The following is a 53,722-nucleotide window of genomic DNA, read 5'->3' on the forward strand; positions in this document are numbered from 1 at the left end:
ATTGGCGCGGCTGCCGCCAGCGCGGCCGTGGCGCCGGGCACGCTGGAAGCGGCAAGGGTCATCTTCTCCAGCAGCGCGTCAGCGCCACAGGCGATCAACTTCAACCACACGTCCGGCAATTACGAATTCGCGCCGCAGATCACCGGCAACGGGCCGGGCGCGGTCAACATCATCGCCGGCACCACCATCTTCACCAATGACAACACCTACACCGCGCCGACCACGATCAGCGCCGGTGCCACGCTGCAATTCGGCAATGGCGGCACGACGGGCAGCATCAGCGGCAATGTCACCGACGATGGCACGCTGATCCTCAACCGCTCGAACGATTTTGGCCTCGGCTATGCCGGAATCATCTCCGGCAACGGCAAGCTGATCATGAACGGCGCCGGCACAATGACGTTGACCGGCGTCAACACCTACAGCGGCGGCACCACGATCAATTCGGGCAATCTGCGCATCGGCAATTTCCTGGCCGATGGCGCGCTGACCGGCGACTATGTCAACCATGCCCAGCTGTCGGTGTTCTTCAACGGCACGCCATCCTATTCCGGTGTCATTTCGGGCGAGGGCAGCTTCGAGAAGAGCGGCAACGGCACGCTGACGCTGAACAGTGTGCAGACCTACACCGGCGGTACCAAGCTGACTTTCGGCAGCCTGATCCTGGGCGGCAACGACCGGCTGGCGACGTCAGGCGCGATCCTCGGCAATGGCGGCATCCTCGACCTCAACGGGTTCAACCAGACGGTCGGCGATCTCTCCGGCTTCGGCCGGCTCGAGATCCGCGCGGGCACCCTGACCGCGGGCGCTACGGCCAATACGACCTATCAGGGTCGGATAGAGGGCACCGGCACCTTCACCAAGCAAGGTTCGGGCACCCTGACGGTTACCAGCGGCACCAGCGGCTTTTCGGGAACAACCAACGTCAATGCCGGGACGATGCTCGTCAACGGCTCGATGGTGTCGAGCAACTTTCAGGTGAAATCCGGCGCAGCCCTGGGCGGCACCGGCACGGTCGGCGCCACCACGATCGCCAATGGCGGCACGCTTCTCGGTGTCGCCGGGCAGACGCTGACCATGGCCTCGCTCAGCCTCAACGACACTTCCAACCTCAACGTTTCGCTGGGCGCTGCCAGTACCACGCCGCTGTTCAATGTCACCGGCGCGCTGACGCTGGACGGCAAGCTGTCGGTGAGCGATGCCGGCGGCTTCGGCAACGGCACCTACCGCATCGCCAATTATGGCGGCGCCTTCACCAACAACGGCCTGGTGATCGGCAACGTGCCGCCGGGCTTCAACCCCGGCGACTGGTCGATCCAGAGCGGCGGCGGCGCGGTCAACCTTCTGGTGGCGACCGGCGCCGGCGAACAATACTGGGACGGCGCCAACATGACGCCCGGCGTTGTCGCCAACGGGCGTGGCGGCAGCGGCACCTGGGATTCCTCCAGCACCAACTGGACGAATGCCGCCGGCGACATCAACGCCGCCTGGGCAAGCCAGAAAGCGGTGTTCGCCGGCACGCCGGGCACGGTTACGGTGGTCGGTGCGCAGACCTTCACCGGCCTGCGGTTCGTCTCGCATCCGACAGACTGGACCTACACGCTCGCAGCCGGTGCGGGCGGCGCGCTGGTCACCAATTCGGCGGCCACCGAAATCATCGTCGCCGCCGATCCGGGGGCCAGCGTCAACAACGCCATCGTCAATGTCGGCATCTCCGGCACGGGCAGTATAGTCAAGCTCGGCGACGGCTCACTTACGCTGGGCGTGGCCAACGCCTACCAGGGTGGCTCGACCATCAAGGAGGGCGAACTCGTTGCGGCGGCCAATGGCGCGCTCGGCACCGGCGGGGTTTCGGTGGCCGGCGCGCCGGCGGCAACGCTGAAGCCTGTTCTGCGCTTCGCCGGCCCGGTCAGCGCCGGCAGCCTGTCGATCTCGACGCAGAACGGTTCGGTCGTGTTCGACAACCAGTCGAGCGCCGGCACGTCCACGATCACCAACCAGGGTGACGGCAAGACGGTGTTCCTGGCCGGCAGCAGCGCCGGTTCGGCCGTCATCACCAACCAGGGCGGCGGCAGCACGGCGTTCCGTGGCGACAATGCGTCCAATGCGGCCAGGATCGTCAACCAGGCCGGCGGCAAGGTCGATCTCTCGACCTTCGACGCGGCGGGCCTGTGCAACTGCGTTTCGCTGGGCTCGGTGTCCGGTGGCGGCGACATCCTTCTCGGTGCGCATACGCTCAAAGTTGGCGCGCTCAATCTCGACGAAACGATTTCGGGCGTGATTTCCGATGGCGGCGCGCTGGCCAAGGGCAGCTTCACCAAGGACGGCACCGGCAAGCTCATCCTGTCCGGCGCCAATACCTATCTCGGCACGACGACGGTCAATGCCGGTATCCTGCAGGTCGACGGCTCGCTGGGCTCGGCCGATCTTGTGGTGGCGAGCGGAGCCACGCTTGGCGGCAACGGCTTGATCGGAGGCGTGGCCGGCGGCACGGTGACCATCCAGGCCGGCGGCCATCATGCGCCCGGCGCCTCGATCGGCACGCAGACCATCAACGGGAATTACAAGCTGGCCGGCACGCTCGACATCGAGGTCGACACGGCCAGTGCCGACAAGGTCGTGGTGACGGGCACTGTCGACCTGACCGGCGGCACGCTTGCGCTGCATGAGCTGACCGGCACCGGCTGGCAGCCGAGCCAGTCCTACACGATCATCGACAACCAGGGCGCCGGCGCGGTGACCGGACAGTTCGCCGCGATCAGCCATGTCTACGCCTTCCTGACGCCCGACGTGATCTACACCGGCGGCGACGGCAACAACGTCGTGCTGACGCTGACCCGCAACGCGGTCGACTTCTCGTCCGTGGCCGAAACGCCTAACCAGAGCGCGGCGGCCGGCGGCATCGAGGCGCTCGGCGCCGGCAATCCGGTCTACAATGCCGTCGCCCCGCTTTCGGCCGACGGCGCACGCTTTGCCTTCGACCAGCTGTCGGGCGAGGTGCATGCGGCCGTGTCCGGCCTGCTGCTCGACGAAAGCCGGCTGCTGCGCGACGCCGCACTTGCGCGGACGGGGGCCGCAATCGCCAATCCCGGGGCGCGGGGCTTCTGGATGCAGGGCGCCGGCCTTGCGCGCACGCTCGACAGCGACGGCAATGCCGCCGATGTCGACGCCAGCACCGGTGCCTTCTTTGCCGGTGTCGATGCGACGGTGGCCGACGGCTGGACGCTCGGTTTCCTCGGCGGCATCAGCGTCACCTCGCTCGACGTCGACGATCGCGCCTCCTCGGCTGAAATCACCAGCGTGCATCTGGCCGCCTATGGCGGCGGCATGGTCGACAGCGTGCAGTTGAAGTTCGGCGCCGGCTACAGCCATCACGACATCGACACCACGCGCGACCCGGCCTTCTCCGGCTTCAGCGACCAGCTGAAGGCCAGCTACGGCGCCAGCACCGTGCAGGTGTTCGGCGAGGCATCGCACGCCTTCGATGTCGGCGCGATGAAGGTCGAGCCTTTCGCGGGGCTCGCCTATGTCCACCTCTCGACCAACGGCTTTGGCGAAGAGGGCGGCGCGGCGGCCCTTGCTTCCGAGGGCATAGATAACGACGCCACCTTCACCACGCTCGGCGCGCGGCTGTCGCGGACGTTCACGGTCGGCGGCTCGGCGCTCGAAGCGCGTGCCTCGCTCGGCTGGCGGCATGCCTTCGCCGACCTGCCGGCGGCGCGGTTGTCCTTCGCCGGCGGGGACGCCTTCACGGTGACCGGCGTGCCGATCGCGAGGGACGCGCTGGCGCTGCAGGCCGGCATCGACGTCGCCATCGGCCAGGCGAGCCGGCTCGGCTTCACCTATGACGGCCAGTTCGCCTCCGGGGCCATGGAGAATGCCTTCAAGGCAAGCTTCTCGACGCGGTTCTGAAGAAAGATATTGCCCTGTTATGGCAAGGGGCGCCGTTTGCTTGGGGAAACCCGGAAATTCGTGCCTAGAGGCCGTCCAGAAAGATCCTGTCAGGTTCTATTCCAGTCGATTTCCCGCTCAACGAAGTCAAAGCGGCGATTTTACTGCCTCAACTTGCACGCCGCCCGTGGTTGTTGGATAGTGACGCCAACGAACTGGGGGTTCGAGTGAAAACCAGGCGGATCGCCAGGAGGCTTCTGGCCCTGGCTGCCTCATTCCCAGATCCGGCGCGCAGGCGCTGCATGTCCATTGCCCTTCGCAGGACAGGATAAGGGGCGAGCTTTGCGCATCCGTATTGCGCCGGCTGGGTATCAGCGGCGCGGCCGATTGACAGCCTGAAGCCGGCAAAGCCGGCGATCGAACAGGAGTGGCAAAGCAGTGTAGGGTCTTGGAGGGGCAGGAGATGGGCAGGAACATCGTCGTCTTCGCCGACGGCACCGGCAACAGCGCCGCCAAGGCGTTCAAGACCAATGTCTGGCGCCTCTACCAGGCGCTGGACCTCACCGGGGGCGACCAGATCGCCGTGTTCAGCGACGGCGTCGGCACCTCGCAGTTCAAGCCGTTCGAGATCATCGGCCTGGCGCTTGGCTTCGGCGTCAAGCGCCGCGTGCTGGCGCTCTACAAGTTCCTCTGTCTCAACTATGAGCCGGGCGACAGGATCTTCGCCTTCGGCTTCAGCCGCGGCGCCTTCACCATTCGCGTGCTGGTCGGGATGATTGCCCGCGAAGGGCTGGTCAACTTCAAGTCGGAAGAGGAACTCGACCGCAACGCGCTCGCCACCTATCGGGCATACCGCCCCCAGGCCTTCGGTTCTTCGCTGCCCTGGGTCGTGTTCGCCCGCTACATGCGCGACAGGGCGGTCGACCTTTGGAATGAGATCACGGGGAGCCGCCCCTACAGTGAGGTCAAACCCGGGGATGACGATGACCGGTCCGCCGCCAGGATCCGCGTCGCCTTCATTGGTGTATGGGACACTGTCTCCGCCTATGGCCTGCCGGTCGACGAGTTGACCAAGGCGGTGGACAAATGGGTCTGGCCAATGACATTCGCCAACAGGGACCTTCTCGGTGCCGTCGATTGTGCCCGGCAGGCCTTCAGCATCGACGACGAACGGCGCACATTCTTTCCGATTCCCTGGAATGAACGCGCCGCCGCAATGGCCGATCCACGCCTGCTGCAGGTCTGGTTCGCCGGCTGCCATGCCAATGTCGGCGGCGGCTACCCGGACGACAGGCTTGCCCACATACCCCTGTGCTGGATGATCGGCGAAGCCGCGGAGCAGGGCCTGCAATTCAAGAAGGATCTGGTCGCCGACTATTGGGACTACGCGTCCGAGGCGGGGCGCATCTACGATTCGCGATCCGGCATCAGCGTCTTTTACCGCTACCACCCCCGCGACGCCCAGGATCTGATGGAGCGCGACGGCCGGCGCATCAATCATGGCGTAAAGCCGCTGGTCGATGCGAGCGTCATAATCCGGATGGCCAAGGGATGCGACGACTACGCGCCGATCGCGCTGCCCGAACATATCGACGTTCTGTCGCCGCTCGGCGCACGGATACCTTTTACCGGCCTGCCGGACAATCGCCTGGCGCCGATGAGCGAGGCCGCCCCGATCGACAAATTGCCGCTCCCGGCCGGACGCAAGCGCGATCTGGCCGACATGGAAAACAACTTCCGCGAAGCGCTGGGCAAGCTTCAGGAGAACGACATCGGCGAGGCATCGGCGTCTGGCGAAAAGACCGCCGGCGGCCGCGGTCATTCGCAGGGCCGCCTGGAACGCGCGCAGCTGATGCGCGACACCGTGTGGTGGCGCCGTGGGCTGTACTATGCGCTGTTGTCGATCGGGGTCCTGTTCCTGGCGTTTCCGCTGTTTGCCGGCTACGTCACGCTCGATGTCGGCGGTGAGCTCGGGAAGTCCGCCTCCGGCCTCATCGGGCCGATCTTTGGCCTGGTCAGCGGCTTGCTGCCTGGCTTTGCCGCGCCATGGATCGATGCGGTGGTCAATCATCCGCCGGCGGCCGCGATCCTGGCCGCGCTGCTTGGCATTCTCCTGTGGGTCAACGGCGTGTTGCGCACGCGTATCAACGACCGTGCGCGGGCCGCCTGGAATGTCAACGCCGGGCGCAGCGCGACAATGTTGCAATCAAGCAGGAATGACGCGCATCGCCGCACGTCGCTGTTGGGAGCGGTCAGCTTCGGCATCGGTGCCTTGGCCGTGTGGCTTGGCGGAAATTACTACACCGGCTGGGTCTTCGCCGCAGGGGCGCTCGGCTCGTTCGCAGCCTATCTCCTGCTGACCCGCAGGGGGCCACGCCGCGGGGTCGCGCCGACCCCTGTCTCGCTCCGCTTCGCCCGCGCCGTGCGGACGAACCCGCTCGCCCAATGGGTCTACGACAAGCTGAGGGAACTTGTGCTGCCGGCGGTATTTCTTATCCTGTCGATCGGTCTCATCCTGTTTGCCGTTAACAAGGCCACATTCGAGGTCGCCGATTCGATGGGCGCCTTCTGCGCCAAACCCGCGCTTGGCGACCCGCCGGAAGGCGAAAGGCTGACGGGGACACCCTATCTCCTCCACACCGCCGACATGTGCGGCGACACCGGCAACTGGCTACAGGAAGGGGTTCGCTACGAGGTGGAGATTTCCATCATTGCCGGGGACCCATGGATCGACGGAGACGGGAACAAGGACAAAGCCTGTGCCGATACACGTGGCGTCGCCAGCGGCAGCGTCGCGCATTACCTGGGAACGCTGATGAAACGCTGGTGGGCGGAGCCCTATTTCAAGCCCATCGCCCGCGTCAGCCGCTTCGGCAATGACGAATATGTCCTCAATGCCGTCGAGCCGGTGATCCCGGGCCAATGCGCGAACATGAAGCTGACCGCCGAGATCAAGCCCAAGGCATCGGGTGAGCTCTATGTCTATGTCAACGATGCCGTGTTCGGCCTGCCTTGGGTCTCCGACTTCTTCTACCGTCACAACCACGGATCGGCCGAGGTGAAGGTCCGCAAGGTGAACGTGTTTCCCTGAGCCGGCTGGCCGTCATTCCGGCCCGCCGATCCAGTCGACCAGCAGGGCGGCAAGGCCGAACATCGCGCCGATGGCACAGACACAGGGCCATCCGCCCCAGCTCCATGCCATGCCGGCCAGCAAGGAGCCGACGGCGCCGCCAAGGAAGAAGATGCCGACGAACAGGCCGTTCAGGCGGCCGCGTGCCTTGGGCTGCAAGAGGTTGATGGCGCGGCGGCCGAGCGTCTGGTCGCCGGTGACGCCGATATCGAGCAGCACGGCGCTGGCGCCCAGCAACGCCAAGGCTTGCCATGAAGCTCCGGACTGGGAGGAGCCGGCCCAGGCGGCGAGCGCCATCGCGCCGATCAGCACGAGATGGCAGACGATGGTGGCGGATCGGGTCCAGCCATGGTCGCCGGCGCGGCCGAACAGCGGCGTGACAACGGCACCGCCGGCGCCGACCAATGCGAAGAGCGCGATGCCGCGCTGGCCAAGGCCGAAGGGCGGCTCTGCCAGGCGCAAGGCAACCGCCGTCCAGAACAGGCTGAACGCCGCCATCACCAGCGCCGCCGTCAACGCGCGGCGCCGCAGCATCGGTTCGTCGCGCAGCAGGTCGAACAGTGAGGCGATCAGCGCGCCGTAGGAGGACTTCGCCTCCGGGCGCCGGCGCGGCAAGGTGAAGGCGAGCACGCAGGCGAGCAGGACCAGCGCGGCGGCGCTGAGGCCGTAGAAGGCTCGCCAGCCCCAGGCGCCGGCGACGAGACTGGCCAGCGGCCGCGCCAAGAGGATGCCGATCATCAACCCGCTCATCACATCGCCGATGACCCGGCCGGCAGCGCCGGGCGGCGCCATCGAGGCGGCGATCGGCACCAGGATCTGGATCGCCGAGCAGGCGGCGCCGAGGACGAACAGGACGATCAGCAGCGAGGCGATGGTGGGCGCGAAGGCTGCGACGCCAGCCGCAAGGGCGGCCGCCACGAGCATGCGCAGGATCAGGGCGCGGTTCTCGGCGAGATCGGCCAGCGGCACCAGGAAGAACAGGCCGGCGGCATAGCCGAGCAAGGTGGCCATGGCGACGAGACCGACGCTCGCGGCACTGGCGCCGAGCGACGGGCCGATCAGCCCGACCAGCGTCTGCGGCGCGAACAGATTGGTGACGATGATGCCGGTAGAGGCGGCAAAAAGCAGCGTCTGCGGACCGGTGATGGTGCTGGCGGGCAGCCGCTCGCACAATTGGCCGTCATTGGTGTCGAGCATAAGGCCCTCAATAAGGTTGCATATTGTGCAGGGACTTTATGCCGAAGGATTATCATGCTACAATTCAATCAATTCGATAATGATTATGCGAGATACGCATGAATATCCATGATCTCGAAGCCTTCATCGCCGTCGTGGAAACCGGCTCGATCGTCGGCGCCTCGGCCAGGCTCAACCTCACCCAGCCGGGCGTCACGCGCCGCATCCAGAACCTCGAGGACGGGCTGGCGACGGCGCTGCTCGACCGCCAGTCGAAGCCGCTGAAGCCGACCGCCTCGGGGCGCCAGGCCTATGAGCATGGAAGGCGCGTGCTGCGTTCGCTTGAAGATCTCAAGGCCGGCGTGTCACCGCAGGGCGAATTGAACGGCGAGTTCCGGCTGGGGATCATGCCCTACCTGTCGGATGCGGCGCTTGCGCTGCCGCTCGACCGGCTGCGCGCGGCGTTTCCGGACCTCACCTTGCGCATCACGTCCGGCTGGTCGCCACGGCTGGTGGAGCAGGCGGTGCGCAGCGAACTCGACGCGGTCGCGGTCTGTCTTCCCGACGGCGTCAAGCCGCCGGACGAGCTGGTCTGTGACGATCTCGGCCTGCAGTCGGTGCTGCTGGTCGCCGCACCTGGTCTCGGCGTGCCGAAGCCCGTCGATCTCGCCACGCTCTCGCGCTTTCCCTGGGTGATGAACGAGAATGGCTGCGGCTTCCGCGCCTTCATCCGCCACACGCTGGAGGCGGCACGGCTGCCTTTCCAGGTCGGGGTCGAGGCGATGAGCGCGGATTTGCGCATGTCGCTGGTCGCGCGCGGCCATGGCATCGGCCTCGTCACCCCGGCGGCCTTCGCCGACAGCCCGTGGCGCGACAAGGTCGAGATCATCGACTGCAACGATTTCAAACCGCGGGTGCGGGCGTGGATGCTGCATCGCCCGCCGGCCGGCCGGCTCGGCCGCCCGATCGCGCTGTTCCGCGACGCATTGCTGGAGGGGTTGGAGGCGCCGGTGAAGTTGCTGTCGTAGTGTTGGCCGATCAACCGAGACGTTAGCGGGACAGAGGGGGCGCGAAGGATGAGGCGCCTCTTCTTCCTGCTCATTACGTTGACAAGCGGTTCGCGGTCCCGACACCATCAGCGGATGCAATTGACTTGGCCAGAAATTGTCGAATCCCTTCGCGGCAGGCGTTCGACCGATGCAAAGACCCTTTTTGCTTCCGCGTTCGGCGGCGTTGAGGAACTCGCATCATTCATCGCAGCGGGGCCTCTAAATTCCGTCTTGTTCGGATGGACCTCGATGTTTGACCTCTGCATCCAGCAGGTCGATGTCGAGCCATACTCCGGACCATATTTGAGGGTGAGCCCGCTGCATTCCGGGCGGATCGAATTTCGGTATGTCGACACGGCAATCGCGCAAAGACAATGGCACAGAGAGACGACGCCCGATGCCGTCGTGCCGAGGCTCATTCACTTTATGGATCAGCTCCGATGGGGTACGGAGCCGGTGCGGCGGTAGCAAAGGTCCTCTTGGATTTCACGGAAAATCTTCCCGAATCCAGTCAGTCGGTTGCTCAGTGTCGTTCACGCCTTGATTCAAGCGTGCAGATCCGCCGCTACAACGGCATCCGGGCCGGCGCCGCAGACGATGGCGCAGACGCGTTCGCCCTGCTTCAGCAGCGCCTGGCCCTCGGCCAGTGCTGCTACGGCGGCGGCGGCGCTAAGGTCGCTCGAGGCTCGGCGGCGAGGGCTCAATTCGATGAAAACGCCTTGTGCGCTCGCATGGGATCGCGGAGATTTGCCGCGTGGCTTGGGGGCAGCATATGCGGACGGCGGCAGGGCAGGACTTTCTCGAATTTTGCGCAGTGGAAGGCGACGTCGGCAAAGTCATCGAGCGCTTCATCGAGGCGATCGGCGTTTTCGGCTTCACCGCCTCGGCGGGAGGCGCCTGGGCGGGTGCCGGAGGTTCGCGATCCTATCGCTTCTATTTCAACAATTGGCCAAAGGACTGGTTCGATTCCTACATGGCGAACCGGTTCATGGAGGTCGACCCCATGATCCTCGAGGCGCGCCGCCGCATGACACCATTCCTGTGGACCGAAATGGTGGATGCACGAAGTTTTACCGTCGAGGGTGCCGCGGTCACCGCCGGGGCGAAAGCCTATGGTTGGGCCGAGGTCATGGGCATACCGATCCACGGGCCTTCCAGCTACCAGGGACTGGTCTCGGTCGCCTCCCTGAAGCCGGTGACGATGAATGCGGCGGAGAGAGCCATCATACGCTCAATGGCGCTCGCGGTGCATGACAAGGCCTATGAAGCCGTGGGGTTTGGTCTCACCAATCGCTCACCGATCCTGCTGACGCCCAGGGAGGCGGATTGCATGCGCTGGGTCGCGGCGGGCAAGACGGACGCGGAAATCGCCATCATCCTGGGCATCGCGCCCGCCACGGTTCACTACCATATCGAGAACGTGAAGAAGAAGGCCGGCACGCGCAGCCGCAGCGAAGCCGTGGCGCTGCTGGTGTTGGCCGGATCCGTTTAACGATGCGATTCAAGCCGTTGGTTTAGTTCATTTCTATCCCAGTGCGCGACCTGCCGTGGGTGGCGGTGGCTGCGTTTGCGCGTGCCATGCTTTCCACCTCCGCTTTTCAGCTAGGATGCGCCCGCGTCCGAACTGCCTTAGTCATTCCCGCATCAGGACATTAACCGCAGGGATCCCTGCGTTGGCGGGAAGTGGGGCGGTCGTCGATGGACGGAAGCAGGACTGTTTTTGTCTGTCGCACCGCGGCGGCGGGCGGCTGGAGCATGGGCGCCAATCCCCATCGCCGCGGCAGCAGCGAGCACGCCAGTATCGCAAACCGCCAGCATGACCATCCGTAACGATGCCGGCATGCGGGCCATGAAAGCGCGCCGCTCCAGGAACCATCCATAACCAACCCTGCACTGGGGGATCCAGTGTTCTTGTCGGGAGCCTTGTAATGAAAATCTTCTATGCCGTGATGATAGCCGCGGTCGCTCTTGTGAGTTCAAACGAAGCGTTCGCCCGCTACACCACCACGCAGGGCCCTTGCGCGGCGGATGCCAATCGCTTCTGCGGTGGCGGCGTGATCACGACGGGCGCCGCGCCCAAGTGCCTGACCGACCACAAGGACGCGCTGTCGGCGTCCTGCAAGGCGCGCCTGTTCAAGCACAAGAAAAAGTAACAGGCGAGGCTGACGGCGGGTAGCGGAATGTGCGCCTCAGGTGAGGGCCGGGCGACTGCTTCATGGACGGTTCGCTTGGCCTCGATACCACCGATAGGCGCATATGGCACCGACCCCGGGCGGGGGTCGGTGCTCTCTTGCCGGCGCAGCGCCTTGACAGATGCAACGCTATTGTGAGCCGGAGGTTACCTTGACTTCGCTTTTGACAAGGTCGTGCAGTTCCGTCGCCGCTCTTGCCGGCATGGCCGCGATCGCGATGTCCGTCCCTTGCGCCCTTGCCCAATCCGCGCCGGCACCGGTCGGCATATGGGACAGCGATGCAGGCGAGACGATGGTTGTCGGGCAAACGTGCAAGATAGAGGCCAATGGCATGGTTGGCGCGATCGGATCATGCAGTTGGAACCCATCGTCGGATGGCGGCATCCTGACCATAATGAACGTCAACGCCTACCAGCCGGCGCCGGTCTATTTCAGCATCGTGTGGATCGACGAGTCGGCCTTCTCGATCTCAGGAGATGTCTTTCACCGCAGGCAATGAGTCGCTACCCGATGCCATTGCACCGAGGCTCCTTCACTTCATCGATCAGTTCGGATGGGCTGCCGCGGTAGCAAGAGGTCTTTCGAAGGCAGGATCCGAATCCAATCAATCGGTTGGCCGCTATCGTTGAGACCATGATTCAAGCGCAACTCCGCCGCCATCATCCCAGAATGGCATCCGGGCCGGCGCCGCAGACGATGGCGCAAACGCGCTCGCCCTGCTTGAGCCGCACCCGGCTCTCGGCCAGTGCCGCGATGGCGGCGGCGCCGCTGAGGTCTGCGGCGAGGCCCATCTCGAACCACAGGCTTCTGGCGGCGCGCAGCATCTCTTCGTCGTCGACCAGCACGATCTCGTCGACCTTGTCGCGGACAATGTCGAAGATGCGGTCGTCGGTCTTGGCGCAGGCCATGGTCGCCACCGAGGTCGTCACCTTGTCCAGCGCCACGTTGCTTCCGGCTTCGAGCGCGCGCAGCAGCACCGGCGAGCCCGTCGCCTCGATGCCGACGACGCGCACATGCGGCGCCAGCGCCTTGATCGCGGTCGCGACGCCGCTGACCAGCCCACCGCCGCCCATGGCGACCAACACTGTCGTCACATCCGGCATCTGGTCGAGGATTTCGAGGCCGACCGTGCCTTGCCCGGCGACCACGGCCGGGTCGGCGAAGGGGTGGAAATAGACAGCGCCGGTTTCGCGGACGAAGGCTTGCGCGGCCTCGTTGGATTCGTGCCAGGCCGAGCCGACGATGTGGGTGGCCGCGCCCCAGGCGCGCAGCTTCTCGATCTTGGCCGGCGAGGCGTTGGTCGGCAGGAAGATTGTTGTCGGCACGCCGGCCATGAAGCCCGCGCGGGCGGTGGCTATGCCATGGTTGCCACCCGACGCGGTGACGATGCCGTGCTCCAGCGCGGCGGGGTCGAGCGAGAGCAGCCTGTTGGTGGCGCCGCGCGCCTTGAACGATCCGGTGACCTGCAGCAGTTCCAGCTTCAGCGTCAGGTCAACGCCGCCGGCCAGCGGCGTCTTGAGGTTGCCGGCGGCGATCATCGGCGTGCGCCTGACATTGCCTTCAATGCGCGCGGCAGCGGTGCGGATGTCTTCCAGCGCGATCACGCCAGCTCTCCTTCATAGCGCGTGGCGACGGTGACGCAGCAATTGCCGACAACGACACGGCCGGGCTGGCGGCGGCCATAGACGATGCCGTCCGAGAGGTAGCGCACGGTCTCGGGCGCGCGGCCGGGGTCGGCCAGATTGTGGATGCGGCCGGCGTCCTCGCCGGCATGCACCTCGGCGCCCAGCGCGTGGAACGGTTCGAACACGCCATTGGTGGTGGCCAGCACATAGCCGTCATGGCCGGGAATGCGCAGGATGTTTTCTGGCCTCGCGGCAGGCGGCCCGCCTGTCGGCGGCAGCACGCCGAGGTGGCTCAGCACATTGCGCACGCCCTTGCGGCAGATGCCGAGCGCGTCGAGCGAGACCGTGCCGGCGCCGGCCATCTCCGTGCCGACCGTGGTCAGCCCGGCCCGCACCGACGTGGCCGTGGAGGTGCGGGGCTCGCCGAGATTGTCGATGACGACGGTGAGCGGAGCGTCGAAGGCGAGCACCGCCTCCATGTTGCGTTTGCGGTGGGCGGCGTCGGGCGCCGGCTCGATGATGGCGCTGGGCAGGATGTTGAGCGAGGAGCCGCCGGAGTGAAGATCGACATAGGCATGCCCAAGCGGCATGACGACGTCGCTGACATAGGCCGAGATCTGCTGGGTGATGGTGCCGGTCGGGTCGCCCGGGAATGTGCGGTTGAGGTTCAGCCCGTCGACAGGCGAGGTGCGGCGGCCGGCCAGCACGGCCGGCAGGTTGATCGCCGGCAGGAAGATGATGCGGCCGCTGACCATGCCCGGGTCGAGATCGCGGATGAGTTCGCCGAGCGTGATCGGCCCCTCATACTCGTCGCCATGGTTGCCGGCCTGCAGGATGACGGTCGGCCCGTTGCCGTTCCGGATCACCGCGAGCGGAATGCGGGTCGCGCCCCAGGCGTCGTCATGCGGCGAATGCGGGATGTCGACGAAGCCGATCTGCTTGCCGGAACGGTCGAAATCGATGGTGGTGCGGGCGGTGGACATGCGGGCCATGTTTCTCTTTGAAACTCTGTGGAGATGAGGTGGCGAGGAGAGGCGGCGAGGGCGGAAAGGCCCCCGCCGCCAAAAAGGTCAGATCGGCGGCAGGGTCGGCAGCGTGGTGCCGATCCACTTCTGCGACAGCGCCGAAAGCGAGCCGTCGAGCATGCCGAGATGGATGTAGGTGTCGAGCCAGCGCAGCAGTTCCGGGCTGCCCTGCTGGATGCCGATGTAGCAGGGCGAGAATTGCAGGATGAATTTGGGCTTCAGCTGCACCTTGGCGTCCTTGTCCATCAAATCCTTGGCCACGACATCGGCGGTGGCCAGCAGTTGCGCCTGGCCGGAGGTGAAAGCGGCCGCGGCGGTGGCGTCGTCGTCGAAGCGCACGATCTTGGCGTTGGGCGCGGCCTTGGTCAGTTCGAGGTCCTGCGTCGTGCCGCGCGCCACGGCGATGGTCTCGTCCTTGAGTTCGGCCGGGCTCTTCACCGTGATGCTGTCGGGGCCGAAGACGCCGATCGAAAGCGCCGCATAGGGCGAGGTGAAGGCGATCTGCAGCGCGCGTTCCGGCGTCGCGCCCATGGCGGCGATGACGATGTCGAGGCGGTCGGTGACCAGATAGGGCACGCGGTTGGCGCCGGTGATCTGCTGCAGTTCGAGCTTAACGCCCAGCCCCTCGGCGATCTTCTTGGCCATGTCGACATCGAGGCCGACCGGCTCGTTCTTGGCGTCGACCGAACCGAAGGGCGGCACGTCGATCGGCACGCCGATGCGCACCGTGCCGGCGGACAGGATTTTCTGCAGGTCGGCCGCTCGCGCCGGCATTGCCGAGACGGCGCCGGCCAGGAGCACGGCTGTGACGATCCTGGTGAGATGCTTGAACATGGAACTTCCCCTTTTTCTGGTTGGACTTTCTTTTCTTAGTGAAGGACGGCGCTCAGGAAGCTCCTGAGTTCGGCCGTACGAGGCTCGAGCAAGGTCTCACGCGCTGGCCCATCCTCGTGGATGCGGCCCTCGTGCATGAAGATCACGCGGTCGGCGACGTTCTTGGCAAAGTTCATCTCATGGGTGACGAGCATCATGGTCATGCCTTCGCTGGCGACGCTTTCGAGGACGCGCAGCACTTCGCCGACCAGTTCGGGGTCGAGCGCGGAGGTGATCTCGTCGAACAGCATCAGGGTCGGCTGCATGGCCAGCGAGCGCGCGATGGCGACGCGCTGCTGCTGGCCGCCGGACAACTCGTCGGGATAGGCAAGCAGCTTGTCGGCGAGGCCGACCTTGGCGACCACGGCGCGGGCGACTTCGCGGGCGGCCGGCGTGTCGAGCTTGCGCACCAGCTTCAGCGCCAGCGTGACATTGCCCTCGACATTGAGATGCGGGAACAGATTGTAGCTCTGGAACACCATGCCGGCGCGCTGGCGCAGAAGGTTGAGGTCGGCCCTGGGCGCGGTGACGTCGATGCCGTCGACGACGATGCGGCCGGCCTGCACCTTCTCCAGCCCGTTGATGCAGCGAAGCATGGTCGACTTGCCCGAGCCCGAGCGGCCGATGACGGCGACGATCTCGCCTTTTTCCACGTTGAGCGAGATGCCCTTCAGCACCTCGACCGCGCCGAAGCGCTTGCGGATATCGGCGATTTCAACGAGCGACATGAAGTCTCCTTTCCAGCATGCGGGCGAGCTGGGAGAGGGAAAAGCAGATAACGAAATAGATGGCGGCGGCGGTGAGGTAGACCGGCAGCGGGGCGAAGGTCGCGCCGCTGATGATCTGGCTGGCGCGGGTCAGTTCGACGAAGCCGATCAGCGCGGTGAGCGAGGTGTTCTTCACCAGCTGGACGAGGAAGCCGACGGTCGGCGCGACGGAGATGCGGATCGCCTGCGGCAGCACGACATGGCCGAGGCGCTGCACGTAGGTGAGGCCGAGCGCGGCACCCGCCTCCCATTGCCGCTGCGACACCGATTGCAGGCTGCCGCGCCAGATCTCGCCGAAGAAGGCCGAAGCGTAGATCGACAGGGAAAGTGCCGCCGCCGTCCAGGCGTCGACCGAGAGGCCGATCAGCGGCAGGCCGAAGAAGAAGACGAAGAGCTGGCCGAGCAGCGGCGTGCCCTGGATCAGGTTGATCCAGGCGATCGCCAGCCAGTTAAGCGGCCTGAACGGGATGACCCGCAGGACGGCGACGACGATGCCGAGCAGCCCGCCGCCCACCGTGGCGGTGAGCGCCAGCAGCAGCGTCCAGCGTGCGGCCTCGATCAGGTAGACGATATCGGTGCCGCCAAATTCGCGGATCATCGGCGCGGCCTCCTGACGAAGACCATCCAGTAGATGCCGGCGAAGAAGGCCCGGAAGCCCAGCGTCAGCACGAGATAGGAAACGGTGATCAGCGTGTAGGTCTCGAAGGAGCGGTAGGTGCGCGAGTCGATGAAAGCGGCCTGGTGGAACAGCTCGGTGGCGCCGATGGAGGAAACGACGCTGGTGGTCAGCATGATCAGCACGAACTGGCTGGCCAGCGCCGGGTATATGGTCTTGACCGCCTGGAACAGCACGACATGGCGGAAGGTCTGGCCGGCGGTGAGGCCGAGCGAGCGGCCGGCCTCGACCTGGCTCTGGCGCACCGACTGGAAGCCGGCGCGCAGGATTTCCGCGCCATAGGCGCCCATGTTGATCGACAACGCGATCAGCGCGGCGGTGTTGGCGCCAAGCTTGATGCCGATCGAAGGCAGGCCGAAGAAGACGATGAACAGCTGCACCAGCAGCGGCGTGTTGCGCAGCGCCTCGACATAGACGCGGGCGCAGGCGCGCAGCGGCATCAGCGGGCTGATCGAGGCCATGGCGACGATCAAGCCGATGGCAAGGCCGCAGAGCATGGTGACGACCGAGAACTGCAAGGTCAGCAGCACGCCTTGCACGATCTCGGGGATATAGCGCAGCAGGACATCAAATTTGAAATTATAGCTCATGGATGCAGAGCGTCCCCCTATGCAACTCCAGGCAGATCGCTATTTTCCGCTCGGATTTGCTGGACACCACGCTATCGTCGCTTCATATGTGACGTCAAGCGTCATCTATGAAGCGGATGCAAATGACTGACGACAAGCTCAATTACAGCGCGCCGGCTCTCGAAAAGGGGCTGGATATCCTCGAATTGCTGGCCAATGCCGGCCAGCCCATGGGCACGCGCCAGATCGCCGAGGAACTGGGGCGATCGAAGAACGAGATCTTCCGCATGGTCCATGTGCTGCTTGCGCGCGGCTACATCCAGCGCGACGAGGGCGGCGAGGGGCTGATGCTGTCGAACAAGCTGTTCGGGCTCGGCATGCAGACGGCGCGCGCCCGCGACCTGGTCAGCACGGCGGCCCCGATCGTCGAGCGCTTCGCCGAGGAGGTGCACCAGGCGGCGCACCTGGTTGTCGCGCATCGCGGGGAAACCGTCATCATCGCGGCCGCGTCGGGCGGCGCGGACATGAACTTCTCGCTCAAGCTCGGCTATCGCCGGCCGCTGGCGGATGCCCATTCTGGGCTGGTGCTGATGGCGTTCCAGCCCAAGCCGGTGCGTGACCGGATGATCGCCGAATGCCTGATGCTGATGCGCGAGCCGCCGGACCCGACGACGCTCGCCGCCGAACTCGACGCGGTGCGCGAGCGCGGCGCCATCATCCATGAGAGCCGCGACATCATCGGCGTGACCGACGTCGTCTGTCCGATCATCGCCGGCGACGGGCGCGCCGTGGCCTGCGTGACGGTGGCGGCGGTCAGCCGGCGCAGTGCCGCCCCCAATTTCGAGGCCATGCTGGCGCGGCTGAAGCTCGCCTGCGCCGAGATCGCGCATGAGCTTGGAGGGTAGCGGGGCTCAGCCCGCGAGGATGATGTCGCGCGGCGTGCGGGACAGCACCTGCGCACCGGTCGTGGTGACAAGTACATTGTCGATGATGCGGGCGCCAAGGCCTTCGGCGCCGATATAGACCGGCGGCTCGATGGTGACCACCATGCCGGCCTTCAGCATGTGCGGGCTGTCGCCGATCATGTGCAGCGGCTCGGCCCAGCTCGGCGGAAAGCCCGGCCCCAACGCATAGCCGGATGTATGGACACGGCAGGCTTCGAGCCCAGCCTCGCCGATGACGGCGCGGGCCGCCTGGTGCGGCACGGTTGCCGGCACGCCGTCGCGGATGACAGCAATCATGGCGTCGCTGGCGCGCAGCACGATGTCGTGCAGTTCGGCCATGCGCGGCGTCGGCGTGCCCAGCGCGAAATTGCGGCCGATGGTGGCGGTGTAGCGGTTGAAGGTGGCGCCGAATTCGATGTTGCCGAAATCGCCATGTTCGAGCCGGCGCGCGGTCGGCGCGCCGTGGCTGTAGGCGGAGCGCGGACCGGAGACGAGGTTGATCGGACTGGCGGCGATGCCGCTGCCGTTGCGCAGCAAGGTCTCGTGGATGCCGCCGGCCAGCGCCAGTTCCGACAGGCCCGCCGCGAGCTCGCCGGCAAAACGCTCCATGCCAAGGTCGGCAAGGGCCGCCGCGCGCCTGATATAGTCGATCTCGGCCGGCGATTTCACCAGCTTCAGCCCGGCGATCAGCTCGGTCGCCTCGGTGACCAGGGCATCGCCGATGACGGCGCGAAGGCCGAGATAGTGATGCGGGTGGAGGTAGTAGGCCGGCACTTCGAGGCCGACACGCCTGCCGAGCACGCCGTGGCGCCGCGCCATACCGGCGAAGGCCGCGACCGGGTCCTCGTTCTCGCCGCCGCCATAGCCTTGGACCTCGCCGACAAGGGCGTCCGTCTCGAATTCATGCACCTCGCCCTGGCGTGTCAGCACGACGAGCGGCTCGTCACGCGTGCCGACCAGCAGGCATTGGAATTCCTGGTAGCTCTTGGCGTCGCTGCCGGTCAGCCAATGGATGGCCGCCGGGTGGATGGCAACCAGCCAATCGAGATCGCGTACGGCCATGGCGGCGCGGACACGCGCCAGCCGATCGGCGAACTCGGCGGGGGTGAAGTCGTGTTTCGACATCAGTCTCGCGTCACCGCCATCGCCTCGATCTCGATCAGCAGGTTCTCGAAGGCGAAGCCGGCGACGCGGATCGCGGTCACCGCCGGACCGGGCTCGGGGTAGAATTCGCGCTGCACGCGGGCAATCACCGCGCGCGTCGCCTCGATCCCGGTCCAGCCGCCTTCGGCATGATAGTAGATATAGAGCTTGGCGACATCGCTTTCGTCGAGCCCGCCTTCGGCCAGCGTGCGGCGGATGAACTCGAAGACGTTGCGGGTCTGCGTCTCCATGTCGTCGCCGACGGCCTGCGCCTTGTTGTCGGCCGAGATCTGGCCGCCGATGAAGGCGAGCCCGCCGATCTTCCAGCCCTGCGTGAACTGGGTGTTGGGAATGCTCCAGTCCCAATGGTTGGCCGGCTGCAGGCGCTGCTTGTCGTCGCCGAGCATGCCGATGCCCTCGACCTGGATCAGTTCGTCGGCATTGCCCATGCCCTGGATGCGCAATCCGGCACCGGCCGCCGAAGGCACCGACATGTAGCGGCGGCGCACATTGGTCATCTTCTCCCAGTAGTCGGTGACCTCGCGGCCCTCGCCGAAAAAGCGGAAATAGGTGTTCTGGCGCATCAGGCTGTGGCGGTCGCCGCCGCCCGACCGCAGCATGGTATCGAGGTTGCGGAAGGCCTCCTCGGTCTGCACCTCGATATCGCCGAGCCCGAGCACATTGCCTTCGGCATCGAGCGAGCGCTGGCCGCCGACAAACAGCATGTCGCCGACCTTCCAGCCATGGACGAAGGGCAGCTGCTTGCGCCAGCGCCAGTGGCCCGGTGGGTCGAGCAGTTCGCGCTTGCCGCCGATCACCACCCAGGCGTCGACCATCAGCAGCGCGCCCTCGCGGTCGAGGCCGCAGCGGATTTCCGTGGTGGTCGGGCCGGGGGCCGCGAAACCGCCGGCGCGAACGGCATCGAGTTCGTCGAGGAAGGCGCCGACGGCATCGGCTTCGCAACTGAAATAGATGTTGTGCTTGACCACATCGGCCATGCCGGCGCCGGCCTGGGCGAGAAGGGCCGCCAGCCGGTCGAAGATGGCGCGCGCCTGACCGGTTATGCCGGTTGCGACGATATTGCCGCCGGCGTCCGTCGCCATCAGCCCGCCGATGAAGACCAGGTCGCCGGCGCGGACGGCCTGCGGCGCCGATCCTTCGATATCGCTGAAAGTCTGCATCCGCATCACGTATCCTCCCCGCTGATTTTAGACTTACTTACCTGCAAGTCAGTGTTCCGTCAAATGCTGGGGACGCCGCAAAGCTTCGGCGTCCAAGGCCAACGCATTTGGCTATGATGGAAGCATGGACGAGACCGACACCAGGCAGGCGATCAAGGATACGGCGCTGGAGCTTCTGGTGCGCCATGGCTATCGCGGCACCAGCTTCGGCGATATTTCGGCGGCGCTCGGCACGACGCGCGCCAACATCCACTATCATTTCGGCAACAAACAGGCGCTGGTCGACGAGGTGCTTGGCGACTACATGCAGGCGACGCTGAGCGGCTTGCGCGCGGTGTGGTCGGCGCAGGGAGCCACCCTCTCGGATCAGGTCGAGGCGATGATCGCCTACAGCCGCGCGCGATTCAGCCATTTCAATCCGACCGGTACCGAGGGGCACGGCTGGAGCCTGATCTCGCGGCTGCGCCAGGATGCCGATCTGCTGGGCGATCGCGGCCGGCAGATGCTCGGCCATTTCGGCGTCGAGCTCTCGGCTCTGTTCGCGGAGGCGCTGTCGTCGGCGGGCCGGCGTGGCGAGCTTGCGCCCAATGTGGTGCCCGCCGACGCCGCGCTGCTGTTCGCGGTGATAGCCGACAATGCCGCGCCGATCACGCTTGCCGAGGGCGGTTTCGAGCGGCTGGAGCGGACCTATCGCAGCCTGCGGCAGATGATCGAGAACCGGCCCTGAACGAATCAAGGTCCGGCTCTGTCCGCTTGTTTATCCCTGGCTAATCTCGTCCGCCTCGAGACGGGAGCGAAATTCCTCCAGCTCGGCGTCGGTGATGCCGGCGATCTCGGTCTCGGCCGGGTAGCTGCCGCCGGCGACCTCCCTGCGAAAGCCTGACAGCGCCTCGATGCGGGCATCGCGGACGGCCTTGTGGAGGGCGGCCAGATTGCCCCAGGCGCGGGCGTGGCGGGGCAGGCGGGCGCTTTCGCCTGATATGTCCGAGGTGAACAGGAACATCACATCGGCTGATGGACCGGACCCCAGCGAGACCGTGACCAGCCCGGTGCGGCGGTTGATCTCGGCCATGACCTCGGCCGGAATGATCTCGCATTCGACGGCGAAGGCGCCGGCATCTTCCAGCCGGCGGAAGCGGTCCCACAATTCGAGCGCCTCGGTGGCGGTCCTGCCGACGGCACGGATGCCGCCGACCCAGGTCGATTTGCGCGGCACGAAGCCGAGATGGCCCATGACCGGGATCTGCTCGTTGGCGAGCATGCGCACGGTGTCGTGGCCGCGTCCGGTGATGACGGCGTCGGCGCCGGTCGTGATCGCGCTGAAAGCGGTGCGCAGGATCTCGTCCGATGTCACCGCGTCAGCGAAGCCGAGGGCGGCGGTGACGAAGACACGGCGCGAGCCTTCGCGCACGCGCGCCACATTGGCGGCGCGGCAGACGACCATCTCGATGCCGGCGGCCTCCGCCGCCGCGGCCTCGTCCGCCGTCTCGGCCGTCACCTGCGCGACGTGCCGGCCGCTGCCCTTCAGCGCCCGCAGGCCGGCGACGGTCGCGCTGCGCTCGACCTCGCGGCCGCCGAAGTCGAAGATGCGGGGCATGTCAGCCCTTCAGCTTCTTGGCGTAGTAGTCGGGTGCGACAACGCCGGGCTTGGAGAACCAGGCCGGCACGTCGACGCCGGAATAGATGAGGATGTTGCCCCAGGGGTCGAAGGCGCCGGTGCGCACGATGACCTTGGCCTTTTTGGCCATCTCGCCGAGGATGGTCTCGTGCGTGGTCGTCTCGAAATCGGCGTCGGGGAACAGGCGCTTGAGTTTCGCCAGCAACGGCGCGTTGTGCACCGGCAGCGTGTCGGCATAGCCGACGCGCTCGGCGATCAGGTTCGCCGCGATCGGGCCGAGCACCGTTTCCAGGTCCGGCACGTCGGGCGAGATGGCGAGGTCGATGCGCCAGGCGCTCGACGGGATCGGAAAGCCGGCGTCGCAGACGATCATCAGATCGCCATGGCCCATCGAGGCGATGGCGTGCGACAGTTCGGCGTTGAGCAGGCGGTTCCGGTTCATCTCTTTTCCTTCCGTGTTATTTCTGGGGCCATGTTGTCTTGAGGGCTTCGGCGAACAGCGCGTCGGCCTGTGCCCGTTCGGGCAGGCCCGGAATGACGCCGAGCCTTGTGCAGGCTATGCCGCCGCAGACGACGCCGAAGCGCACGGCGTCGACAATGTCGCGGCCCTCGGCCAGTGCCACGGCAAAGCCCGAGTTGAAGGCGTCGCCGGCGCCGGTCGTGTCGACCACCTCGACCGGCACGGCCGGCACCATGATGTCGAGCTCGTCGGTGAGGATGAGCGCGCCGCTGCGGCCGAGCGTGACCACGACGTTGCGCACGCCACGGCGACGCAGTTCGCCGGCCAGTTCGCGTGACGAGCGCGGATCGTCGGCGGGCAGGCCAAGCAGGATGCGCAATTCGCTTTCGTTCGGGGTGAGATAATCGACATTGGCGAAGATCGCGTCGGGAAGCTGGCGCGCGGGTGCGGGGTTGAGGATGGTGCGGGCGCCGTGCCTGCGGCCAAGCTCCATGGCACGGGCGGCGGCCGGTATCGGCACTTCGAGCACGGTCATCACCACATCGCTGTGCGCAATGCGCTGTTCGGCGGTGTCGACGACTGCCGCATCCATCAGCTCATTGGCGCCCATGTCGAGGATGATGAAATTCTCGCCCTTGTCGTTGAGAATGATGAAGCCGACGCCGGTGGCGCGTTCCGTCCGTGTCGTCACAAAGCTCGCATCGACGCCCTCGGCGGCATAGAGGTCGGTGGCGATGCCGGCGAGCTTGTCGGTGCCGATGATGGCGACCAGCGAGGAGGCGGCGCCGAGCCTGGAGGTCGCCACCGCCTGGTTCGAGCCCTTGCCGCCGGCGCCCATGTCGAAATCGGTGCCGAGCATGGTTTCGCCGAAGATCGGCAGTTTCGGCGCCCGCATGGTCAGGCCGACAGCGAAGCTGCCGACGATAGTGATCCTTGGTGCGGTCTGGGGTTTGCTCATCAATCGCCTCGTTCAGGACGCCATGGCGCGCGCCAGGATCGCTTCCTCGTTGATGCCGGCTCCGGTCAGTTCACCCGAAACGCGGCCATTGCGCAGCACCAGAACGCGTTCGGCGTTCATGATCAATTCGGGAATCTCCGACGAGATCATCACCACCGCCACGCCTTCGCCGGCGATGCCGCGCAAAATGGCGTAGATCTCGGCCTTGGCGCCGACATCGACGCCACGCGTCGGCTCGTGCAGCACCAGCACGCGCGGATTGGTGACGAGGCTGCGGCCAAGGATGATCTTCTGCTGGTTGCCGCCGGACAGCGTGGCGAGCTTCTGGCCGAGATGTGAAATGCGCGCATCGAGCCGGGCGACCTGCGCGCGGGCCTCGCGGCGCACGGCACCACGCCGCATGAAGCCGGCCAGCGAAAAGCGCGGCAGCGAGGCCGAGACGACATTGTTGGCGACGCTCATGCTCAGCAGAGCGCCGGCGCCGCGCCGGTCGGCCGGTACCAGCGCCATGCCGTTGCGGATCGAGGCCCGCGGGTCGGCGGCGCGCAATTCCGTGCCGTCGATGGTGACGCGACCGCGCCGGGCGCAGAGGCCGAACAGGGCTTCGCCGAGCATGTCCTTGCCGGAATCGGGCAGGCCGCCAATGCCGAGGATCTCGCCGGCGCGGGCATGGAAGCTCAGCTCGTCGAGGCTCGGCGCGGTCAGCTTTTCGACGGCGAGCACGATCGGCGCCTCATGCGAGCGCGCCTCGGCCTGCAGCGACCACTGCGCCGCCGTGTCGAGTTCGCGGCCGACCATGGCGCGGATCAGCCGGTCCTCCGACAGGCCGTCATTGTCAATGGTCTCGATGGTGCGGCCGTCGCGCATCACGGTGATGCGGTCGGCAAGGTCGAGCACTTCCTTCAAATGATGCGAAACGTAGATGATGGTGACGCCTTCGCCGCGCAACTGTTTGACGATCTCGAACAGGCGGTCGCTCTCGCGCTTGGAAAGCGCCGAATTGGGTTCGTCCAGCACCAGCACGCGGGCGCGCTGGCGGATGGCGCCAGCGATCTCGACCAGCTGCATCTCGGCCACCGACAGGCGCGAGACCCTGGTGTCGGGATCGAGCGTGCCCATGCCGAGCCGGGTGAGCGCGGCGCGCGCCTCGCGCCGCATCTCGTCGCGCGGCACCAGCGACACGACGGAGCGCGCCGCCATGTCCGACATCATGATGTTTTCGGCGATGGTCAGCGTCGGGCAGAGCGCCAGTTCCTGGTAGACCACGGTGATGCCGGCGGCGCGGCTGACGAGCGGCGAGGCGATGATTGCCGGCTTGCCGTCGATGCGGATCTCGCCGCCATCGGGCTGCAGGTCGCCGGCCAGCATGTTCATCAGCGTCGATTTGCCGGCGCCGTTCTCGCCGATCACGGCATGCACCTCGCCGGCGCGGAAGGCGACGGAAATGCGGTCAAGCGCCAGCACGCCGGGGAACCGCTTGGTCAGGCCGGAGATTTCGACGATCGGGGCAGGGGTCTGTTGTTCTGTCATCGGCTGGCTGGCCAGGCGGATCCGCCGGTCACGAGGACCGGCGGACCCGCGGGGCTGGCTTGTTACTTCTTTGCCACCTCGGCGATGTTTTCCTTGGTGTAGATGCCGACGCCGGTATCGACATTGTCGATCGGCTCGCCCTTGAGGAACTTGACCAGAAGGTCGACGGCGGCAAAGCCCTGCTTTTCCGGCGCCTGATCGATCGTGGCGTCGACATTGCCGTCCTGCACGAGCTGCACCGTCTGGTCGAGCAGGTCGAAGCCGACCACCTTGACCTTGTCGGCGGCCTTGTTGCGTTCCACCCAGGTGCCGGCGGCCGGCGTCGAGCAGCATTCCAGCGACAGCACGCCCGAGATCGACGGGTTGGCGAGCATGGCGTTCTCGATCGCCGAATAGATCTTCTGCGGGTCGGTGCCGGTGTTGAGCGTGTTGACAACTTCGATGCCGGGCTCGGCCTTGAGCGCTTCGCGAGCGCCTTTCTCGCGGTCGAGCGACCATTGCGCGGCGGCGTCGATGGTGGTGATCATCACCTTGCCCTTGCCGCCCAGCACCTTGGACATCAGCTTGCCCGCCTCGCGGCCGGACTGGACGAGGTCCTGGCCGGCGAAGGCGAGGCGCTTGCTCTGGGGATTGTCGGTGTTGAAGGTCACGACCGGGATACCGGCGGCAATGACGCGGTCGATCACCGGCGCCAGCGCGTCGGTCGACACGGAAGAGATCGCCAGGCCGTCCATCTTGCCCATCAGCGTCTCGATCTCCGAGATCTGGCCGTCGGCATCGGCGCCGACCGGGCCGATGAACTGAGCGCCGACCTTGTCCTCCTTGGCTGCGCGCTCGACGCCCGCCTTCATGAACGGCGCGAATTCGTTGGAGACGTCATGGTAGGAGACATAGAAGTCGAGCGGCTGGCCGGCATCGATCTTGGCCTTGATGCGAGGCGCAAGCTGGAAATCGGCGAGCTTGGATTCGGCATGGGCCGAGAGCGGAAGAAGGCCGATCGCTGCCGCGAGAATGACGTGTCTGATGTTCATGGATAGTCCTCCCTTTTTGGTTCTGGTTGCTTCTGTCTTCTGCGATTAACCGGCTCGGCGCGTGCTCCATTTGTCGATGCCGACCGCGATGATGATGACCAGGCCGATCATCAGTTCCTGCACGAAGGGCGACACGCCGAGCAGCACAAGGCCGTTGCGCATGACGCCGATGATGAGCACGCCCAGTATGGTGCCGAGGATCGTGCCTTCGCCGCCCGACAGCGAGGCGCCGCCGACAATGGTGGCGGCGATGACGTCGAGCTCGAGGCCAAGGCCGGTGCGTCCGGCCTGGCTGGAGGGCAGGAAGGCGAGGCCCAGAATGCCGGCGAAGGCGGCAAGCACGCCCATCAGGATGAAGGCTGATATCTTGACCTTGTTGACGGAGATGCCGGAAACGCGCGCCGCCTTGGCGCTGCCGCCGACGGCATAGACGCGGAAGCCGAAATTGGAGAAGGACAGGACAAGCCAGGCCAGCACCGCGACGATGACCAGGAACACCAGCTGCATGGGAATGATGGTGAAGAGATAGCCCTGGCCCATGAAGGAGAAGGCCTGCAGCACATCGGGCAGCGCGCCATTGCGGGCGTTGACCGTCACCGGCTGGCCGTTGGTCAGGATCAGCGCCGCACCGCGCACGATCGAGAGCATGCCGAGCGTCGCGATCAGGGAGGGCAGGCGGCCATAGGTGGACAGCACGCCGTTGATGAGGCCGATGACGACGCCGGTGGCGAGGCCGACGCAGATCGCCGGCAGCAGCGCCCAGCCGGCGATGATCAGCATGCCGGTGGCGAGGCCCGAAAACGCATAGGTCGAGCCGACCGACAGGTCGACCTCGCCCGCGATCAGCACGAACGTCATGCCGACCGCCATGATCCCGAGCAAGGAGATCTGGCGCCCGACATTGAGCAGGTTTAGCGATGTCAGGAATCCATCGGTGGCGAAGGACAGGAACAGGCACAGCACGAGCAGGGCGATGAACACACCTGCCTCGCGCGCCCGCAAAAGCCGCGCCAGCGTGAATCGGTCCGTGGCTGGCGCGCGCGCGCCGGTCCTGACCGCATGGGCCATACAGCATCCTCCCTCAGCGTGATCGGCCGGTCCTCACCAGCGTGACCACTCTTCCATTCCATCGACCCGGGCCGAGCTCGTGCGCGGGCCGATGCATTCGTGCCGATCCCAAACTGATTCAGGGTCGGGCTCTATCTCCCTGTTCGGCCATGATCTTTCGGCAAGCCGTGCGCGGCTCCGGGGATCATGGCCAAGGCGTGGGCGTCGCCGCCCATGCCGGTATTTTCGCGGCGTCAGGACGCCTGGCGGAACGAGCCGGCCGGCACCTTGCGCAGCTCGTCGAAATTCCCGTATTCGCGAACCTTCTTGAACGGGGCGTTCTCGACGGCGTTGTAGGAGCAGATGTAGCCCCAGCGATAGGTGTCGGAGCGGTTGGCATCGGAGCGATGCAGGAGATTGCCGTCGAAGATCAGCGCGTCGCCGGCTTCCATCTCGACATAGATGTGCTCGTAGCGCTTCAGTGCTGCGTCCAGATGTTCCTGCTCGACATTGGTCTGGTCGTTCTCGCGGATATGATTGAGGCGACCGAGCTTGTGCGTACCCTTCAGCACCTGCAGGCAGCCATTCTCGCGGGTCGCCTTGTCGAGCGCGACATAGATGCTCATCATCTCCGGCGCTAGGCAGCCGTAATTGTACCAGTAGCCGAAATCCTGGTGCCATTCCCAGGCGCCTCCCTCATTGGGCTGCTTCATCGTCATCTTGTGGCTGTAGAGGTAGATCGGCTTGCCGACGGCGTCCTCGGCCAGATCGACCATGCGCTCGTCGCGGGCGAGCAGCCCGTATTTGTCGTCCTCGGCCTTGGTCCACATCTTCAGAAGGGTGGTCTTGCCCTCCTTGTCGCCCTTGGCCATCACGGCGCCATTCTTGTTTTCCGCTTCCAGCTGCGCGCGGGCATGGTCGCGAAAATCCTCCACTTCCGCCACGCTGAGCAGCCCCCTGCGGATAATATAGCCATCACGGGCGTAGTCTTCCGCCTCTTTCCTCGTCATCGCCAGCATCGTCTTGCCTCCCTGGACTGTCGGGCCGTCAGCGACGCAAGGCGCCGGGAAAACCCGTGAAACTGGGGTTCTCGGTAAAAGCCCGCAGAAATCCCCGACCTCATGCGAGCAACCATAGCGACGCTGGGCGGCGAACAAAATGGACAGCAAGGCGCTTGTTTTGTATAAAACGCGCATATGAACAAGACGGATGTTTTCGAGAGTTTCCACTATGTGCCGGCCGCGGGCTGGACGCGCACGGCCTTCAGCGTGCTGCGCGCCGGCAAGGTGGCGGCGGCGCGCGATTACCGCATAGAACGGCCGGTCTATCCCGGTCAGGACATCCTCTACTGCCTGTCGGGGAGGGGCCATGTCGAGACGCTGGGCCAGCGGCTGGACGTGCGCGCTCACCAACTGGTGTGGATGGCCAATGAGGCGCCGCATGTGCATTGCGCCGATCCGGACGAGCCGTGGACGCTGCTGTGGTTCCGGCTCGACGGTCCGGACCCGGCGATCCTGCGGCGCAAGCTGTTCGGCGAGGGCGTGTTGCGCACCGCCTTCACGGAAGCGACCACCCCGGCGCCGTGGTTCGAGCGGCTGTTTTCGGCGCTGCGCCGGCGCGACGCTGGTCTCGACCTGCGGCTGAACCAGCTGGTCGCCGAGTTCCTGCTTCTGGTCGACCGCGCGGTGAACGGCGCCGGCAATGACGACCTGCCGAAGCCGCTGGCCTCGGCGCTCGACGCCATGCGCGCCGAACCCGGTTTTGCGTGGGCGGCCCCCGACCTTGCCGCCGTCACCGGGCTCGGCGCCTCGCAGGTGCGGCGGCTGTTCCAGAAACATCTGCGCACCAGCCCGCACCAATGGCTGATGCGCGAGCGGCTGATGCAGGCGCAATCGCTGCTGGTGCAGGGCGATCAGCCGCTGGCCGAAGTGGCGGAAGCCTGTGGCTTCTGCGACGTCTATCATTTCGGGCGCGAGTTCAAACGATCGGTGGGCATTTCGCCGGCCGCCTGGCGGCGCAGCGAACTGAGTGCCGCGCCGGGGCGGTAGGAGGGCATGGAGGGTGGCAGCTTACCTCGGCCGTTAGCGGAAACGCCCGACACTTCGTCATCCACGGGCGGAGCAGGAGCGAAGCTCCGTCGCGAAGACCCGAGGATCCATTCCGTGACCTTGACCGAGGGCGCAGCGGAGCAAAATTCTGCACCGTGGCAGCGCATCGGAGTCCCGGCATGGATCCTCGGGTCTGCGCCGCGTCGCTTCGCTCCTTGCTCCGCCCGTGGATGACGAACGCGAGGAGGCTTTCGGCCAATTCCAATACTGTGCGCTCAGTCTTTTCAAGCGCTTGGGCGCGCCCGCTCAGATTCTGAGTCGGCGCCCGAGAAGCCCTGGCCCTTGAGAATCCCTCTGCCTTCAGCAAGATAACGAACATGAGCAAGCCGATTTCCACCACCCCGCCGCGCAAGGCGCCGATGGCGCTGACCGAGGCGCTGGTGGCGCGCACCATGCGTGTGGTCGAGGATGCCGGGCCGACGCCGGGCATGGTCCATATGACTGACGCCGACTATGCGCGGTTTCGCGACGAGATCCTGGCCTCGGCGCCGCCTGGACCGCTGAAGCTGTTTGCCTATGGCTCGCTGCTGTGGAAGCCGGCTGGCGAGGTCGGGGGCGGCGAACGGGCGGTGGCGCGGGGCTGGCACCGGTCGTTCTGCTTCACGGTGCAGCGCTTTCGCGGCACGCTCGAGCAGCCCGGCCTGATGATGGCGCTCGACCGCGGCGGCCAGTGCCAGGGCATGGTGTTCGAGATCGCCGAGCCGGTCGCGGCCAATCTGGAAGCGCTGCTGCGCCGCGAGATGACCATCCTGCCCGCCGTCAACGTGCCGCGCTGGCTGCAGGTCGGTACGGAAGGCGGGGCGAGCCGCGCGCTGGGCTTCGTCGTCGATCCCGCCAATCCGCGCTATGCCGGCAAGCTCGACAAGAAGGCGGTCGCCGCGACTTTGGCGAGGGCCGTCGGCCATTGGGGCTCAGGCGCGCAATATCTGTTCGAGACGATCCGCCACCTCGACGCCTGCGGGATCCGCGACCGCAATCTGTGGCAGTTGCAGGAACTGGTGGCGCAGGAGATCGGGCGCGTGCATGCCGGGGTCTAGTGGCTTTGCACGAAACCAGACGCCCGCGTTGACGGATCGCCTGCCTTGGCGATTGGCGGAAACATCCACCGCGTCGTCATCCACGGGCGGAGCAAGGAGCGAAGCGACGCGGCGCAGACCCGAGGATCCATTCCGGGACTCTGGAGCGCCGCCACGGTGCAGAATTCTGCTCCGCTGCACTTTGCCGCAAAGGTCACGGAATGGATCCCAGGGTCTCCGCGACGGAGCTTCGCTCCTGCTTCGCCCTAGGATGACGAAGTTGGGAAGGCTTCGCCTCATCTCCACCCAATCGGTCAAAACAACTGTGTCGAGGATCTAGTTATCCTTCCGCACTCCAAACGCCGCCCGAACCAGGAAATCCCGAAAGCTTTCCGGCGGCTTACCCGTAAGCGCGGTGAAATCGCTGGAGGTCGAGGCATAGCGGCCCTCGGCGATCGAGGCGCATAGAGTGGCGAAGGCCTGTGGCCAGGGGGCGTCGAGGCGTGCCGACGCGGAGGCCAGGTAGTCGTCCAGGGAGCAGGGACGATAGCGCAAGGGCTGTCCTGTCGCCTCACCATAACCTGCGGCGATCTCGTCAAAGTTCAGCGTCTGGTTTCCGGTGATCGTGTAAAGGGCGCGGGCGGCGCCCGGTCTGGCCGCCACAGCGGCGACGGCCGCCGCAACATCATCGCGCGAGACAGGCGCAACCAGGCCCTGTCCGGCAGGCAGCACCAATTCCCCCGAGGCTGACGTCAGCCAGGTGTCGAGGATGAGATCGCTGTAGAGGCCGCAGCGCAGGATGGTCGAGGGCAAGGAGGCCAGCCGGCGTTCGGCGTCGCGATAGGCCGGTGCGTAGTAAAAGGGCGAGGATTCACCGATATCGACGATGCTGGTGAAGGTGACGTGGCGGACAGACGCCGCCCTTGCCGCCTCGATGGCGTTGGCGTGATGGCGCATGACCGCATCCGCGTCGCCATCGCTTGAGATCAGCACCAGTTCGTCGATGCCGGCGAAGGCTGTCTTCAGGGAGGAGATATCCTCGTAGTCACCGACGCGCAGCGCTGTTTCCCGGGGCAGGCGCCCTTGCACGGCCTCAGGCTTGCGGACAAGTGCTGCCACCTCGTGGCCCGACGACACCAGCCTCGAGACGACGGCGCGTCCGACATGGCCGGTGGCTCCGGTGACGAGGATCATTCCTGCCGCTCCAATCTCGCTCTTGACGAACATATATCTCTCTGGTTATACGTCAACCAATAGCCAACGGGTTATCGATCCGACATGCCGGACGCTCATGACATGCTCTTCAGGACGCTCGCCGACCCGACCAGGCGGGCGATCTTCGAACGGCTGTGCCGGCAGGGAGAGCAGACGGTGGGGGCGCTGACGAGCCAGTCCGGCGTGTCGCAGCCGGCGGTGTCGAAGCATCTGGGCGTGCTCAAACAGGCCGGGTTGGTGCGCGACCGCCACGAGGGGCGCCAGACGCATTACAGCGCGCAGCTTGGCGCGCTGGCGCCGCTGATGGACTGGACGCGTCAGATGGCCGGGTTCTGGGAAAGCCGGTTCGACGATCTCGAGGATTTGCTCAAAAGGATGGACCAGTGAACGACAGTGCCCAGCAAAACCGCACTGTCGTCGTCGAGCGGGAGATTTCCCATCCGCCGGAAAAGCTCTGGCGCGCGCTGACGCAACCGCATCTGATCGAGGAATGGCTGATGAAGAACGATTTCAAGCCCGCTGTCGGCCACCGCTTCAACATCAGCGCCGATTGGGGCGGCGTGCTGGACTGCGAGGTGCTGGCCGTCGAACCGAACAGGACGCTGTCCTACACTTGGAACCTCGTGCACCAGGATCCGGCGTTCGATCTCAGGAGCGTGGTGACCTTCACGCTCACCCCGACATCGACCGGAACCCATCTGCGCATGGAGCAATCCGGCTTCCGGCCTGACCAGCGGCGCGCCTATGGCGGCGCAAGAACCGGTTGGCCGCAATTCTTCGAGAAGCTGGAGCAGCTTCTCGACCGGACGGACTGAAACCCGCCCGACTTGAAAACCAACACCTGACTTCACCGGGCGGCTTGGCCGCCAGCAAGACCTATGGAGGAAAATGATGAAGATCAAACTGACCAGCATCTATGTGGATGATCAGGAAAAGGCGCTTGCCTTCTACACCGGCGTGCTCGGCCTGACCAAGAAGGCCGATTTCAGCAATGGGCCGTTCCGCTGGCTGACGGTCGCCTCGCCGGATGAGCCCGAGGGCACCGAGCTGCAGCTGGCGCTCAACAACCAGCCGGCGGCCAAGGCCTACCAGCAGGCGATGTTCGAACAGGGCCAGCCGGCGGTGATGTTCTTCACCGACGACATCAAGGGCGATCATGAGCGCATCACGGCGCGCGGCGGCAATTTCGCCATGGCCCCGACCGAAGTGACCGGCTCGACCATCGCCAAGCTGAACGATGGCTGCGGCAATCTCATCCAGATCACGGAGTTGGCGCGCTGGTAGCAGCGCCCGGCTGGTTTCAAGCGTTTTTCCAAGGAGGTAAAATTGGACTGGAGCAAATGGATCAGGCAGGCGCATCGCTGGCTGTCGATCGTTTTCACGGCAACCGTCGTCGCCAATTTCGTCACCATGGCCTTTGGACAGCCGCCCGCCTGGGTGGTCTATTCGCCACTGCCGCCGCTCTTCCTTATGCTGTTCAGCGGCCTCTATATGTTCGTGCTGCCCTATATCGGGAAAGGACGCGGCGTGCAGCGGGTCAACGGATAGGAGGAAAGCGTATGGCCAAGTCGACACCGGCCAAGGCTGAGCCGAAGCTGCTTTCCGGCGGCAATCCGCAGATCGCCAAGGGCTATGGCGATGCCCCGGTGCAGGCCTATATCGCGGCGATGCCGGGCTGGAAGCGCGCGATGGGCGGGCGGCTCGATGCGCTCATCGAGCGCGCCGTGCCCGGCGTGCACAAGGCGGTGAAATGGAATTCGCCGCTTTATGGCGTCGAAGGCCAGGGCTGGTTCCTCGGCCTCCACTGCTTCACCAGATACATCAAGGTGGCTTTCTTTCGCGGCATGTCGCTGGATCCGGTGCCGCCAGGCGAATCCAAGAGCCAGGACACGCGCTACCTCAACATTCACGAGGACGATCCGTTCGACGAGGCGCAATTCAGCGCCTGGGTGAAGCAGGCCAGCCAATTGCCTGGCGAGCGCATGTGAGCGCGCTATTGTTCATTTTTTGAGGAGAACGACATGACCGGATCGCAGGAGAGCAAATCCCCCTCCGAACTGATCGACGGCAGGATCAGGGAACTCGGCGACTGGCGCGGCGAGATGCTCGGCCGGCTGCGCGCGCTCATCCATCAAGCCGATCCCGATGTGGTCGAGACATGGAAGTGGCGCGGGGTTCCGGTGTGGGAGCATTACGGCATGATCTGTACCGGCGAGACCTACAAGAGCGTCGTCAAGCTGACCTTCGCCAAGGGCGCGGCGCTGCCTGATCCCGCAGGGCTGTTCAACTCCAGCCTTGAAGGGAATACGCGGCGGGCTATTGATTTTCAGAAGGGTGAGGAGGTCAACGAAGAAGCCTTCAAGGCGCTGGTGCGGGCTGCCGTGGCGCTGAACAAATCGAAGGGGCGGAAGTAACTGCGTCATGGCCCATTGCGCATAACCGTCGCCGACGCCAGAAGATTGGCAATGACTTTGACGCTGCAAGGCAGCAAGCAAGGGTGGCTCGCCGTCTGCCCCACAAAACCAGCCCGCGTTTACGATCTGGGAAGCTTGATGGTGCTAGACATCTCGGAATGATGGCTGGCCATCTTGGCCGGTCCCGGATGGATTCGCCATGAACAGCCCGATGCGCATGCCGTGGGTGGACACGGCCAAAGGCCTCTCGATCATCCTCGTGGTCATGATGTATTCCGCCTACAACACCGGCGAGTACACGGGTGGTGTGGGCTTCCTGCACTATGTCATCGGCTTCGCGACGCCGTTCCGCATGCCGGAATTCTTCCTGATCTCCGGACTGTTCCTGTCGCAGGTGATCGACCGGCCGTGGCGGCGCTATGTCGACCGGCGCGTCGTCCACTATCTCTATTTCTACGTGCTGTGGGCGATCATCTCGATCGGACTGAAGATCGGCATCTTCAGCCGGGATCCGGGCGGCATGCTGCACGATCTCGCAATGGCCGTCGTCCAGCCGTATGGCGTGCTGTGGTTCATCTACATGCTGGCGGTGTTCGGCCTGGTCGCCAAGCTTTTGCGGCAATTTCGCGTGCCGGCCTGGATCGTCATTCCGATCGCTGCCGGCCTGCAGATGTGGGCGCCGCATCCCGACAGCTACGCGCTTGAACAGTTCGCGGCCTATTTCGTGTTCTTCTATCTCGGCTTCCTCTTGGCGCCGCTGGTGTTCCGGCTCGTCGAATGGACGCAGCCCCGCCCCATGCTGGCCGTCGCCGGCTTGGCTTTATGGGCTGTCGTCAACGGCCTGCTCGTCTATTCGCCGGGTTATGCCATGCAGCCGGTCGGCATGCAGATGGGCCTGGCGGCATGGCCGCCGCTGCATCTCACTCTGGCCGTCGCCGGCGCCGTGGCGCTTTGCGTGCTTGGCGGTTTCCTGTCGGCATTCCCTGTCATGGAGTGGCTGCGCTGGCTCGGAGAGCATTCGCTGGTCGTCTATGTCGCCTTCACCATCCCGATGTCGCTCTTCCGCGGCGCCGCGCTCGCAAGCGGCCTGCTGACCGACACAGGCATGCTCAGCCTGGCGGTGCTGCTGGTCTCGATCATCAGTCCGGTCGTGCTCTACCTCGTCATCCAGCGTATCGGCTTCGGCATGTTCCTGTTCGAGCGGCCGGCCTGGGCGCATGTCGACAACAGTGCGCCACAAGCGGCATCTAAGGCGGCGCTGCCCGCCACTGCCGCCCAATCAAGCCGCACATAGTCGAGCAGCGGGAGGCCAGCCTCAGCCGTCCCGCAACCACACCAGCATCTCACTGGGCCACGGGCGGTCCGCAGCCAGTGGCCCGCTGCGACCTTGTTCCCATAGGGTCCCCGCAGTTTCCGGCTAAGCTAGCGGCCGTCAGCGAAGTTTTAAGGGCTGTGCGCCATGGTGGTCGCCCGCCAGGAGTTTCTCCATGCCCGATACATCATACACCCCGAAAGGCCCGGCCTCGCAGCCCGGCAAGCGGGTGGGGCAGGGCAGCGCAGACGAACAGCGCCGCGATGCCGCAACCATCGCCAGGCTCAAGGCGGAACTCGCCGCGCAGGCCGCGCTGATCACCACGCAGCAGGTTTCGCTGGCGCACAGCCGCAAGATCTTCGACCGGGCGTCGGTCGCGGCGCGCATCGGCGTTTGGGAATGCAGCCTGCCCGGCGAGCGGCTGACCTGGACCGATGTGATCTATGATCTGTTCGATCTGCCGCGCGGCGCCGCGCTCGATCGAAGCGAAATCATCAAGTGCTATCCGGCGGAGTCGCGCAAGGCGCTGGACAGTTTGCGCAGCCAGGCCATTGCCGAACGCAGCGGTTTTACCCTCGACGCCGAGATCACCACTTTCGCGGGACATAGCCGCTGGATCCGTATCACCGCGAGCGTCGAGTGCGAAGCCGGTGTGCCGGTGCGCATCTTCGGCATGAAGCAGGACATCACCGAGGAAAAGATCCTGTCGGACCGGATGCGCTATCTCGCCGAATTCGACGCCATGACCGGGCTTGCCAACCGCGCCCGGTTCCAGGCGCGGCTGGCGCATGCCGACGAAGCACGTCCGCTCGGCGCGCTGATTTTGATCGACCTCGACGGCTTCAAGGCGGTCAACGACACGTTCGGCCACGTCATCGGCGACGAGTGCCTGAAGGCGGCGGCCGAGCGTCTCGCCGGCGGGTGCGGCGAGGCGGACCTGGTGGCGCGTGTCGGCGGCGACGAATTCGCGGTGCTGCTCGGGTCGCATCTCGACCGCGGCGCGGTCTCGGGCGTGGCGCGCGACATCATCGAGGCGATGAGCAGGCCGGTCGCGATCCGCGGCCAGTCGCTGAGGCTTGGCGCCTCGGTCGGCGTCGCGTTTGCCGGGACAGGCTTGCCTTGCGACCTGTTCGCGCAGGCCGACACCGCGCTCTATGCCGCCAAGGCAGCGGGCCGCAACACGTTCCGCATCTTCAAGGCGGTGACCGGCGCGAAAGGCCGCAGTGCCGCTGCGTAACCACTAGGCCTTCCTGGTATCGAGGCGCTGGATCGTTGCTTCGATCCATGCGGTGACCGCTGCGATGCGGGCGAGGTGGCGCAGATCGGGATGGGTCAGCAGCCACAATTCGCGCGCCGGGAATGGGTGGCCGTCCTGCGGCATGCGCGTAAGCCCGGCGATGTGATCGGCGGCAATGCAGGGCAGCAGCGAGCGGCCAAGGCCGGCGAGGATCGCCTGCACCAGCGGTTCGGCATCGTTGACGAAAAGCGGGGCATAGCCATCCTTGCGGGCGACGCCGGCGATCCAGCGCGCCTGCGGCAGATATGCCATGCCGTCCTCGTAGGTCAGCCAGGGCAGGTCGGTGTTCTGTCCGAGCAAATCGGGCGCCGAACGATTGCTCGCCGCGTAGGCGGCATAGGCGAGCGTGCCGATGCGCCTGGCGATGATCCGGCCGCCGGTCTCCGACCCTGGCCGGGCAAGCCGCAGCGCAATGTCCGCCTCGCGACGGGTCAGGCTGACGTCGTGCGGGTCGGCGACCAGTTCCAGCCGCAATCCCGGATGGCGGGCGACAAGGTCGGGAACAGCTGGGATCAGCACCCGGTTGATCAGGATCGGCACGGCGGTGACCCGCACCGTGCCGCTGATCTCGCTGTCGGCGCCCTTGACCGCCAGCGTCAGCCCGCCGATCTCGGCCTCGATGGCTTCGGCCCGGCCGGCCGCGACCTCGCCGGCCTGCGTCGGCCGCATTTCGCCTTCCGCGCCGCGTTCGAACAGGCGCGCGCCGAGCGCCCGCTCTATCGCCCGCAGGCGCCGCGCCACCGTCGTCGGATCCAGCCCGAGCCGGCGACCGGCAGCGGCGAAGGACCCTTCACGGGTCAGCGCCAGCACGTAGCGCAGGTCATTCCAGTCGATCTCGTGCATTTTTGCAGCTCTATCAGGCAATCTTTCAGCATCAAGCTGCGAGAATGCTGCGTTAAGGTCGCTGTGTCCATCATCGGAGAGACGACGTGATCCTCGCCTACGACTTCCCGCGCACAATGAAGTACAGAGCCTACGGCTCCGATCGGATATGAGCATGGCCGATCTGTCTGTCGCGGGCCACTCAGGCGGCGCGGTGCTGTTCCTGCTGGCGGTGGCTTTCATCGCCGGCCTGGCGCGCGGCTTTTCCGGCTTCGGCGCGGCGCTGATCTTCATGCCGCTGGCAAGCTCGATTATCGGGCCGAAATCGACGGCGCCGCTGCTCTTGATCATCGACGCGGTCGCCGCCCTTGGCCTGCTGCCGCGCGGCTGGCTGCTGGCCGACCGGCCGAGCGTCGGCACGATGACGCTCGGCGCGCTGGTCGGCGTGCCGCTCGGCACCTATGCGCTGGCGCGGATGGACCCGCTGGTGCTGCGCTGGGGCATCGTGGCCCTGGTGGTGCTGCTGCTCGGCCTGTTGATGTCGGGCTGGCGCTATCATGGCCGGCCTGCGACACCGCTGACTGTCGGCGTCGGCGGTGTCGCCGGCTTCTTCTCGGGCGCGGCCCAGGTCGGCGGTCCGCCGGTCGTGGCCTATTGGCTCGGCGGGGGCGGCAATGGCGAGATCGTGCGCGCCAACATCATCTTGTATTTCGCCCTGTCGAGCGCGCTGACCGCCGCCAGCTATCTCGCCGGAGGGCTGATCACGCTGCCGGTCCTTGCCCTGGCGCTGGTGACAGGCCCGTTCTATGGATTTGGCCTCTATCTCGGCTCGCATCTGTTCGGCCGCACGAGCGAGCGCGGCTATCGCTGGGCCTGTTACGGGCTCATCGCCGTGGCCTCGATCGTCAGCCTTCCCGTGCTGGATTCCATCCTCGGCCGGTGAGCGGCCCGGCTCCCGAAAAGCGGTTCCATGACGACCCGGGGAGGCATTTTGCAACGTGCCGACAGAACGCGCTCGGCGCTTAACTTTTCCGCAAGCATTTGCCGGTTAGGTCGACCGCGATGGCCTCGTGGCGGAGCGGCGACGCTGGAGACTGCAAATCTCTGAAGCCTCGGTTCGATCCCGAGGCGAGGCCTCCAAAAATCATTTGGAAGAGACCCTGCGCCGGCCCCTTGTCGCGGCCGATTTGCGCGTTCCGGCCATGAAGGCGAGGGGCGAGCTTAAAACCATCTATTTGAATTTGGCATGCAGGGCGCTCGCCAAAAGAGTGCTATGGCAAGGGGGCGGGCATGCTTGCTCCGATTTTCCCCCGACATTCGAGGTCATTTTCGTGCGTGAACCGTCGCTGCTGCCCGTCTTTGGAAAACTCGGCACCAAGCCGTCCGTCGCCGTCACGGCGGCGCCGGCCGCTTCGGCGGGCATCGCGTCGCGCTTGCGCGAGGCTGTGGCCACGCATGGCGGCATGGCGCTGAAGCTGTCGGTGATTGCCTGGACGATACTGGTCCTGGGCACGGTGTTTTTCATGATGCAGGGCTGAGCAGCATGGCAAATCGATACGCACTGCGCATGGACTTGCCCCAGAGCTGGGCCATCATCGATGTCTTCACCGGCCAGCCGGTCGAGGTCAGGCAAAGAGTAATGGTCGGCATGAACCCGCGCGACGCCAACGCCATGCTCGATCAGATGAATGTCCGCGACATCAAGCGCCGGGAGAGGGCGGAGCGCAAGCCCTGACTCCTGGTCGTCCCGCGGCCATCCAGACCATTACAGCTTCAGCTGAAATCGTCGGCCGTCAGCACATACATGCTCTTGCGGGTGCGGTCGTAAGCCTTCGACGCAACGTTGCGGATGGCGCTGCTCTCGGTGTCGAATGTCGCGAGGTAGCCTGCCTCGTTGGCGGCGGTCGCCGGCTGGATCCGGGTCATCGCATCGGCGGCGACCGAAAAGGAAATCTGGAACATGCCGTCATGGCCGACGAAACGGATGCGCCTGCCGGCTTCGTCGTAGCTGCGGCTGCGATTGGGGAAGGTCAGGCTCATGTCTTGGCCTCCGTCACCTTCTTGGTCGCCCGCTTCTTTTTCGGCGTCGGGTTCAGGGCCTCGGCGACGCGGTCCGCCTCTTCCTTGGCCAGCCGCAATTCCCGCAGCCTTGCCGTCTTGATCTCCCTTGCCCTTGCCTCGGACATGTATTCGGCGGTTGCCTTGTTGCGCTCGGCCGTCTTCTTCTGCTTGTCGACAAAGCGGGCTTCAGCTTTTTCCATGATCGTCTGATTGCCGTCGGCCATCGCATAAATCTCCTTGGTACCTGGAATCGTGAAAATGAACTTGTCCGATAAATAGGCACTCGACCGGCAAAATTCAATTTTTTGAATTATTTGACCGCTTTCGGATATCACGAAACGGATAGGCGAAATAATACTTTTCAATATTTAATTGGTCCTTCGAATAATTTTTGGCACTCCTATCTATCGAGTGCCAAAGCGCCTATAGCAGAGCAGCGGCCGCCTATGCCGGCCCCAGAAAGAAGTTTTCATGAAGTTTCGGCCACTCCACGACCGCGTCGTCATCCGGCGCGCCGAAGGCGATACCAAATCAAAAGGCGGCATCATCATTCCGGACAATGCCAAGGAAAAGCCGCAGGAAGGCGAAGTCATCGCCGTCGGCCCCGGCGCGCGCGACGAAAACGGCGCGCTTGTTCCGCTAGACGTCAAGGCCGGCGACCTGATCCTGTTCGGCAAATGGTCCGGCACCGAGGTCAAGATCGACGGCGAGGACCTGCTGATCATGAAGGAAGCCGACATCATGGGCGTCATCGAAAAGAGCGTCGAAGCCAAGAAGGCCGCCTGACTGGAGCGCCGCGCGTTCCGCGCGGCGACGAATCCACTCCAAATTCGAACGGGATAAAAATATGTCTGCCAAGGAAATCAAATTCGCCACCGACGCGCGCGACCGTATGCTGCGCGGCGTCGAGATCCTCACCAATGCGGTGAAGGTCACGCTCGGCCCCAAGGGCCGCAACGTCATCATCGACAAGGCCTATGGCGCGCCGCGCATCACCAAGGACGGCGTCACCGTCGCCAAGGAGATCGAGCTTGCCGACAAGTTCGAGAACATGGGCGCGCAGATGGTGCGCGAAGTGGCCTCGAAGACCAACGACCTCGCCGGCGACGGCACCACCACCGCCACGGTGCTCGCCGCCTCGATCCTGCGCGAGGGCGCCAAGCTGGTTGCCGCCGGCATGAACCCGATGGACCTCAAGCGCGGCATCGACCAGGCCGTTGCCGCCGTCGTCGGGGAAATCAAGGCCAAGGCCAAGAAGGTCAAGTCGTCGGCCGAGATCGCGCAGGTCGGCACCATCGCCGCCAATGGCGACGCCACCGTGGGCGAGATGATCGCCAAGGCGATGGACAAGGTCGGCAATGATGGCGTCATCACCGTCGAGGAAGCCAAGACCGCCGAAACCGAGCTCGACGTCGTCGAGGGCATGCAGTTCGACCGCGGCTATCTCAGCCCGTATTTCGTCACCAATGCCGACAAGATGCGCGCTGAACTGGAAGAGCCCTACATCCTCATCCACGAGAAGAAGCTCGGCAATCTGCAGGCGATGCTGCCGATCCTCGAAGCGGTGGTGCAGAGCGGCAGGCCGCTGCTGATCATTTCGGAAGACGTCGAGGGCGAGGCGCTCGCCACGCTGGTCGTCAACAAGCTGCGCGGCGGCCTCAAGGTCGCGGCGGTCAAGGCGCCGGGCTTCGGCGATCGCCGCAAGGCCATGCTGGAAGACATCGCCGTGCTCACATCGGGCCAGATGATCTCGGAGGATCTCGGCATCAAGCTCGAGAACGTCACCATCGAAATGCTCGGCCGCGCCAAGCGCGTGCTGATCGAGAAGGACACCACCACGATCATCGACGGCGCCGGCACCAAGGCGACCATCCAGGCGCGTGTCGCCCAGATCAAGGGCCAGATCGAGGAGACGACCTCCGACTACGACAAGGAGAAGCTGCAGGAGCGGCTGGCCAAGCTGTCCGGCGGCGTTGCCGTCATCCGCGTCGGCGGCGTCACCGAGTCGGAAGTCAAGGAAAAGAAGGACCGCATCGACGACGCGCTGAACGCGACGCGCGCCGCGGTCGAGGAAGGCATCGTGCCCGGCGGCGGCGTGGCCCTGCTGCGCGCCCGGTCGGCACTTGCCGGCCTCAACGGCGCCAATGCCGATGTCACCGCCGGTATCTCCATCGTGCTGCGCGCGCTGGAAGCGCCGATCCGCCAGATCGCCGAGAATTCCGGCGTCGAAGGCTCCATCGTCGTCGGCAAGCTCTCCGACAGCAAGGACCACAATCAGGGCTTTGACGCCCAGAACGAGACCTATGTCGACATGATCAAGGCCGGCATCGTCGACCCGGCGAAAGTGGTGCGCACCGCGCTGCAGGACGCTGGCTCGATCGCGGCCCTGCTGATCACCGCGGAAGCCATGATCACCGACATTCCGGCCAAGGATGCGGCGCCGGCAGGTGGCGGCGGCGGCATGGGCGGCTACTAACTACTCAGCCGGCTGCAAGGGCGGATTCAGGGAAGCCGCCTTTCGACCTGACCTGAATCTCGCCAAGTCGGCTCTTCTCTGAGCCGGGCAAGACTACCGCCGGGGGATTCTCTCCCGGCGCACAGGCCTCTAGCCCAGGAGATCGATCCATGATCGTGTTCGCGCAGAAGCCACAGACGGTCGTCACGACCGAAACCACCGAGGAAAGCCGGTTCGACCGCATCCGCAGGATTGCCGCCGACAAGCACAAGAAATCCGATTCCGACACGGCAACGCCACAAAAGGGCGAACCGAAGCGCCCGATGTGAGCGCTGCGCCACGACGCTGCAGGCCGTTCAATTCAAACACCACATCGCGTGTCAGCGGCGCGAGTTCGATCGTCGCGGGCCGAGCGTGATCCAGCCAGACACCTTCCTGTCGGCAGTATCGGCGTTTCCGGTATTGTCATTATATTAGCCTAAGCGCATATTTGTTCGGCAGTGGGCCCTTGGCCGCCAACGCGTCCAAGGGCGCCTGCGATTGTTCCGAAAAATAAATCACTCCGTGACGCTCGAATTGTGGAGCAGCACGAGACATGACATTTGGAGGAAATACCCATGAAAGTGACTATCCTGGCAAACTATGCGCCTCATGCAGCCAAGGGATTGATGCAAGGCTCGGACAGGCAGGCCGCGGTCAAGGCGCTTTTTGAAAGTGTGGGCGGCAAGGTGACCAGCGTGATGTTCACGCGCGGCATCTATGACGTCGTTGTCAATGGCGAGGTGCCGGACCAGTCGGCGGGGATTGGCATGTCCCTTGCGGTGCGGGCGAGCGGCTCGCTGACCGAGATGGTTGTACTGGAAGAACTCGACATGAAGGCAGTGCTCGCGGCCGCCAAAAAGGCTGCCGGCGCTTACAAACCCGCCGGCTGATGGACTTGCCTTCCCGATCAAGGCAGCACGGTTCGATGGACGTGCCGTGCTGCCGAATACCAGACAGGGCATCTTCTTGCCACTTTCGCGGCGACAGGAATTCAAGCTAGTATCGTGCGGTGGTCGTTTGGTGCAGAGAGCTTGCGGAAACGGAACCGCGTTCTCAGTTCGGAGACAAGCCATGTTTGCGGCCAAGCCCATCGACACCACGGACAAGGCCGCGTTCTACCGCGACCTCGCCGCTCAACTGAAGGCGCTGCTTGAAGGCGAGAATGACTCGATCGCCAATGCCGCCAACACCGCGGCGCTGATCTTCCAGATGGTGCCCGACCTCAACTGGGCCGGCTTCTATTTCCTGGCCTCGGACGAGGAATTGGTGCTGGGACCATTCCAGGGCAAGCCGGCCTGCGTGCGCATCGCGGTCGGCAAGGGCGTGTGCGGAACGGCGGTCGAACTCGGCACCTCCATGCTGATCAAGGATGTGCACGATTTCCCCGGCCACATTGCCTGTGACGCGGATTCACGCTCGGAACTGGTCGTTCTTCTGGAAGACGAAGAAGGCGTCTTCGGCGTGCTCGATCTCGACAGCCCGCTGCCCGGAAGGTTCGATCAGGCCGACCAGGCGGGTATCGAGAAGCTGGCGACGATCTATGCGGCTGCGAGTTCGTTCGAGGACTGAGCGGTCGTCATTGCGATAGGCCGTCCGCGTCGAGTTCTACGGCGCCCCCCTCTGTCCTGCCGGACATCTCCCCCACTAGGGGGGAGATCGGCTACCTGCTTGGTCGGCGCTTTTCTTGCAACGGTGAAAATTGGCGAAGGCAGAGATGACATCCAATCTCCCCCCTAGTGGGGGAGATGTCCGGCAGGACAGAGGGGGGCGCCGTAGGGCGCTTACCTGGCAGGCCTACGGTCCTGTCTTCAACGCTCTGCCGAACGCCGCCCCGGCCATCTCAATCAGCTGCGCATGGATCGCCTCGCGCGAGCGGCCACCCCCATCATCGCACAGGGGATCACCGATCTCTTCGGACACGATGAGCGCCGCCGCGCCGGGTTTGCACGCGCCGAACATGCTGTAGTGGCTGGCATCCTCGATCGTCGCATAGCCTGCATTTGCAATCGCCTTTGCGATGCCGGAGGCGTCGACGGTTGCAGGGATCTTTCCCGGCCGGCCGAGATTGACGATGGCGACCGGAATCTTGATGCCGGCGAAGCTTTTGGCGTCAAAGACATCGACTGGAGCCGGATCGATCGCCATGGCGAAGTGGATGCGTTCGTCGCTGTTGTCGCGGCCGGCGGGCTGCAGATCCATGGCGTGGAGATCAACGCTGCTTTGCCTGATCCACTGGCAAAGCGAGGCGTTGAGCGCGTCCGTATCGCAATAGGCCGCCAGCAGCTTGGGGTCGACGCGGGCACCGGCTATGGCCAGTGCCGTATTGCCGCCCATGGAAAGGCCGAGAACGCCGACTTTGCCTTGCTCGAGGTGATCGCCGAAGACCTTGCCGATCGCGTCCAGCGTCGCCGTGAGGTCGGCGGGCCGCAGCCAGAGTTTCATCGTCTCGGCGGCGGATCTGTTTTTCCCACCATTTCCTGGGTGCGTCGGTGCGGCAACGACAAAGCCCTGCCTCGCCAAGGGCGTTGCAATCCAGCTCAGCGCCTGCGGGGTCCCCGCCAGCCCGGCGCCATGCGACAGCAGGATCAGCGGAAATTTGCCACCTGACATCGGTGCATCGCGCATGGCCGACGTGCCGACGAAGAGCTCGCTGTCGCCCAGATTGACCGGCTCGCCGCCCGGCTGCGCCGGGTACCAGACCGTGACGTCGAGATCGGTGCTGCGCTCGGCTGAGCGAGCGGGAAAGTGACGAACGCCGACAGCGTCGCCGGCGTTGGCGGCATTCTGCGCCAGCATTGTCGAAACGATGATGGTGCAAAGTGTGATCCAGAACTTCATTGAACGCTCCATTGTCGAGCGCGTGCCATGGCTGGAGGCCAGGACATCGGCTCCCTGTGTCGATGGCGCGATATCGGCCGATTTGCGCGAGGTCGGCGACCTCGATCGCGATCGAGGACTGGCTGGTGGCCAACGAAGCCGAGAGCTTTCAGCCACCCACAGGGGTTGCGAGCGATTGCGCGTTGCGTTCGCGCCAGGCGAGCGGCGTCATATCCGTCACGCGGCGGAATTCGCGGTTGAAGTTCGACTTGGTCTGGAAGCCGGCCGCGAACATGATTTCGGTCACCGATTGGCCGGTCTCAGTCAGCAGCCGGCAGGCCTCGGCGATGCGGTGTTCGTTGACATATTGCGAGACGTTCTTCCCCGTCGCCCGGTTGATAACAGCCGAAATCTGCCGTGCCGGTATGCCGGCGCGCCGGGCCAGGCGGTTGAGGTTCAAATTGGCGTCCCGGTAGAGTTTTTTCTCCTGCAGCACGTCCTCGACCCTGCGAAGCGTGTCGGCGTCTTCGCTGGCGTCGATCGGGGAGGCGGCCTCGGCCTGCTCCGTGGGCGGCACATGGCTCTGGCTGGCGGCGGCCGCCGCCACGCCGACAATGACCAGGATGAAAAGATTGGCGATGCCGATCACCATCGCCGCGCGGTCGCCGCGGCCGGATGCCACCTCGAGGGACACCAGCATGTCGACCATGCCCGACAGGCACAGCGTCAATGCCGAGGCGATGATGGCGCGGTAGGCGGGGACCGCGCCGTCGAAGGGGGCAAGGCGCAGCCCGTCGGCGCCGGAGCGCAGCAGCCAGAGAATGGCGGCGGCGTAGATGCAATCGATTGCGATCAGCGCCGCGTCGACCGCGTCGCGCCAGACGATCACCAGCACGGCGACGATGGCGGCCGGCGCTGCGTGGAGTGCCAGCCGCGCCGGCCATTGGCGGTCGCTGGTGCGGGCAAGCTTCGCGACGCCGGCATAAAGCAGCGCCGGCATGATCGCGGCGGAGACGGGCGCGATATAGCCCACTTCGCTGATGCCATAACCCCAGCGCAGTCCGGTGAGCACCGATTGCAGCGCGGCGAGCAGGATCAGGGCCAGAAAAGGCAAGTTGGGCGCCGCCTCATCCTCGCGTCTGGCGACCACCCAAAGTAGGATTAGCAGCAGCAGCGCGACGACGAAGGGCAGGGGAACAAACGGCATGGATCGGTTGAGGCTCGCGTGCTGACAAGCGGACCCTAGCCGATGTGTCTTGATTCCCAAACTCGCACGACGCCGGCGCCGGGCGTCATCCGTGTTTCCCCTCGAAGGCAGCGGTGAAGAAGCCGACCAGGCCGGACGGTGCGCTGTCGCCGATCAGCAACTCCAGGATCTGGTGCGCGTCCACGGCGGCCGTTTTGCTGCGCGGGAACATCGCCTGTTCGTAGGCGGTGAGGGCCGCCTCGATGTCTCCGGGATGCGCAGCGATCGCCTTGCCGAGTTCGGCGCCGTCGAACATCGCCAGGTTCGCGCCTTCGCCGGCCGGTGGCGCCAGATGTGCCGCATCGCCGAGCAGCGTTACCCCTGGCACGCGGTCCCAGCGATGGCCGGTGGGGAGTGTGTTGATCGTGCGCAGCACCGGCGGGGTTTCGCCATCGGTGATGAGCGCGGTCAGCGCCGGCGCCCAGCCGTCGAACTCGGCCGCGATCCGCGCTTTTGCCGTGGCCGCGTCAGCGAAGTCGATGCCGGCGAACCATTCGGCGGGCCGGCTGAGCGCCACATAGGTGTGAAGTACGGCTCCCGCCTCGCGATGCCCGAAGATGCCTTGGCCAGGGGCCAGCGCGAAAAGCGCGCCGCCACCCATGGCCCCGGCCGCCGCTGGATGCTGCTCGTCGGCATCGTAGAGATAGGTCTCGACAAACGACGTGCCGATATAGGCGGGCATGGCATCCGACAGCAGTGGCCGGACCTTCGACCAGGCGCCGTCTGCACCGACGAGGATGTCTGTGGTCACATCAGACCGGTCCGCGAATGTCAGCTGGTGCCGGCCGGCGCCAAGGACCGCGACGCTTGTGAGCTTCTTTCCCCACTGGATGGTCTGCGCCGGCAAGGAGTCGATGAGAATGCGCCTGAGATCGCCGCGCAACACTTCGGGGCGTCCGCCGGTGCCGTCATCGGGTTCTTCGAACAGCACCGTGCCGTGCTGGTCGAGCACGCGCGACGCCTGGCCGCCTTCATGGATGATGGCGCGGAATGCGTCGGTGAGGCCGGCCTCGGCGAGCGCGAGCTGTCCGCTGTCTGCGTGGATATCGAGTTGCCCGCCTTGCGTGCGCGCCTCTGCCGAGGGCTCCGCCTCATAGATCGTCGCTGCTATGCCATGGACGTAGAGGACGCGGGCGAGGGTGAGGCCCCCCAGGCCCGCACCGATGATGGTGACCGGTGACATTGTCATCTTTCTCTTGAAAATGAGTTGGAACACTGTTCCATTCATTTTATTTGGAACGCCGTTCCATAAATGTCAAGATGATGCCCATGGCAAAAACGACTCAACGGACCGAACGGCGCACGGACGCGCTTTCCAAAGAGCGGATCATCGCGGCCGCGATCGGCATCCTCGATGATGGCGGCGAGGAGGCCCTGACCTTCCGGGCGCTCTCGGCACGCCTGGCAACCGGGGCAGGCGCGATCTACTGGCACGTCGCCGACAAGAACGAGCTGCTCGCGGCGGCGACCGACGATGTCATCACTGGAGCCATGACCGGTGTGGCCAGCGGTGAGGAGCCGCGGCAGGCGATCCGGACCATTGCTCTGGGCTTGTTCGACGTGATTGAAGCGCACCCCTGGTCGGGCGCGCAGCTTTCACGCGTGCCCTGGCAAGCCTGCGTGGGGGAGATCTTTGAAAGCATCGGCAGCCAGGTCGATGCGCTCGGCGTAGCCGAACAGGCGCAGCTCGATGTCGCTTCCGCTCTGGTGCACTACATACTGGGCTACGCGGGGCAGAACGCGGCGAATGCGAAGAATGCCCAGCTTCTGCCGCCGGACACGGACCGCACGGCGTTCCTGGCGACGATCGTCGTCCGATGGACGCAACGCGATCCTGCCGGGTTTCCGTTCCTGCAGCGGATGGCGACCCAGTTTGCCGAGCATGACGACCGCCAGCAATTCCTGGCCGGCATCGACCTCATCCTGGCCGGCATCGGACTATCCGATAGGAATTAGGCGAACTTCACCAGCATCAGGCTGAATCCGCCGATGAACAGGAAGGCGCAGAAGGCCAGCGCCAGCGGACGCAGGCCGCGCGAGCGCAGTTGCGAGATGTCGGCCTGCAGGCCCATGGCGGCGAGCCCCATGGTCAGCATGATGGTGGTGGCGAGCGCCACCGACGACTTCATTTCGGCGGGCACGGTGACCAGGCTGTTCAGCGCCACGACGGCGACGAAGGCGGCGACGAACCATGGCATGGGCGGGCGCGCCCCGGATTGATCGCCTGACTGGTCGCTGCTCGTCTTGCGGCGCGCCATCAGGCCGAGCGCGATGACCATCGGCGCCAGCATGGCAACGCGCGTCAGCTTGGCCACGGTGGCGATCTCGCCGGACTGGGTGCCGTTCTGGAAGCCGGCGCCGATGACCTGCGCCACCTCGTGGATGGACGCGCCGGCCCACAGGCCGAAAGCGTGCTGGTCGAGGCCGAGCAGCGGCGCCAAAAGCGGGAAGCCGAGCATGGCGACGGTGCCGAACAGCGTGATCGAGGCGACGGCGTAGGTCACGTCCTCGTCGCGCGCATCGGTGACGATGTTGGTGGCGACGATGGCCGAGGCGCCGCAGATCGAGGTGCCGGCGGCGATCAGTTGCGCCAGCTTCCGGTCGACGCCGATCAGCCGGCCGAGCGTGACGGTGAAGAGGAAGGTGGCGCCAAGCGTGGCCGCCACGATGCCGACGCCGCCGGCGCCGATCGAGACGACCTGGCCGAGCGTCAGCTGGAAGCCGAGCAGCACGATGGCGAAGCGCAGCAGGCGCTTTTGCGAGAAGGCGATGCCGGCCCTGGCGTGGGCAGGCGTGCCGAGCACGTTGGAATAGACCATGCCGGCGACGACGGCCAGGATCATAGGGCTGAACAGGGCAAAGCCGGAGACATTGTGCGCCGAGAAGGCAACCGCCGTGATCATCGCCACCAGCACGATGCCGGGGATGACGCCGTTCCACATCGAATCGAGGCGCTTGCGGCCGGCGGTCAGCTCGGCCGGTATCAGGCTTTTCGGAATATCGTTCGTGATGTGGGTGAAGGACGACAATGCAATTCTCCAGACGGGTATGCCGGGGGAATGCCATTTCATAATCGATCTTTCCAACGAATTGTTGTGGTTAGAATGATCGATTTTTACGAACGGTCGTAGTGAAGGACCAGTCCGGCTACAACAATTCCTGCCACCGACGCGCGCCATGAACTACGCGCACGATCTCGGCACCGTCGTCGATCTGGCGATAGAGAATCAGGTAGTTTCCCGCAGGGAATGTGCGCAAGCCCGCTCGCACGTCCGGCCGGGCAACACCCATTCCCGGCATGTCGGCGATGCGCTGGCAATGGGCATGGATTTCGTCATACCAGCGCAGTGCCGCCGAGGGACTATCCTCGGCGATATAGAGCGCGATGGCTTCGATATCCGCTTCGGCTTCCGGCCGTAGGCGCAGTGTCATCGCGACGTGCGCTCGGCGATCCTGGCATCGAGCTTGCTTTTGATCCGAGCGAAGGCTTCGCCACCGTCGACGGCGTTACCGCTTGCCATGCCTTCATCCCAAAGTCGGCCCAATTCGTCGACAGCCTGATCACGCTGCATCCGGCGAAATTTCCATTCGCGCAGCGCCTCACGCATGACTTCGCTCGCCGAGGCGTATTCGCCCGCCGCAACGACCTCCCGCATCATGCTTGCCATTTCAGGGGTGAGGGCAACGCTCACTTTCTCGACATTGGCCATCTGTGTCTTCTCCTGCGACACAAGGTAGGCAAGTTTACCACCAGCTGCAAGGAGGAGACATTCATCGCACCCGAAATCAAATCTGCGCTTCGATCGCCGCCTTGTCGATGACCGACCAGACGTTCCTGATCCGGTCGTCGAGAAACTCATAAAACACATTCTCGCTGAAGGAGACCTTTTTGCCGTTGATGGGCAAGCCGAAAAAGGTCCCCTTCGGCGTGCAGTGGAACTGGATGCGGCTGGCGATGAAGGGCGGCTCGGCGATCAGCAGTTGCACATCGAAATAGAGATCCGGAATTTCGCGGAAATCCCGCTCCAGCATTTCGCGGTAGCCCGACAGGCCGACCCGGTCGCCATTATAGTGCACCTCGTCATGGACGAAGCGATGCAGCCTTTGCCAATCCTGATTGTTGAGGCAGTCGATATAGCCTCGGTAGAGGTCGGTTTGGGTCACGGCATCGGCTCCGGGTTCGTCAGATCCGGCAGGAAGATAGAACGACCGTGGGGACAGTCCAGATGGAGCGGGACTATTCCCTGTACCGCAGCGCATCGACCAGCAGCGAGAAGGCCGGCGTCGCCTGGCGGCGGCTGGGGTAATAAAGGTGGTAGCCGGGGAAGGGCGGGCACCAGTCGGCCAGCGCCCGCACCAGCCGGCCGTCGGCCAATTGCGCCTTCACCTGGTCCTCCGGCAGATAGGCAAGGCCGAGGCCCGCCAGCACGGCATTCATGCGCAGCCCCGCCGTGTTGAAGATCAACTGGCCCTCGACGCGGACTTTCAGCTCGCGCCCGGCCTTTTCGAATTCCCAGGCATAGAGCCCGCCATAGGTCGGCAGGCGCAAATTGATGCAATTGTGGGTGGTCAGGTCCTGCGGCGTGCGCGGCTTGGGCCGCCGGGCGAAATAGGCCGGCGAGCCAACCACGGCCATGCGCATGTCGGGGCCGATGCGAACCGCGATCATGTCGTGCGCCACCTGTTCGCCAAGGCGCACGCCGGCATCATAGCGCTCGGCGACGATGTCGGTCAGGCCGTAGTCGACGATGATCTCGATCCTTATGTCGGGATAGTCGGGCAAAAGCCTTGATATCGCCGGCCACAGCACTGCGTCGGCCGCGTGCTCGCCGGCGGTGATGCGGATGGTGCCGGCCGGCTTCTCGCGCAGGGCGCTCAAGGCAGCAAGTTCGGCCTCGATCTCGTCAAGCCTCGGGCCGACGGAGCGCACCAGGCGCTCGCCGGCCTCGGTGGGCGACACGCTGCGCGTGGTGCGGGTGAGCAACCGCACGCCCAGCCGCTCCTCCAGCGCGCGCACCGTGTGGCTGAGCGCCGATTGCGATACGCCAAGCTGTGCCGCCGCCCTGGTGAAGCTTTTTTCGCGCGCAACCGCAAGGAAGGCGGTGAGCTCGTTGAGATTGTCTCGCGGCATTGATGAGCCTGCCTCATAAGTACATGCCGGATATAGCACCTAATCCAGGCCAATCGCAGCCGCTAAATAAGCGCCATCACAATCTGCTGCCCGAGATCGGCGACCTTGAAGGCCGCCGGCAGCGTCCTGTCCGGTGTCGAAAAGGGAAAAACCATGGATATCAAGCGAAGCGGCTCGCAAGCCTCCGGCAAGGGCCCGGGCGATTGGTTCACCGGCACGGTGCGCATCGATCCGCTGTTCGCGGCCATCGCGCCGGCCCGCGCGGCCGGCAACGCCGTTACCTTCGAGCCCGGCGCGCGCACCGCGTGGCACACCCATCCGCTCGGGCAGTTGCTGATCGTCACCGCCGGCTGCGGCCGCGTGCAGCGCGAAGGCGGGCCGATCGAGGAGATCCGGCCCGGCGACGTGGTTCGCTTCGAGCCGGGTGAAAAGCACTGGCACGGCGCGGCGCCCACCACCGCCATGACCCATATCGCCATCCAGGAGGCGCTCGACGGCAAGGCCGTCGACTGGATGGAGCACGTCAGCGACGCGCAGTACCAGGCCTGAACAAAGGAGCAAGACAATGCAAAAGCGCACACTTGGAACAAGCGGCCTGGAAGTCTCGGCCATCGGGCTCGGCTGCATGGGCATCAGCCAATCCTACGGGGCACCGATGGCGACGCCGGATGCCGTCCGCCTGATCCGTTCCGCGTTCGAGCGTGGCATCACCTTCTTCGACACCGCGGAGGTCTACGGACCTTTCACGAATGAGGAGGTCGTCGGCGAGGCGCTGCAGCCGATCCGCGACCAGGTGGTGATCGCCACCAAATTCGGCATCGACATCGCCGGCACGGCCGGACATCAAGGCATGGACAGCCGGCCGCGGCATATTCGCGACGTCGTCGAGGCCTCGCTCAAGCGGCTGAGGACAGATCGCATCGATCTCCTCTACCAGCACCGCGTCGATCCGGTCGTGCCGATCGAGGATGTAGCGGGCACGGTCAAGGACCTGATCAGCCAAGGCAAGGTCAAGCATTTCGGCCTCTCCGAGGCGGGCGTGCGCACCATCCGGCGCGCCCATGCGGTGCAGCCGGTCGCGGCCCTGCAAAGCGAGTACTCGCTGTGGTGGCGTGAGCCCGAGGAGGCGATCCTGCCCGTGCTCGAGGAACTGGGCATCGGCTTCGTGCCCTTCAGCCCGCTGGGCAAGGGTTTCCTCACCGGCGCCATCAACGCCAACACGACGTTCGACAGCAGCGACTTCCGCAACACCGTTCCGCGCTTCGCGGAGGAGGCCCGCAAGGCCAACCAGGCGCTGGTCGACGCGATCGTCGCGATCGCGGCGAAGAAGAAGGTGACCCCGGCACAGGTCGCGCTCGCCTGGCTGCTGGCGCAAAAGCCATGGATCGTTCCGATCCCCGGCACGACGAAGCTCAATCGCCTCGAGGAGAACATCGGATCGTGCGACGTTACGCTGACGGCGGACGATCTTGCCGACATCGATAACGCGGTTTCGGCGATCGCCGTGCAGGGCGAGCGCTATTCGCCGCAACAGGCGGCCAGGATCGATCGCTGACGCGTATCAGAAAGGAAAATCATCATGACTGAGAACATCAAGGGCAAGGTCGTCGTCATCACCGGCGCCAGCAGCGGGCTGGGCGAGGCCGCTGCGCGGCTTTTGGCGAAAGAGGGTGCGAAGCTGGTGCTGGGCGCGCGCCGCCTCGACCGGCTTGAGGCACTGGCCGGCGAGTTGTCGCTCGGCAAGGACGCGATCCTGCAGACCGACGTGACCGATGTCGGCCAGGTCCGGCGGCTCGTCGACCATGCGGTGAAGATTCACGGCCGCGTCGACGTCATCATCAACAATGCCGGCCTGATGCCGCACTCGCCGCTGGAGCGCGGCAAGGTCGAGGACTGGGACCGGATGATCGACGTCAACATCAAGGGCGTGCTCTACGGCATAGCCGCCGCCTTGCCGCATATGAAGGCGCAGAAGAGCGGCCATATCATCAACGTGTCTTCGGTGGCCGGCCACAAGGTCGGGCCGGGCGGCGCGGTCTATGCCGCCACCAAGCACGCGGTGCGCATCATCTCCGAAGGGCTGCGGCAGGAGGTAAAACCCTACAACATCCGCACCACCATCATCTCGCCCGGTGCCGTGGCGACGGAGCTGCCCGACAGTGTGACCGAGGCGGATGTCGCGGCGGGCGTGCGCGCGCTCTACGACCGGGTGGCCATCCCCGCCGATTCCTTCGCCAGGACGGTGGTGTTCGCCATGAGCCAGCCCGACGAGGTGGATATCAACGAGATCCTGTTTCGGCCGACAGCGCAGGAGTATTAGGGCGCGGCAGGGACGTTTGACGCTCGCTCGCATTGAAGCGCCGCACGCCTTTGGTGATTGGCGCAAACGTCCAACACTTCGTCATCCACGGGTCTTCGCGACGCCGCTGCGCGGCTGCTCCGCCCGTGGATGACGAAGTCGGGGGCTTGGGCCAATCCCCAAACCTTGACGCGCCGCGCTTCCTGCGCCAGCTTGGCGCCATGTTCGCCCTCGCGCCCACCAACACCAACCGACGCCGCCGCCCATCGCGGAGCGGCAAGCTGATTGCGCGACGACGAAGGCCGGCAGGATAGGTTCGTTCGTTTCCAGCCCCGCCCGCGACAACGCCGGCGGGGTTTTTCATGTCTGGAGCCTTGTGATGACAAATAATTCCATCCGGTTTCGGCCGGCCGGGCCCGCTGACGCCGCCGCGATCCGGGACATCGTGCGATCGGCCTATGCCAAATGGGTGCCGGTGATCGGCCGCGAGCCGCTGCCCATGCGCGCCGACTATGACAAAGCCGTTGCCAAGCATCCGTTCGATCTTGCAATCGCGGACGGCCGCGTCGTCGGCATGATCGAAACCGTGCTGGCCGACGATC

The 53,722-nt window shown here is 65.3% G+C and carries 60 protein-coding genes and 1 tRNA gene (2 of these 61 cut by a window edge); 32 read left to right on the forward strand and 29 right to left on the reverse strand.

Features of this window, described 5'->3' with window-relative positions; translation table 11 throughout:
• Together MesoLj_RS15210 and MesoLj_RS15215 are read left to right on the forward strand one after the other, a co-directional pair.
• A protein-coding gene (locus MesoLj_RS15210; protein WP_202326537.1) for an autotransporter domain-containing protein crosses the window boundary here: on the forward strand, positions 1 to 3,912 show its 3' portion. It extends 1,464 nt beyond the left edge of the window; 3,912 of the gene's 5,376 nt are visible here — the last part of the coding sequence; its start codon lies off the left edge, out of view; it ends in the stop codon at positions 3,910 to 3,912.
• A gap of 442 nt (positions 3,913 to 4,354) precedes the next feature.
• The gene (locus MesoLj_RS15215) at positions 4,355 to 6,982 is read left to right on the forward strand and encodes a DUF2235 domain-containing protein (protein ID WP_202326538.1); all 2,628 of its coding nucleotides are present in this window, start codon (positions 4,355 to 4,357) and stop codon (positions 6,980 to 6,982) included.
• Between the two features lie 12 nt (positions 6,983 to 6,994).
• Here the strand turns inward: MesoLj_RS15215 and MesoLj_RS15220 are convergent, their stop codons facing one another.
• On the reverse strand, positions 6,995 to 8,218 hold the full coding sequence (locus MesoLj_RS15220) for an MFS transporter (RefSeq protein ID WP_202326539.1): 1,224 nt from the start codon (positions 8,216 to 8,218) through the stop codon (positions 6,995 to 6,997).
• Positions 8,219 to 8,316: 98 nt separating this feature from the next.
• On the opposite strand from MesoLj_RS15220, the gene MesoLj_RS15225 reads away from it, so the two are divergent.
• Positions 8,317 to 9,225, forward strand: coding sequence for a LysR family transcriptional regulator (locus MesoLj_RS15225; protein WP_202326540.1), 909 nt, complete (start codon positions 8,317 to 8,319; stop codon positions 9,223 to 9,225).
• Positions 9,226 to 9,791: 566 nt separating this feature from the next.
• On the opposite strand, the gene MesoLj_RS15230 is transcribed toward MesoLj_RS15225, so the two are convergent.
• The gene (locus MesoLj_RS15230; protein ID WP_202326541.1) at positions 9,792 to 9,950 is read right to left on the reverse strand and encodes a hypothetical protein; all 159 of its coding nucleotides are present in this window, start codon (positions 9,948 to 9,950) and stop codon (positions 9,792 to 9,794) included.
• Positions 9,951 to 10,018: 68 nt separating this feature from the next.
• Here MesoLj_RS15230 and MesoLj_RS15235 point away from each other — a divergent pair, with 68 nt between their 5' ends.
• From MesoLj_RS15235 to MesoLj_RS15245, 3 genes are all read left to right on the forward strand, one after another.
• Complete coding sequence (locus tag MesoLj_RS15235; RefSeq protein ID WP_202326542.1) at positions 10,019 to 10,738, forward strand: helix-turn-helix transcriptional regulator; 720 nt, start codon at positions 10,019 to 10,021, stop codon at positions 10,736 to 10,738.
• Positions 10,739 to 11,174: 436 nt separating this feature from the next.
• Positions 11,175 to 11,399: a hypothetical protein gene (locus MesoLj_RS15240; protein WP_140774195.1), complete on the forward strand. Its 225-nt coding sequence runs from the start codon at positions 11,175 to 11,177 to the stop codon at positions 11,397 to 11,399.
• A 190-nt stretch (positions 11,400 to 11,589) separates the two neighbouring features.
• A complete protein-coding gene (locus tag MesoLj_RS15245) occupies positions 11,590 to 11,937 on the forward strand; it encodes a hypothetical protein (protein WP_202326543.1) in 348 nt (115 codons plus the stop codon).
• A 160-nt stretch (positions 11,938 to 12,097) separates the two neighbouring features.
• Here MesoLj_RS15245 and MesoLj_RS15250 read toward each other — a convergent pair whose 3' ends face one another.
• From MesoLj_RS15250 to MesoLj_RS15275, 6 genes are all read right to left on the reverse strand, one after another.
• Positions 12,098 to 13,042, reverse strand: a complete 945-nt coding sequence (locus tag MesoLj_RS15250) for a threonine ammonia-lyase (RefSeq protein ID WP_202326544.1) — start codon at positions 13,040 to 13,042, stop codon at positions 12,098 to 12,100.
• Positions 13,039 to 14,055, reverse strand: a complete 1,017-nt coding sequence (locus MesoLj_RS15255) for a succinylglutamate desuccinylase/aspartoacylase family protein (RefSeq protein WP_065005258.1) — start codon at positions 14,053 to 14,055, stop codon at positions 13,039 to 13,041. Before MesoLj_RS15255 ends, MesoLj_RS15250 begins: the two co-directional genes overlap by 4 nt.
• 78 nt (positions 14,056 to 14,133) lie before the next feature.
• A complete protein-coding gene (locus MesoLj_RS15260; protein WP_202326545.1) occupies positions 14,134 to 14,922 on the reverse strand; it encodes a transporter substrate-binding domain-containing protein in 789 nt (262 codons plus the stop codon).
• Between the two features lie 35 nt (positions 14,923 to 14,957).
• Positions 14,958 to 15,689 carry an amino acid ABC transporter ATP-binding protein gene (locus MesoLj_RS15265; protein WP_202326546.1) on the reverse strand — a complete coding sequence of 244 codons (732 nt, stop codon included), beginning with the start codon at positions 15,687 to 15,689 and terminating at the stop codon, positions 14,958 to 14,960.
• A complete protein-coding gene (locus tag MesoLj_RS15270) occupies positions 15,676 to 16,326 on the reverse strand; it encodes an amino acid ABC transporter permease (protein WP_140774190.1) in 651 nt (216 codons plus the stop codon). The genes MesoLj_RS15265 and MesoLj_RS15270 overlap by 14 nt, the downstream gene beginning before the upstream one ends.
• Complete coding sequence (locus MesoLj_RS15275) at positions 16,323 to 16,994, reverse strand: amino acid ABC transporter permease (protein WP_202326547.1); 672 nt, start codon at positions 16,992 to 16,994, stop codon at positions 16,323 to 16,325. Before MesoLj_RS15275 ends, MesoLj_RS15270 begins: the two co-directional genes overlap by 4 nt.
• Positions 16,995 to 17,116: 122 nt before the next feature.
• On the opposite strand from MesoLj_RS15275, the gene MesoLj_RS15280 reads away from it, so the two are divergent.
• Positions 17,117 to 17,878: an IclR family transcriptional regulator gene (locus MesoLj_RS15280; RefSeq protein ID WP_172349324.1), complete on the forward strand. Its 762-nt coding sequence runs from the start codon at positions 17,117 to 17,119 to the stop codon at positions 17,876 to 17,878.
• Between the two features lie 6 nt (positions 17,879 to 17,884).
• On the opposite strand, the gene MesoLj_RS15285 is transcribed toward MesoLj_RS15280, so the two are convergent.
• Complete coding sequence (locus tag MesoLj_RS15285; protein ID WP_202326548.1) at positions 17,885 to 19,042, reverse strand: M24 family metallopeptidase; 1,158 nt, start codon at positions 19,040 to 19,042, stop codon at positions 17,885 to 17,887.
• Positions 19,042 to 20,247, reverse strand: coding sequence for a RidA family protein (locus MesoLj_RS15290; RefSeq protein WP_202326549.1), 1,206 nt, complete (start codon positions 20,245 to 20,247; stop codon positions 19,042 to 19,044). The genes MesoLj_RS15285 and MesoLj_RS15290 overlap by 1 nt, the downstream gene beginning before the upstream one ends.
• A gap of 118 nt (positions 20,248 to 20,365) precedes the next feature.
• Between MesoLj_RS15290 and MesoLj_RS15295 the strand changes: the two genes are divergently transcribed.
• Entirely contained in the window at positions 20,366 to 20,968 is a 603-nt protein-coding gene (locus tag MesoLj_RS15295) for a TetR/AcrR family transcriptional regulator (RefSeq protein ID WP_202326550.1), read from the forward strand.
• A gap of 30 nt (positions 20,969 to 20,998) precedes the next feature.
• On the opposite strand, the gene MesoLj_RS15300 is transcribed toward MesoLj_RS15295, so the two are convergent.
• The 7 genes from MesoLj_RS15300 to MesoLj_RS15330 all read right to left on the reverse strand — a co-directional run bounded on the left by MesoLj_RS15300 (position 20,999) and on the right by MesoLj_RS15330 (position 27,904).
• Positions 20,999 to 21,838 (reverse strand): 3-methyl-2-oxobutanoate hydroxymethyltransferase, encoded by an 840-nt coding sequence (locus MesoLj_RS15300; RefSeq protein ID WP_202326551.1) that lies wholly within the window; start codon positions 21,836 to 21,838, stop codon positions 20,999 to 21,001.
• A 1-nt stretch (position 21,839) separates the two neighbouring features.
• Entirely contained in the window at positions 21,840 to 22,301 is a 462-nt protein-coding gene (gene rbsD / locus MesoLj_RS15305) for a D-ribose pyranase (RefSeq protein ID WP_202326552.1), read from the reverse strand.
• Positions 22,302 to 22,317: 16 nt separating this feature from the next.
• Positions 22,318 to 23,277 carry a ribokinase gene (locus MesoLj_RS15310; RefSeq protein WP_244735437.1) on the reverse strand — a complete coding sequence of 320 codons (960 nt, stop codon included), beginning with the start codon at positions 23,275 to 23,277 and terminating at the stop codon, positions 22,318 to 22,320.
• Positions 23,278 to 23,289: 12 nt separating this feature from the next.
• Complete coding sequence (locus tag MesoLj_RS15315; RefSeq protein ID WP_202326554.1) at positions 23,290 to 24,807, reverse strand: sugar ABC transporter ATP-binding protein; 1,518 nt, start codon at positions 24,805 to 24,807, stop codon at positions 23,290 to 23,292.
• 62 nt (positions 24,808 to 24,869) lie between these two features.
• A complete protein-coding gene (locus MesoLj_RS15320) occupies positions 24,870 to 25,838 on the reverse strand; it encodes a sugar ABC transporter substrate-binding protein (RefSeq protein ID WP_140774181.1) in 969 nt (322 codons plus the stop codon).
• 45 nt (positions 25,839 to 25,883) lie between these two features.
• A complete protein-coding gene (locus tag MesoLj_RS15325) occupies positions 25,884 to 26,906 on the reverse strand; it encodes an ABC transporter permease (RefSeq protein WP_172349331.1) in 1,023 nt (340 codons plus the stop codon).
• A 233-nt stretch (positions 26,907 to 27,139) separates the two neighbouring features.
• Positions 27,140 to 27,904, reverse strand: coding sequence for a phytanoyl-CoA dioxygenase family protein (locus MesoLj_RS15330; protein ID WP_140774179.1), 765 nt, complete (start codon positions 27,902 to 27,904; stop codon positions 27,140 to 27,142).
• 177 nt (positions 27,905 to 28,081) lie between these two features.
• Here MesoLj_RS15330 and MesoLj_RS15335 point away from each other — a divergent pair, with 177 nt between their 5' ends.
• Positions 28,082 to 28,933 carry an AraC family transcriptional regulator gene (locus tag MesoLj_RS15335; protein WP_244735438.1) on the forward strand — a complete coding sequence of 284 codons (852 nt, stop codon included), beginning with the start codon at positions 28,082 to 28,084 and terminating at the stop codon, positions 28,931 to 28,933.
• A 377-nt stretch (positions 28,934 to 29,310) separates the two neighbouring features.
• On the forward strand, positions 29,311 to 30,030 hold the full coding sequence (locus tag MesoLj_RS15340; RefSeq protein WP_202326555.1) for a gamma-glutamylcyclotransferase: 720 nt from the start codon (positions 29,311 to 29,313) through the stop codon (positions 30,028 to 30,030).
• 315 nt (positions 30,031 to 30,345) lie between these two features.
• On the opposite strand, the gene MesoLj_RS15345 is transcribed toward MesoLj_RS15340, so the two are convergent.
• A complete protein-coding gene (locus MesoLj_RS15345; protein WP_202326556.1) occupies positions 30,346 to 31,203 on the reverse strand; it encodes an NAD(P)H-binding protein in 858 nt (285 codons plus the stop codon).
• Between the two features lie 84 nt (positions 31,204 to 31,287).
• Between MesoLj_RS15345 and MesoLj_RS15350 the strand changes: the two genes are divergently transcribed.
• The 8 genes from MesoLj_RS15350 to MesoLj_RS15385 all read left to right on the forward strand — a co-directional run bounded on the left by MesoLj_RS15350 (position 31,288) and on the right by MesoLj_RS15385 (position 36,187).
• Entirely contained in the window at positions 31,288 to 31,611 is a 324-nt protein-coding gene (locus MesoLj_RS15350) for an ArsR/SmtB family transcription factor (protein ID WP_140774176.1), read from the forward strand.
• Positions 31,608 to 32,039 (forward strand): SRPBCC family protein, encoded by a 432-nt coding sequence (locus MesoLj_RS15355; protein WP_202326557.1) that lies wholly within the window; start codon positions 31,608 to 31,610, stop codon positions 32,037 to 32,039. The genes MesoLj_RS15350 and MesoLj_RS15355 overlap by 4 nt, the downstream gene beginning before the upstream one ends.
• Before the next feature lie 76 nt (positions 32,040 to 32,115).
• Entirely contained in the window at positions 32,116 to 32,508 is a 393-nt protein-coding gene (locus tag MesoLj_RS15360) for a VOC family protein (protein WP_140774174.1), read from the forward strand.
• A gap of 42 nt (positions 32,509 to 32,550) precedes the next feature.
• The gene (locus MesoLj_RS15365) at positions 32,551 to 32,772 is read left to right on the forward strand and encodes a hypothetical protein (protein ID WP_202326558.1); all 222 of its coding nucleotides are present in this window, start codon (positions 32,551 to 32,553) and stop codon (positions 32,770 to 32,772) included.
• 11 nt (positions 32,773 to 32,783) lie between these two features.
• The gene (locus tag MesoLj_RS15370) at positions 32,784 to 33,212 is read left to right on the forward strand and encodes a DUF1801 domain-containing protein (RefSeq protein WP_140774172.1); all 429 of its coding nucleotides are present in this window, start codon (positions 32,784 to 32,786) and stop codon (positions 33,210 to 33,212) included.
• Positions 33,213 to 33,245: 33 nt separating this feature from the next.
• The gene (locus MesoLj_RS15375) at positions 33,246 to 33,638 is read left to right on the forward strand and encodes a DUF1801 domain-containing protein (protein ID WP_202326559.1); all 393 of its coding nucleotides are present in this window, start codon (positions 33,246 to 33,248) and stop codon (positions 33,636 to 33,638) included.
• Positions 33,639 to 33,837: 199 nt separating this feature from the next.
• On the forward strand, positions 33,838 to 34,932 hold the full coding sequence (locus tag MesoLj_RS15380) for an acyltransferase family protein (protein WP_202326560.1): 1,095 nt from the start codon (positions 33,838 to 33,840) through the stop codon (positions 34,930 to 34,932).
• A gap of 193 nt (positions 34,933 to 35,125) precedes the next feature.
• Complete coding sequence (locus MesoLj_RS15385) at positions 35,126 to 36,187, forward strand: diguanylate cyclase domain-containing protein (protein WP_202326561.1); 1,062 nt, start codon at positions 35,126 to 35,128, stop codon at positions 36,185 to 36,187.
• Positions 36,188 to 36,190: 3 nt separating this feature from the next.
• Here the strand turns inward: MesoLj_RS15385 and MesoLj_RS15390 are convergent, their stop codons facing one another.
• Positions 36,191 to 37,090 (reverse strand): LysR family transcriptional regulator, encoded by a 900-nt coding sequence (locus MesoLj_RS15390; RefSeq protein ID WP_244735440.1) that lies wholly within the window; start codon positions 37,088 to 37,090, stop codon positions 36,191 to 36,193.
• Positions 37,091 to 37,244: 154 nt separating this feature from the next.
• Here MesoLj_RS15390 and MesoLj_RS15395 point away from each other — a divergent pair, with 154 nt between their 5' ends.
• From MesoLj_RS15395 to MesoLj_RS15410, 4 genes are all read left to right on the forward strand, one after another.
• Positions 37,245 to 38,012: a sulfite exporter TauE/SafE family protein gene (locus MesoLj_RS15395; protein ID WP_202326563.1), complete on the forward strand. Its 768-nt coding sequence runs from the start codon at positions 37,245 to 37,247 to the stop codon at positions 38,010 to 38,012.
• Positions 38,013 to 38,133: 121 nt separating this feature from the next.
• A tRNA-Cys gene (locus tag MesoLj_RS15400) sits at positions 38,134 to 38,209 on the forward strand.
• Positions 38,210 to 38,400: 191 nt separating this feature from the next.
• Complete coding sequence (locus tag MesoLj_RS15405) at positions 38,401 to 38,607, forward strand: hypothetical protein (RefSeq protein WP_202326564.1); 207 nt, start codon at positions 38,401 to 38,403, stop codon at positions 38,605 to 38,607.
• Between the two features lie 5 nt (positions 38,608 to 38,612).
• The gene (locus MesoLj_RS15410; protein ID WP_202326565.1) at positions 38,613 to 38,804 is read left to right on the forward strand and encodes a hypothetical protein; all 192 of its coding nucleotides are present in this window, start codon (positions 38,613 to 38,615) and stop codon (positions 38,802 to 38,804) included.
• A 38-nt stretch (positions 38,805 to 38,842) separates the two neighbouring features.
• On the opposite strand, the gene MesoLj_RS15415 is transcribed toward MesoLj_RS15410, so the two are convergent.
• Both MesoLj_RS15415 and MesoLj_RS15420 read right to left on the reverse strand, forming a co-directional pair.
• Positions 38,843 to 39,109 (reverse strand): DUF1488 domain-containing protein, encoded by a 267-nt coding sequence (locus tag MesoLj_RS15415; protein WP_140774164.1) that lies wholly within the window; start codon positions 39,107 to 39,109, stop codon positions 38,843 to 38,845.
• Positions 39,106 to 39,354 carry a hypothetical protein gene (locus MesoLj_RS15420; RefSeq protein ID WP_140774163.1) on the reverse strand — a complete coding sequence of 83 codons (249 nt, stop codon included), beginning with the start codon at positions 39,352 to 39,354 and terminating at the stop codon, positions 39,106 to 39,108. Before MesoLj_RS15420 ends, MesoLj_RS15415 begins: the two co-directional genes overlap by 4 nt.
• A 247-nt stretch (positions 39,355 to 39,601) precedes the next feature.
• Between MesoLj_RS15420 and MesoLj_RS15425 the strand changes: the two genes are divergently transcribed.
• From MesoLj_RS15425 to MesoLj_RS15445, 5 genes are all read left to right on the forward strand, one after another.
• Positions 39,602 to 39,916, forward strand: coding sequence for a co-chaperone GroES (locus MesoLj_RS15425; RefSeq protein ID WP_019859661.1), 315 nt, complete (start codon positions 39,602 to 39,604; stop codon positions 39,914 to 39,916).
• A 61-nt stretch (positions 39,917 to 39,977) separates the two neighbouring features.
• Complete coding sequence (groL, locus tag MesoLj_RS15430) at positions 39,978 to 41,606, forward strand: chaperonin GroEL (RefSeq protein ID WP_202326566.1); 1,629 nt, start codon at positions 39,978 to 39,980, stop codon at positions 41,604 to 41,606.
• A 149-nt stretch (positions 41,607 to 41,755) separates the two neighbouring features.
• A complete protein-coding gene (locus tag MesoLj_RS15435; protein ID WP_019859659.1) occupies positions 41,756 to 41,914 on the forward strand; it encodes a hypothetical protein in 159 nt (52 codons plus the stop codon).
• A gap of 288 nt (positions 41,915 to 42,202) precedes the next feature.
• Positions 42,203 to 42,517 carry a GYD domain-containing protein gene (locus MesoLj_RS15440; RefSeq protein ID WP_056570949.1) on the forward strand — a complete coding sequence of 105 codons (315 nt, stop codon included), beginning with the start codon at positions 42,203 to 42,205 and terminating at the stop codon, positions 42,515 to 42,517.
• A 181-nt stretch (positions 42,518 to 42,698) separates the two neighbouring features.
• On the forward strand, positions 42,699 to 43,196 hold the full coding sequence (locus tag MesoLj_RS15445) for a GAF domain-containing protein (protein WP_202326567.1): 498 nt from the start codon (positions 42,699 to 42,701) through the stop codon (positions 43,194 to 43,196).
• Positions 43,197 to 43,421: 225 nt separating this feature from the next.
• On the opposite strand, the gene MesoLj_RS15450 is transcribed toward MesoLj_RS15445, so the two are convergent.
• The 3 genes from MesoLj_RS15450 to MesoLj_RS15460 form a co-directional block, all read right to left on the reverse strand.
• Entirely contained in the window at positions 43,422 to 44,465 is a 1,044-nt protein-coding gene (locus MesoLj_RS15450; RefSeq protein WP_202326568.1) for an alpha/beta hydrolase family protein, read from the reverse strand.
• Positions 44,466 to 44,613: 148 nt separating this feature from the next.
• On the reverse strand, positions 44,614 to 45,651 hold the full coding sequence (locus tag MesoLj_RS15455; protein WP_202326569.1) for a helix-turn-helix domain-containing protein: 1,038 nt from the start codon (positions 45,649 to 45,651) through the stop codon (positions 44,614 to 44,616).
• An 85-nt stretch (positions 45,652 to 45,736) separates the two neighbouring features.
• Positions 45,737 to 46,879, reverse strand: a complete 1,143-nt coding sequence (locus MesoLj_RS15460) for an FAD-dependent oxidoreductase (protein WP_202326570.1) — start codon at positions 46,877 to 46,879, stop codon at positions 45,737 to 45,739.
• A 71-nt stretch (positions 46,880 to 46,950) separates the two neighbouring features.
• On the opposite strand from MesoLj_RS15460, the gene MesoLj_RS15465 reads away from it, so the two are divergent.
• Positions 46,951 to 47,646, forward strand: coding sequence for a TetR/AcrR family transcriptional regulator (locus MesoLj_RS15465; RefSeq protein ID WP_202326571.1), 696 nt, complete (start codon positions 46,951 to 46,953; stop codon positions 47,644 to 47,646).
• Here the strand turns inward: MesoLj_RS15465 and MesoLj_RS15470 are convergent.
• The 5 genes from MesoLj_RS15470 to MesoLj_RS15490 all read right to left on the reverse strand — a co-directional run bounded on the left by MesoLj_RS15470 (position 47,643) and on the right by MesoLj_RS15490 (position 50,821).
• Complete coding sequence (locus tag MesoLj_RS15470; protein WP_202327307.1) at positions 47,643 to 48,719, reverse strand: YeiH family protein; 1,077 nt, start codon at positions 48,717 to 48,719, stop codon at positions 47,643 to 47,645. The genes MesoLj_RS15465 and MesoLj_RS15470 overlap by 4 nt on opposite strands.
• A 118-nt stretch (positions 48,720 to 48,837) precedes the next feature.
• Entirely contained in the window at positions 48,838 to 49,122 is a 285-nt protein-coding gene (locus tag MesoLj_RS15475) for a type II toxin-antitoxin system RelE/ParE family toxin (RefSeq protein ID WP_202326572.1), read from the reverse strand.
• On the reverse strand, positions 49,119 to 49,400 hold the full coding sequence (locus MesoLj_RS15480) for a type II toxin-antitoxin system ParD family antitoxin (protein ID WP_172349353.1): 282 nt from the start codon (positions 49,398 to 49,400) through the stop codon (positions 49,119 to 49,121). The genes MesoLj_RS15475 and MesoLj_RS15480 overlap by 4 nt, the downstream gene beginning before the upstream one ends.
• Positions 49,401 to 49,476: 76 nt before the next feature.
• Positions 49,477 to 49,854, reverse strand: a complete 378-nt coding sequence (locus MesoLj_RS15485) for an ester cyclase (protein WP_202326573.1) — start codon at positions 49,852 to 49,854, stop codon at positions 49,477 to 49,479.
• A gap of 73 nt (positions 49,855 to 49,927) precedes the next feature.
• Positions 49,928 to 50,821: a LysR family transcriptional regulator gene (locus MesoLj_RS15490; RefSeq protein WP_202326574.1), complete on the reverse strand. Its 894-nt coding sequence runs from the start codon at positions 50,819 to 50,821 to the stop codon at positions 49,928 to 49,930.
• 153 nt (positions 50,822 to 50,974) lie between these two features.
• Between MesoLj_RS15490 and MesoLj_RS15495 the strand changes: the two genes are divergently transcribed.
• From MesoLj_RS15495 to MesoLj_RS15510, 4 genes are all read left to right on the forward strand, one after another.
• Positions 50,975 to 51,370 (forward strand): (R)-mandelonitrile lyase, encoded by a 396-nt coding sequence (locus tag MesoLj_RS15495; RefSeq protein WP_202327308.1) that lies wholly within the window; start codon positions 50,975 to 50,977, stop codon positions 51,368 to 51,370.
• A gap of 16 nt (positions 51,371 to 51,386) precedes the next feature.
• Positions 51,387 to 52,376: an aldo/keto reductase gene (locus MesoLj_RS15500; protein WP_202326575.1), complete on the forward strand. Its 990-nt coding sequence runs from the start codon at positions 51,387 to 51,389 to the stop codon at positions 52,374 to 52,376.
• Between the two features lie 24 nt (positions 52,377 to 52,400).
• Positions 52,401 to 53,141, forward strand: coding sequence for an SDR family oxidoreductase (locus MesoLj_RS15505; RefSeq protein ID WP_202326576.1), 741 nt, complete (start codon positions 52,401 to 52,403; stop codon positions 53,139 to 53,141).
• Between the two features lie 358 nt (positions 53,142 to 53,499).
• On the forward strand, positions 53,500 to 53,722 hold the 5' portion of the coding sequence (locus MesoLj_RS15510) for an N-acetyltransferase family protein (RefSeq protein ID WP_446720312.1). It continues 242 nt past the right edge of the window; the window shows 223 of its 465 coding nt (coding positions 1-223); its start codon is at positions 53,500 to 53,502; the stop codon falls past the right edge of the window.

The organism is Mesorhizobium sp. 113-3-9, from assembly GCF_016756515.1.
Taxonomy (GTDB): domain Bacteria; phylum Pseudomonadota; class Alphaproteobacteria; order Rhizobiales; family Rhizobiaceae; genus Mesorhizobium.

What these genes read in the sequence shown, in the direction of transcription:
- MesoLj_RS15445 (WP_202326567.1), top strand. Translation starts at nt 42,699, where the DNA reads ATGTTTGCGGCCAAGCCCATCGACACCACGGACAAGGCCGCGTTCTAC.
- MesoLj_RS15450 (WP_202326568.1), bottom strand. Translation starts at nt 44,465, where the DNA reads ATGAAGTTCTGGATCACACTTTGCACCATCATCGTTTCGACAATGCTG.
- MesoLj_RS15225 (WP_202326540.1), top strand. Translation starts at nt 8,317, where the DNA reads ATGAATATCCATGATCTCGAAGCCTTCATCGCCGTCGTGGAAACCGGC.
- MesoLj_RS15500 (WP_202326575.1), top strand. Translation starts at nt 51,387, where the DNA reads ATGCAAAAGCGCACACTTGGAACAAGCGGCCTGGAAGTCTCGGCCATC.
- MesoLj_RS15505 (WP_202326576.1), top strand. Translation starts at nt 52,401, where the DNA reads ATGACTGAGAACATCAAGGGCAAGGTCGTCGTCATCACCGGCGCCAGC.
- MesoLj_RS15295 (WP_202326550.1), top strand. Translation starts at nt 20,366, where the DNA reads ATGGACGAGACCGACACCAGGCAGGCGATCAAGGATACGGCGCTGGAG.
- MesoLj_RS15460 (WP_202326570.1), bottom strand. Translation starts at nt 46,879, where the DNA reads ATGACAATGTCACCGGTCACCATCATCGGTGCGGGCCTGGGGGGCCTC.
- MesoLj_RS15455 (WP_202326569.1), bottom strand. Translation starts at nt 45,651, where the DNA reads ATGCCGTTTGTTCCCCTGCCCTTCGTCGTCGCGCTGCTGCTGCTAATC.
- MesoLj_RS15235 (WP_202326542.1), top strand. Translation starts at nt 10,019, where the DNA reads ATGCGGACGGCGGCAGGGCAGGACTTTCTCGAATTTTGCGCAGTGGAA.
- MesoLj_RS15390 (WP_244735440.1), bottom strand. Translation starts at nt 37,090, where the DNA reads ATGCACGAGATCGACTGGAATGACCTGCGCTACGTGCTGGCGCTGACC.
- MesoLj_RS15340 (WP_202326555.1), top strand. Translation starts at nt 29,311, where the DNA reads ATGAGCAAGCCGATTTCCACCACCCCGCCGCGCAAGGCGCCGATGGCG.
- MesoLj_RS15370 (WP_140774172.1), top strand. Translation starts at nt 32,784, where the DNA reads ATGGCCAAGTCGACACCGGCCAAGGCTGAGCCGAAGCTGCTTTCCGGC.
- MesoLj_RS15475 (WP_202326572.1), bottom strand. Translation starts at nt 49,122, where the DNA reads ATGACACTGCGCCTACGGCCGGAAGCCGAAGCGGATATCGAAGCCATC.
- MesoLj_RS15335 (WP_244735438.1), top strand. Translation starts at nt 28,082, where the DNA reads ATGAACAAGACGGATGTTTTCGAGAGTTTCCACTATGTGCCGGCCGCG.
- MesoLj_RS15240 (WP_140774195.1), top strand. Translation starts at nt 11,175, where the DNA reads ATGAAAATCTTCTATGCCGTGATGATAGCCGCGGTCGCTCTTGTGAGT.
- MesoLj_RS15260 (WP_202326545.1), bottom strand. Translation starts at nt 14,922, where the DNA reads ATGTTCAAGCATCTCACCAGGATCGTCACAGCCGTGCTCCTGGCCGGC.
- MesoLj_RS15395 (WP_202326563.1), top strand. Translation starts at nt 37,245, where the DNA reads ATGGCCGATCTGTCTGTCGCGGGCCACTCAGGCGGCGCGGTGCTGTTC.
- groL (WP_202326566.1), top strand. Translation starts at nt 39,978, where the DNA reads ATGTCTGCCAAGGAAATCAAATTCGCCACCGACGCGCGCGACCGTATG.
- MesoLj_RS15490 (WP_202326574.1), bottom strand. Translation starts at nt 50,821, where the DNA reads ATGCCGCGAGACAATCTCAACGAGCTCACCGCCTTCCTTGCGGTTGCG.
- MesoLj_RS15215 (WP_202326538.1), top strand. Translation starts at nt 4,355, where the DNA reads ATGGGCAGGAACATCGTCGTCTTCGCCGACGGCACCGGCAACAGCGCC.
- MesoLj_RS15330 (WP_140774179.1), bottom strand. Translation starts at nt 27,904, where the DNA reads ATGCTGGCGATGACGAGGAAAGAGGCGGAAGACTACGCCCGTGATGGC.
- MesoLj_RS15285 (WP_202326548.1), bottom strand. Translation starts at nt 19,042, where the DNA reads ATGTCGAAACACGACTTCACCCCCGCCGAGTTCGCCGATCGGCTGGCG.
- MesoLj_RS15300 (WP_202326551.1), bottom strand. Translation starts at nt 21,838, where the DNA reads ATGCCCCGCATCTTCGACTTCGGCGGCCGCGAGGTCGAGCGCAGCGCG.
- MesoLj_RS15480 (WP_172349353.1), bottom strand. Translation starts at nt 49,400, where the DNA reads ATGGCCAATGTCGAGAAAGTGAGCGTTGCCCTCACCCCTGAAATGGCA.
- MesoLj_RS15360 (WP_140774174.1), top strand. Translation starts at nt 32,116, where the DNA reads ATGAAGATCAAACTGACCAGCATCTATGTGGATGATCAGGAAAAGGCG.
- MesoLj_RS15350 (WP_140774176.1), top strand. Translation starts at nt 31,288, where the DNA reads ATGCCGGACGCTCATGACATGCTCTTCAGGACGCTCGCCGACCCGACC.
- MesoLj_RS15265 (WP_202326546.1), bottom strand. Translation starts at nt 15,689, where the DNA reads ATGTCGCTCGTTGAAATCGCCGATATCCGCAAGCGCTTCGGCGCGGTC.
- MesoLj_RS15345 (WP_202326556.1), bottom strand. Translation starts at nt 31,203, where the DNA reads ATGATCCTCGTCACCGGAGCCACCGGCCATGTCGGACGCGCCGTCGTC.
- MesoLj_RS15375 (WP_202326559.1), top strand. Translation starts at nt 33,246, where the DNA reads ATGACCGGATCGCAGGAGAGCAAATCCCCCTCCGAACTGATCGACGGC.
- MesoLj_RS15435 (WP_019859659.1), top strand. Translation starts at nt 41,756, where the DNA reads ATGATCGTGTTCGCGCAGAAGCCACAGACGGTCGTCACGACCGAAACC.
- MesoLj_RS15410 (WP_202326565.1), top strand. Translation starts at nt 38,613, where the DNA reads ATGGCAAATCGATACGCACTGCGCATGGACTTGCCCCAGAGCTGGGCC.
- MesoLj_RS15425 (WP_019859661.1), top strand. Translation starts at nt 39,602, where the DNA reads ATGAAGTTTCGGCCACTCCACGACCGCGTCGTCATCCGGCGCGCCGAA.
- MesoLj_RS15495 (WP_202327308.1), top strand. Translation starts at nt 50,975, where the DNA reads ATGGATATCAAGCGAAGCGGCTCGCAAGCCTCCGGCAAGGGCCCGGGC.
- MesoLj_RS15315 (WP_202326554.1), bottom strand. Translation starts at nt 24,807, where the DNA reads ATGACAGAACAACAGACCCCTGCCCCGATCGTCGAAATCTCCGGCCTG.
- MesoLj_RS15220 (WP_202326539.1), bottom strand. Translation starts at nt 8,218, where the DNA reads ATGCTCGACACCAATGACGGCCAATTGTGCGAGCGGCTGCCCGCCAGC.
- MesoLj_RS15415 (WP_140774164.1), bottom strand. Translation starts at nt 39,109, where the DNA reads ATGAGCCTGACCTTCCCCAATCGCAGCCGCAGCTACGACGAAGCCGGC.
- MesoLj_RS15420 (WP_140774163.1), bottom strand. Translation starts at nt 39,354, where the DNA reads ATGGCCGACGGCAATCAGACGATCATGGAAAAAGCTGAAGCCCGCTTT.
- MesoLj_RS15440 (WP_056570949.1), top strand. Translation starts at nt 42,203, where the DNA reads ATGAAAGTGACTATCCTGGCAAACTATGCGCCTCATGCAGCCAAGGGA.
- MesoLj_RS15275 (WP_202326547.1), bottom strand. Translation starts at nt 16,994, where the DNA reads ATGAGCTATAATTTCAAATTTGATGTCCTGCTGCGCTATATCCCCGAG.
- MesoLj_RS15280 (WP_172349324.1), top strand. Translation starts at nt 17,117, where the DNA reads ATGACTGACGACAAGCTCAATTACAGCGCGCCGGCTCTCGAAAAGGGG.
- MesoLj_RS15290 (WP_202326549.1), bottom strand. Translation starts at nt 20,247, where the DNA reads ATGCGGATGCAGACTTTCAGCGATATCGAAGGATCGGCGCCGCAGGCC.
- MesoLj_RS15385 (WP_202326561.1), top strand. Translation starts at nt 35,126, where the DNA reads ATGCCCGATACATCATACACCCCGAAAGGCCCGGCCTCGCAGCCCGGC.
- MesoLj_RS15320 (WP_140774181.1), bottom strand. Translation starts at nt 25,838, where the DNA reads ATGAACATCAGACACGTCATTCTCGCGGCAGCGATCGGCCTTCTTCCG.
- MesoLj_RS15270 (WP_140774190.1), bottom strand. Translation starts at nt 16,326, where the DNA reads ATGATCCGCGAATTTGGCGGCACCGATATCGTCTACCTGATCGAGGCC.
- MesoLj_RS15380 (WP_202326560.1), top strand. Translation starts at nt 33,838, where the DNA reads ATGAACAGCCCGATGCGCATGCCGTGGGTGGACACGGCCAAAGGCCTC.
- rbsD (WP_202326552.1), bottom strand. Translation starts at nt 22,301, where the DNA reads ATGAACCGGAACCGCCTGCTCAACGCCGAACTGTCGCACGCCATCGCC.
- MesoLj_RS15325 (WP_172349331.1), bottom strand. Translation starts at nt 26,906, where the DNA reads ATGGCCCATGCGGTCAGGACCGGCGCGCGCGCGCCAGCCACGGACCGA.
- MesoLj_RS15310 (WP_244735437.1), bottom strand. Translation starts at nt 23,277, where the DNA reads ATGAGCAAACCCCAGACCGCACCAAGGATCACTATCGTCGGCAGCTTC.
- MesoLj_RS15465 (WP_202326571.1), top strand. Translation starts at nt 46,951, where the DNA reads ATGATGCCCATGGCAAAAACGACTCAACGGACCGAACGGCGCACGGAC.
- MesoLj_RS15255 (WP_065005258.1), bottom strand. Translation starts at nt 14,055, where the DNA reads ATGGCCCGCATGTCCACCGCCCGCACCACCATCGATTTCGACCGTTCC.